Raw genomic sequence first — 57,504 nt, forward strand, 5'->3', positions numbered from 1 at the left:
GGCCCTGGTACTGCTGGCCCAGGTCCAGTTCGCGGCAGGTGTCGATGAATTCCGGCACGCTGAGCCCCACCATTGGGGTGCTGTCAGTCTTGCCCTGGTGCAGTTGGCTGTAGGGGCCGGCCTCCGCGGTGTGGGTGAAGTTGTGCAGGGCGGCCTCCAGCAGGGTGACCTTGCGCGGTGTACCGCTGGGGTCGTACTCGAAGTGGGTGGGGCCGGGGAGCGCACCGATGCCACTTTCAATGCCCACATCCACGCCGGGGCGCTGCTTGAACGGTTGGAAAAAAACACTGCTTCATCGACGGTGGCGGTGATCGCCAGCCGTTGCGCCAGCAGTGGCTGGCAGAATTCGCTAATGCCCTTGAGCGATTTCAGGGCGCGGTGCAGCGCCTGGCTGCTGCTGTCGCGTTGGCCGATGGCGGCGTGCAGTGCCTGGCGCTGGGCGTCGCTGGCGTCGCGGTACCAGGGGCAGGGTTGCCCGTCGCCCTGCACATGCTCGGGGCGCTGGGTGGCCAGGATCTGTTCGACCGAGGGGCGTGCCAGGTGCCGGGACCATGGCGGTAGTGTGCGGGCCAGTTGCTGGGTGTGAAAAGGCAGGGGTGGGTGCATGGCAGGGCTCCGTCAGCGCAAAGCGCCCATTGGACACGCGCCAACCCCGGGCCCCGGGGTAGATAGGTAGCACTGGGGCGTCGGTGTCGCCTACGCCTGTGTCGGTCACGGAGCATCGTGACACTGCCCATCGCGCGAAGGTAGGGCGTCGGAATTTCTTGCGGGCCCGGCCGGGGGCGTAACGGCACACCCCTCTGGCCACCAATCAGGAAGGTATCCATGCGTTCATCATCCACACCCAAGGACCATCTGCTCGACCTCAATGGCATCGAGATTGCCGTGCGCTGCTGGGGCGACGAAGGTGGCATACCGGTATTGGCGCTGCATGGTTGGCTGGACAACGCCGCCAGCTTCGAGCGCCTGGCACCCATGCTCGATGGCTGTTTCGTGGTTGCCCCGGACCTGGTCGGCCACGGCCGTTCCGACCACCGCCGCCACGACAGCGGTTACTACCTGTGGGAGCATGCCGAAGACATGCTCGCGGTGGCCGACAGCCTGGGTCTTGCGCAGTTTCACGTGCTGGCCCATGGCATGGGCAGCGGCGTGGCATCGCTGCTGGCGGCGATGACCAGCGGCATCGCCAGCATGACCTTCCTCGACGGCATGGGCGCACCGTTCACCGTGGCCGAGGATGATCGCGTGCAGCACCTGGCGCGTGCTTATCGGCTCAAGCGCATGGTCCAGCGCAGCCAGTTGCATGGCTTCGCCGAGCCAGGCGGCGGGCGCTTCGACAGCCTTGAAACGGCCTTGGAGCAGCGGCGCAAACGCCTGGACGGTGAATTGAGCGAAGACGCGGCCCGGGTGCTGGCCTTGCGCGACCTGCTGCAACTGGCCGACGGCTACTGCTGGCGGCACGACCCGCGCCTAGTGCTGCCCGAACCCATGCCGCTGACCGAACGCGAGGCCTGTGACCTGCTGCGGGAAATCCGCTGCCCGCTGTACCTGATGTTTGGCCGGCAGGGGGCATTTGCCGGCGACGGTTTCGTCTCGCGCCAGGAGGCGTTGCCGGCCCAGACCAAGGTGTCTTGGCACCCGGGCGGGCACCATTTTCACCTGGAGGCGCCGGACCGGGCGCTGGTCGACCAGATTCTGCGGATTCTGGCCCGCCATGAGGGTGGGCTGTTGCAGCGCGCGGTCAACGAGTAGCGGGTGATGGCCGGGGTGGCGGGTGCTGGGCTATGGTGACAGTCACCTCCACGCTTGGCCACAGGAGACTTGGCATGCGCCCGTTCGCCATCCAGCACATCGACCACCTGGTGTTGCGCGTCAGTGACTTGCAACGCAGCATCGCCTTCTACCGCGACCTACTGGGCTGCACGGTCAGCCGTGAACGGCCTGACTTGGGCATGGTGCACCTGGCGACCGGCACGGCGATGATCGACCTGGTGACCCTCGACGGGCCGTTGGGGCGGCCGGGTGGTGCGGGGGCGGGGGTGCAAGGGCGTAACCTGCATCACTTTTGCCTGCGCATCGAGCCTTTTGATGAACAGGCGTTGGCGGCTTATTTGCGGGCGGCAGGGGTGATGGTGGAACCGGCTGAAAAGCGCTATGGCGCTGAGGGGGAAGGGTTGTCGCTGTATTGTTATGACCCGGATGGTAACCAGGTGGAGCTGAAGGGGCCGGTTTGATTTGAGATCGCATCGCGAGCTGCGCTCGCTCCTACCATGCCCGCACAAACCCGTAGGAGCGAGCGCAGCTCGCGATGCGGTCTGGTAGGCGCACCCGGTATCTGCGCCGTTCGTTCAAGCGCAGGCGCAGCGGATGGTCCAACACTGGCGGCTCTCGTTCCCTAGGAGCCACCCCATGCGCCTGATTTATGCCCCCCTGTTCTTTTTCGGCTACATCGCCCTGGCCCTGTGGCTGGTCGGCCACCAGCACAACCCATTGTGGTTGCTGGCGCTGTTGCTCGCCGCCATATTGTCGTCCCGCCTGGGTGAAGCCCTGATGCCCTACAAACCCGCCTGGAACCAGCACCGCGATCAGGGCCCGCGCGACCTTTGCCATGCCCTGGTCAACGAAAGCCTGAACATGGCCAGCATCGCCTGCATCCCGCTGCTGGCCAGTTGGCTGCCAGCGACCGGGCTGTGGCCTGGGCATTGGCCGTTGGCGCTGCAACTGCTGCTGGCCATCGTCCTCGCCGACCTCGGTATCACCCTGGTGCATTACGCCAGCCATCGCAGCGCAGCCCTGTGGCGCTTGCATGCGGTGCACCATAGTGTCACTCGGCTTTATGGTTTCAACGGGTTGATGAAGCACCCCCTGCACCAGGTGCTGGAAACCCTCGGCGGCACCTTTGCGCTGCTATTGCTTGGCCTGCCCCAGGACGTGGCGATGTTGCTGGCCTTCAGCGTGTCAATCCAGTTGCTGTTGCAGCACAGCAATGTCGACATGCGTATCGGCTGGCTGCGCCATGTTTTCGCCTGGGCGCCGGTGCATCGCCTGCACCACTTCAAGTACGGGCGCACCGGCGATGTGAATTTCGCCTTGTTCCTGCCGCTGTGGGACCGCCTGTTGGGCACGGCCCTGTATTTGCCTGGCTATGCGCTGGCAGACGATGACGTGGGCATCGGTGACCGCCCGGACTATCCCGTGGCTTACCTGGCCCAGTTGCGCGAGCCCTGGCGCCCAGGCCAGCCGACGCCGCCAGCGCCGCTGCCGGCGCCGCTGCGCCAGGCGTTAGGCGAACGGATGGAGCCGTAAGCGGCCCAGCAGGTCGCTGGCGCGCAGGCCGAATTGCTTGCGCACGCTGCGCGACAGGTGCGCGGAATCGGCAAAGCCGGCTGCATGGGCGGCAACGGTGAGGCTGGCGCCATCCAGCGCCGCGTGCAGCGCCAGGCGCAAGCGTTGCCACAGCACCAGCCGGCGCACCGAGGTGTGCAGTTCGGCGCTGAACAGCCGTTCGAGCTGGCTGAGTGACAGGGCGGCGGCGTCTGCCAGTTGCCGGGCGGGCAAGCGTTGCTCGTCGAGGGCGCGGATGCGCGACAACGCCTCGTTCAGGCGCGGGTCCAGTGCGCGCCTGGGCCATTGCCGCAGGCGCTGCATCACCCGCTCGGGCGCCTCCCCAGGGGCTGGGCCTACCTTGGCAAGGTCGTCCAGGGTGAAGGCCAGCGGCTCGGCGAACAGGGTCAGGCAAGGCGACTGATGGCCCAGCAGCGCATGGGCCTGCTGCGAGGCCACCTGCAACACCGGCCCACACTGATACTGCCCGCCGATGCAGGCCTGCAGGTCGCCGCCAAGGCCGACCATGACCTGATGGGCGTAGTGGGCGTGCGGGTGGGTGCTGCCGGGTGTGCCGAGCAGCAGCGCGTGATCGATGCCCAACCACAGTTCACCCTGCCAGCCGTTTGCTGCTGCGTTCATGCATCCCTCGCGTGCCTGGGCCGGATTGCCGGCGTGCTGGCCAGTGGATATCCCGGCAAAGCCGATTATGCTTCAGGTTACCTTGCTGCGATTCGAAGTGGTGCGCTTCGTCGTGCTTCGCGCAACCAATGCTAGCCCTCGGGCCTGGGTGCGACGGTGAAATGGGTGTGAGGTACTCCGGCCTGCGATAACAACAAGACGGAGGCAACCCATGGCGGTTCTCGACAGCGCATCAACGGGCAGTAGCGCGCCCCAACGCGGCATCACCAAGGAGGAGCGCAAGGTCATCTTCGCCTCCTCGCTGGGCACTGTGTTCGAGTGGTACGACTTCTACCTCTACGGCTCGCTGGCGGCGATCATTGCCAAGCATTTCTTTGCCGGCGTCAATGAAACCACCTCGTTCATCTTCGCCTTGCTGGCCTTTGCCGCAGGCTTTGCGGTGCGGCCGTTTGGCGCCATCGTGTTCGGCCGCCTGGGCGATATGATCGGGCGCAAGTACACCTTCCTCATCACCATCGTCATCATGGGCGTGTCCACCGCCGTGGTGGGCTTGCTGCCCAGCTACGCAACGATAGGGGTGGCGGCGCCGGTCATTCTGATTACCCTGCGCCTGCTCCAGGGCCTGGCCCTGGGCGGTGAATATGGCGGCGCGGCCACTTATGTGGCCGAGCATGCACCCAAGGGGCGGCGCGGCTTCTTCACTGCGTGGATCCAGACCACGGCCACCCTTGGCCTGTTCCTGTCGCTGCTGGTGATCCTGGCCTGCCGCACCGCCATGGGCACCGAGGTATTCGAAGACTGGGGCTGGCGTGTGCCGTTCCTGCTGTCGATTCTGCTGCTGGCGGTGTCGGTGTATATCCGCATGCAGCTCAACGAGTCGCCGGTGTTCATGAAGATGAAGGCCGAAGGCAAGGCGTCCAAGGCGCCGTTGACCGAGTCGTTCGCCCGCTGGGACAACCTCAAGGTGGTGATCATGTCGTTGCTTGGCGGCACGGCCGGGCAGGCGGTGGTGTGGTACACCGGGCAGTTCTATGCGCTGTTCTTCCTGTTGCAGATGCTCAAGATCGACCCGCAGACCGCCAACCTGCTGATTGCAGGTTCGCTGCTGATCGGTACACCGTTCTTCATCTTCTTCGGCAGCCTGTCGGACCGCATTGGCCGCAAGAAAATCATCATGGCAGGTTGCATCATCGCCGCGCTGACGTACTTCCCGATCTTCAAGGCCCTGACCGAGTACGGTAACCCCGATGTGTTCGTCGCCCAGGAGCAGAACCCGGTGGTTGTGGTGGCTGACCCCGGCCAATGCGCGTTCCAGTTCGACCCGGTGGGCAAGGCCAAATTCACCAGCTCTTGCGACATTGCCAAGAGCCTGCTGGCCAAGCGCGCGATTCCCTACACCAACCAGGCTGCCGAGCCTGGCAGTGTGGCGCAGGTGCGCATCGGTGAGCGGGTGATCCCAAGCTTCGAGGGCAGCAGCCTGGCTGCCGCCGACTTGAAAACCCAGGGTGATGCCTTTACCGCGACCATGGGCACCGCGCTGAAGGAGGCCGGCTACCCGGAAAAAGCCGACCCTGCGAAGATCCACTACCCGATGGTGCTGTTGCTGCTGACCCTGTTGGTGATCTACGTGACCATGGTGTACGGGCCGATTGCCGCCTGGCTGGTGGAACTGTTCCCGGCGCGCATCCGCTATACCTCGATGTCGCTGCCGTACCACATTGGCAATGGCTGGTTTGGCGGCTTCCTGCCGACGGTGGCGTTTGCCATGGTGGCGGCGACCGGGGACATCTATTACGGGTTGTGGTACCCGATCGTGATTGCGGTGATGACGGCAGTGTTGGGGATATTCTTCATGCCTGAAACCAAGGACCGGGATATCAACCATGCCTGAGTCGAGGTAGGCAGGGTGGGCCTATCGCGACCTGCGGTCGCTCCTACGGGGGGGGGGGGTATGCAGGTTGCCAGGCCCATCTGTTAATCGAAATATCCGCGCAGGCTGAAGGCGTAGCCGGTATCCACCCCTTTGGCTTCGCCCCGGCTCCAGCGCTTTTTCATCACGAATTCGAACGCTGGCTCATACAGCCCGTCGCGGATCAGCGCACCGGCCAGCACCTCGACGTCATACCAACCGTTGTCCAGCTCGATGATCGGCCGCCCTGGCACCTGGTAGCGGGCCAGCAGGTCGCCCAGGGTCTTGTTGGTGAAGTGCTGCAGAATACGCCAGGTGTACAGCATCACCGCGCGGTGTTCGACCCGCAGCACGTAACCATTGCGCCGGTGCTTGAGCCGGCTGCCAGGTTCGAGCAGTGCCGGCGTCAGGCCGTCGAGGGTGAACAGGATGTGGTAGGGCAGGTTGTCGACCCCGGCCAGCGGCACCACCACGCCTTCGGCCACGGCCTTGTCGCCGCTGTCGTTGTGGGTGAACTCATAGGCCAGGTCATCGCAGAGGTGGTTTTCGTGCTTGAAAAGGTCCAGCAGCTGGATATCGCCCAGCAGGAAATAGTCGACCAGGTCGTTGAGCACTTCGCTGAATTCGTGGCGCATCTGTTTTCCTTGTTGTGGCGCACGGGTACAGCTGCAATGTAGCGAATGGCAGCCTTGGCTGCCACAGGCCGGTTCAGTGCTTCTGGGCGATCTGGATCAAGTTGCCGCAGGTGTCGTCGAACACCGCGACGGTGACCGGGCCAAGCAGGGTGGGTTCCTGGGTAAAGACCACGCCGGCCTTGCACAGGCGCGTGAACTCGGCCTGGATGTCACGCACGCCGAAGGAGGTGGCGGGAATGCCGTCCTGCTTGAGGGCGGCCTTGTAGACCTTGGCGGCCGGGTGCGCATCGGGTTCGAGCAGCAGCTCCACGCCGTTGGGGTCGCTGGGCGAGGTCAGCGTCAGCCAGCGGTGCTGGCCCATGGGGATGTCGTGCTTGGGCATGAACCCCAGCACATAGTGGTAGAAGGCCAGGGCCTTGGCCTGGTCGTCGACGAGGATGCTGGTGACAACGATCTTCATAGGCGCACACCGTTCCTGCGGGTCGTTACCTTGCAGTAAAGACGTTCTGGCCTATTTCACCAGTGGCGGGCCGTGGCACCGCCCGTGAAGATACGGGGCGGTGCCTGGCACCGGCGTTGCCGGTGTTCGCGGGGCGAGCCCGGCCCTACAAGGGATGACGTAACCCTCGAGTGAGGGGGTTACAACCAGCCCTTGATCTGCCGCGCCACCGCCTCGGTGGAAATGCCATAGCGGTCATGCAGGGTCGGTAGCGCGCCGGCATCGAGGAAGGCATCCGGCAGGGCGATTTGGCGGAAGGTTGGGGTCACGCCATTGCGCAGCAGCACACCGGCCACCGCTTCACCCAGCCCGCCGACGATGGAATGGTTTTCCGCTGTCACCACCAGCCGGCCGGGCTTGCGTGCCTCGGCCAGCAGCGTGGCTTCGTCCAGTGGCTTGATGGTCGGTACGTGCAGCACCGACACATCCACCCCGTCCTTGTGCAACTGCTCGGCCGCCTCCAGCGCGCGCATGGTCATCAGCCCGCTGGCGATCACCAGTACGTCGCGCCCCGGGCGCACCACCTGCGCCTTGCCCAGCTGGAAGCGGTAGTCGTAGCGGTCCAGCACCAGCGGCACGTTGCCGCGCAGCAGGCGCATGTACACCGGGCCCTGGTGGGCGGCGATGGCGGGCACCGCCTGTTCGATTTCCAGCGCATCGCAAGGGTCGACCACCATCAGGTTGGGCATGGCACGCATGATCGCCAGGTCGTCGGTGGCCTGGTGGCTGGGGCCGTAGCCGGTGGTGAGGCCGGGCAGGGCGCAGACGATCTTGACGTTGAGGTTTTCCTCGGCAATGGCCATGCAGATGAAGTCATAGGCGCGCCGCGAGGCGAACACCGCGTAGGTGGTGGCGAACGGGGTGAAGCCTTCGCGGGCCATGCCGGCCGCAGCGCTCATCAGCAACTGCTCGGCCATGCCCATCTGGTAGAACCGCTTGGGGTGCGCCTTGGCGAAGATGTGCAGGTCGGTGTACTTGGACAGGTCGGCGCTCAGGCCAACGATGTCCTGGCGCTGCTCGGCCAGCGCGCTCAGCGCATGGCCGAACGGTGCCGGGCGGGTGGCTTGGCCTTCGGCGGCGATGGAGGCGATCATTGCCGAGGTGGTCAGGCGTTTTGGCGTGGCGGTTTGGCTGTTCATGCGTGGCTCCCGGCGTCCAGTGCTTGCAGGGCGAGGTCCCATTCGTGTTCGTCGACACGGATGAAGTGGGTTTTGTCGCGGTTTTCCAGGAAGGGCACGCCCTTGCCCATGCGGGTGTCGCAAATGATGACCCGGGGTTGTGCAGCGCGGTGGGCGCGGGCCTGGTCGAAGGCCTGGACCAGCGCATCGAGGTCGTTGCCGTCGACCCGCTGCACGAACCAGCCAAATGCCTGCCAGCGCTCGACGATGGGCTCGAAGGCCAGGATTTCGCTGGAGTGGCCGTCGGCCTGCTGGTTGTTGACGTCGATGATCGCGATCAGGTTGTCCAGCTGCCAGTGGCTGGCTGACATCGCCGCCTCCCAGGTCGAGCCTTCGTTCAGCTCGCCATCGGACAGCAGGTTGTACACCCAGCTGGCCGAGCCCTTGCGCTTGAGCCCAAGGCAGGCGCCCACGGCGATGCCCAGGCCATGGCCGAGCGAGCCGCCGGTGATTTCCATGCCGGGGGTGTAGGCGGCCATGCCGGACATCGGCAGGCGGCTGTCGTCGCAGCCGTAGCTTTCCAGTTCCGCCTCGGCAATGACGCCGGCCTCGATCAGCGCCGCGTACAGGGCAATGGCGTAGTGGCCGATGGACAGGTAGAAGCGGTCGCGCTGCTCCCACTCGGGGTTGGTTGGGTCCAGCCGCAGGGCGTGGAAGTAGGCCACCGCCAGCAGGTCGGCGGCGCCCAGGGCCTGGCCGATGTAGCCCTGGCCCTGGACCTGGCCCATGCGCAGGGCATTGCGGCGGATGTTGTGGGCGTGCGCAGCCAGGGGCCGCGCACCCGTTGTAGCGGGTACGGTGTTCATCGTGTGACTCCTTGGGGAATTAGCGGTTGACCAGGCTGGCCGGTACGCGGAACACCAGCCCCGCGCCGAATACCAGCACGGCGGTAATCAGGTACATGCCGATGGCGTTGTTGCCCAGGGTGCTGGTGACCCAGCCGATCAGAAACGGCGAGCAGAACCCGGCCAGGTTGGCAAAGCTGTTGACCGCGGCGATGCCGGCAGCGGCCGAGACGCCGCCGAGCAGGGTGGTTGGCAGCATCCAGAACAACGAGGAGGCGGCAAGAATGCCGGAGGCTGCCAGGCACAGGCTGAGAATCGACAGGCTCAGGTGGCTGGCGAACAGCGCGGCCAGGGTCAGGCCCAGGGCGCCGGCCAGCATCGGCACTGCCAGGTGCCAGCGCCGTTCGCGGTGGCGGTCGCCGCTGCGCCCGGCCAGCAGCATGGCGGCGATTGCGCAAAGGTAGGGCAGGCTGGTCAGCAGGCCGATGTGCAGCGGGTCGGCGACCCCGGCGTTGCGCACCAGGGTGGGCAGCCAGAAGGTGATCGCGTATTGGCCCATGACCACGCAGAAGTAGATGCCAGCCAACAGCCACAGGCGCCGGTCGCGGATGAAATCGGCCACCGACCCGTGCTGCACCTTGTGCTGTTCGTCCTCGGCCAGTTCCTTGCGCACCAGGGCCTTTTCTTCGTCATTGAGCCAATGCGCCTGGTTCACGCCGTCCTTCAGGTAGCTCAGCACCAGGCAGCCCACCAGCACCGTGGGCACGGCTTCGAGCAGGAACATCCACTGCCAGCCCGCCCAGCCATGCACTCCGGCGAAGCGCTCCATGATCCAGCCCGACAGTGGCCCGCCGACCATGCCCGAGAGTGGGATGGCGATGAACCACAAGGCGGTCATCTTCGCCCGCCGGTACGACGGGAACCAGTAGGTCAGGTACAGCAGCAGGCCCGGCGCCAGGCCGGCCTCGGCAACCCCCAGGAAAAAGCGCAGCACGTAGAATTGCCAGGCCGTCTCGACGAAGGCGAACAGCGCCGAGATCAGCCCCCAGGTGATCATGATGCGGGCGATCCAGCGCCGCGCGCCCACCTTGTGCAGGATGATGTTGCTGGGCACCTCGCACAGGAAGTAGCCGATGAAGAACATCCCGGCGCCCAGGCCGTAAACCGCTTCGGACAGGGCCAGGTCGTCCATCATCTGCAGCTTGGCGAAGCCGACGTTGACCCGGTCGAGGTAGGCGCACAGGTAGCAGAGCATGAGAAAGGGCATCAGCCGCCAGGCCGTCTTGCGATAGGCATTGCTGCGCGCGGCGGTGGCCGCGTCGAGGGCTAGGGTGGTCATGTCGATCTGATCTCTTGTTGTTATCGATTGCCCCGCCGTGGCGGGGCTCAGATGCGAAACCTTGGGGTGCAGCGGTGTCAGTGAATCAGCATGCCCCCGTTGACGTCCAGGGTGATGCCGGTGAGGTAGCTGGACAGCTCGCTGGCCAGGAACAGCGCAGCATTGGCCACATCGCGCGCCTCGCCCAGGCGGCCCAGGGGGATGCCTTCGATGATGGCGTGGCGGCGTTCGTCCTGCATCAGGCCGCCGGTGATGTCGGTGTGGATCAGGCCGGGGGTGATGGCATTGACCCGCACGTTGTCCGGGCCCAGTTCACGTGCCATGGCCTTGCCCAGGCCAAGCACGCCGGCCTTGGCGGCGCTGTAGTGCGGGCCGCCGAAGATGCCGCCGCCGCGCTGCGCCGACACCGACGACATGCAGATGATGCTGCCCGAGCGCTGGGCGCGCATGCTCGGGATCACCGCTTGGGACATCAACAAGGTGCCGCGCAGGTTGACGTCGAGGATCCGGTCGTAGTCCTTGCCGGTGATGTCCAGGGTTTTTACCGGTTGGGTGATGCCGGCGTTGTTGACCAGCACGTCGATGCGGCCGAACTGGGCCAGCACCTGGGCCACGGCGTCGCGCACCTGGGCTTCGTCGGCGACGTTGGCAGCCAGGCCCAGGTGGCCGCTGCCCAGTTGCGCGGCGGCGTCGCGGGCGGCCTGCAGGTCGAGGTCGAGGATGGCCACCTTGGCGCCGTGGGCGGCAAAGGCCTGGGCGGTGGCGCGGCCGATGCCTCGGGCAGAGGCGGCGCCGGTGACGATTGCGAATTTACCTTCGAGTAGCATGGGTGTACTCCGGTTGCTTGTTGTTGTGGGCACAGCTTGGTATCCGGGCGAGGGCTGGGCAACGCAGTGCGCTTCAGCCTATGCTGAAAAAAATTCAGTACCGGGCCGGGTGTACCCCTGTTCGAGGCCCGCGACATCAAGGGAATGCGATGAATCTCGACCTGGGCAAGAAGCCTTTGCAACTGCCGCCGCTGAAAGCGATTCAGGCCTTCGAGCAGGCGGCGCGCTTCGGCAACGTCGCCCGCGCCGCCGAACAGTTGAACCTCACGCCCTCGGCGGTCAGCCATCAGATTGCCAACCTGGAGGCGTTGATTGGCCGGCCGCTGTTCCTGCGCACGGCCAAGGGGGTGACCTTGACGGCGGCGGGGGAGCAGTACTTGCGCGAGGTGTCTGGCATTTTGCAGAGCCTGGCCACGGCCACCGAGCGGGCCGGCAGTGCGGTTGGTTTCGACTGCTTGCGCCTGCATTCCTCTCCAAGCTTTGGCCTGCTGTGGTTATTGCCGCGGCTGGAGCGGTTTCGCACCAGCCACCCGGATATCCAGATCAACCTGTCGTGTTCCTACGAGGCATTGCACTTTGGCCGCCACCAGATTGACGTGGACATCCGCCATGGTTACCCCAACTGGCCAAGCCTTGAGGTGCGCACCATTCGCCATGAGCGCGCCACGGTACTGGCTTCGCCGGCCTTGCTTGCGCGTGAGCCGATCGTGCAGCCTGCCGACCTGCTGGGGCAGAACCTGATTCTGTCCGAGTCAGCGTTGGTGCAGTGGCCGCAGTGGTTTGCCCAGCAGGGGGTGTCGCTGCCCCAGGCGCCGTTCGCGCTGAGTTTCGACCGGTCGTACATGAGCCTTGAAGCCGCCAGCCATGGCTATGGGTTTACCTTGGAAAGCTCGTTGCTGTCCCAGGACTATGTGGCGCAGGGGCGCCTGGTGCCGGTGTTCGGGGCCGAGCAGATGAGCCCGGTCAGCGCCCACCACATGGTGTTTCCGCGGGGGCATGCAGAGTTGCCCCGGGTAAGGCGGTTTTTGGAGTGGATGCAGGGGCAGTTGGGGCATGATTTCAGTTATTGAGTGTGGGGGTGTCTGTGCTGGCCCTTTCGCGGGGCAAGCCCGCTCCTACAGGAATGGGCTTGCCCCGCGAAAGGGCCGGAACAGGCAACAGAAAACTATGCTCAAGCCATAGGCAAATCCTTCATCGCCCAACCGGCCAGCAAGGTAAAGTGGCAGGAAAATTCCAAGGCGCCCGCGAACGGCGCCCACGAGGTGCCCGTGGCTTCCTACACCCTGCGACAACTCAAATACTTCGTCACCACCGTCGAGGCCGGCAGCGTTGCCGAGGCGTCGCGCCAGCTGTACATCGCCCAACCTTCGATTTCCACGGCGATCAAGAGCCTGGAAGAAAGTTTCGGTGTGCAGCTGTTCATCCGCCACCATGCCCAGGGCGTGTCGCTGACCCCCAGTGGCAAGCGTTTCTACGCCAAGACCAAGTCGCTGCTGCAGATGGCCCACGAATTCGAGCAAAACGCCCTGGCCGACAACGACACCGTCGCCGGGCAAATCGACATTGGCTGCTTCGAAACCGTCGCGCCGCTGTACCTGCCGCGGCTGATCGCGGGCTTTCGCGAGCGCTACCCCGGTGTGGACATTCGCCTGCGCGACGGTGAACAGCAGGACCTGATTCAGGGCCTGACGGCGGGTACCTTTGACTTGGCGTTCCTGTATGACCACGACCTGGACGGCACCATCGAGGCCGAGCCCTTGATGCCGCCGCAAAAGCCTTATGTGCTGCTGCCCGAGAAGCATCGCTTTGCCGGCCAGGCCCAGGTGTCGCTGCGCGACCTGTGCCCGGAGCCGATGATTCTGCTGGACGTGGCGCCCAGCCGCACGTATTTCGTCAGCCTGTTCAACGAAATGGGCCTGACGCCGAACATCGTTTTCAGTTCGCCATCGATCGAGATGGTGCGTGGGATGGTGGGGCAGGGGTTCGGGTTTTCACTGCTGGTGACCAAGCCGCATTCGGAATGCACCTACGACGGGCAGAAGCTGGTGACGCTGGACATTGCCGAGCCGGTGGCGTTGTCGGGGCTGGCGGCGGCGCATTTGAAGCGGGTGCAGCTGACCAAACCTGCGCAATTGTTCGTTGAGTTTTGCCGTGAGGAATTGGCCAAGTTCTGAAAAGCTTCGCGGGGCAAGCCCGCTCCTACACGGAAGGGTGTAGGAGCGGGCTTGCCCCGCGAATGGGCTGCAAAGCAGCCCCGGGCCCAGAAATCACTGCTGATCCGGCACCACCGCAATCACATCGATCTCCATCAGCCATTCGGCCTGGGCCAAGCCGGCCACCACCAGCCCGGTGGAAATCGGGAACACGCCCTTGAGCCACTTGCCCACCTCCTTGTACACCGGCTCGCGGAAGCGTGGGTCGGTGATGTAGGTGGTGGTCTTGACGATGTGCGACAGGTCGGAGCCGGCTTCTTCAAGCAGCTGCTTGACGTTCTTCATCGCCTGCTCGGCCTGGGCCCGCGGGTCGCCCAGCCCCACCAGCTTGCCTTCGAAGTCGGTGCCGACCTGGCCGCGAACGTAGATGGTGTTACCGGCCCGCACGGCCTGGCACAGGTCGTTGTCCAGGGTCTGGTTGGGGTAGGTTTCCTTGGTGTTGAACATGCGGATGCGGGTATGGGTAGGCATCAGTGGGCTCCAAAGGTGCTGACGTTGCTGATCGGTTGGTCTTGCTCATCCGCGCTGCGCTGCTCGCGATCACGGTAGGCCAGGTAGGTGCGCTGGGTGGCAATGTGGCCGGCGACATGCTTGGCGTCGTGCCACACGCCCCAGATGAACGACGAGCCGCGGCGCGACAGCCACGGCAGGCCGAGGAAGTACACGCCAGGTTCCCGGGCGACGCCGCGCTGGTGCTGGGGCTTGCCGTTGGCGTCGAAGGTGTCGACCTGCAGCCAGCTGAAGTCCACGCCGTAGCCGGTGGCCCAGATGATGCTGGTGACGCCGGCCTTGGCCAGGTCCAGTTGCTGCAGCGGGTTGACCATGCACTCGGGGTCAGCCAGGCGCTTGCGTGCTTCGGGCTCTGGCGGCAGGTCCAGGCCGTTGCGTTCGATGTAGGCGTCGGCAGCGTCCAGCAGGGCCAGGTAGTTCTCGTCGCCGCGGTTGATGTTGTCCACCAGGTTGTCCTGGAAGCGGGCCACGCCGTTTTCGAACGACTGGGTCAGGCCAACCAGGGTCATGCCTTGGTGGGCGAGGGCGCGGAAGTCCACGGTGTGGCCGCCACGGGCGCCGCTGACGGCGATGGTCACGTGTTCACGGCCGGGCTTGGCGATTTCCGCGTCCCACTCGCCGAGCACGCCCAGCCACCAGCAGAAGTCGCGGTTGCGGTAGGCCCGTGGCGGGCGGTCGTGGGCGCCAACCGACAGGTACACCTGGCGCCCGGCACGCATCAGTTCTTCGGCGATCTGCACGCCAGAGGAACCGGCACCCACCACCAGCACCGCGCCTTCGGGCAACTGCTGCGGGTTGAAGTAAGCGGCGGAGTGGATCTGGTGCAGGCCTGGGTCTTTTGGCGCGATGGCCGGGATCACCGGTTTCTGGAACGGGCCGGTGGCCGCTACCACGCGGTTGGCGCGGATCACGCCTTCGTTGGTTTCGATGGTGAAGCCTGGGCGGTCGGCGTTGCGCACCACCTTCTTCACCTCGATGCCGGTGCGCACCGGCAGGTTGTACTTGCGCACATACTGCTCGAAGTAGTCGGCCACCTGGTCCTTGACGGCGAAGGCGTCGGCGTCGAGGTTGAATTCCAACCCTGGGAAGCGGTCGTGCCAGACCGGGCCGTTGGCCACCAGCGAATCCCAGCGGCCACTGCGCCAGGCCTCGGCGATGCGCTTGCGCTCCAGCACCAGGTGCGGCACGCCGAGCTTGCTCAGGTGTTCACTCATGGCCACGCCGGCCTGGCCGGCGCCGACCACGAGGGTGTCGATTTCGATGTTGTTCAGTGTCATGTCCGAGCCCTTGTTCAGGCGGTTTTTGTCAGGTCGGTTTGGAGGACCGCCGTTGCCTGGAGCCAGACTAGGGATGCACGGAAATTCGCGAAAATAGTATTTAGCTGGGGCTTGCCGATAAAACGGCGAAGGCCCCGCTTTACCTGGGGTGCGCGGCTGTTTCGGGGCGTATTCGGCGGCTTTTCGGGGCCTTAGTTTTTTCCTGCCCAAGGCACAGGAAAATGTTGGTTTCGTGGCTTTGGAGGTTCTGCCCAGAATGCGCCGTATCGCACAGAACGACAGGAGCTTCACCATGACCTTCTCCATCATCGGGCGCTGCCAGGAAACTGGCCAGGTCGGCATCGCCATCAGCTCGTCGAGCATTGCCGTGGGCGCCCGCTGCCCGTGGGTGCGGGCGGGTGTTGGCGCGGTGGCCACCCAGAACATCACCCTGCCGGCGCTCGGCCCACAGATTCTCGATGCCCTGGAGCAGGGGCAGTTGCCGCCTGCTGCGGCGCTGGACCGCGTGCTCAGCGCCAATGGTTGGAGCGAATACCGCCAGGTGACGGTGATCGACAGCCAGGGCCAGGTGGCCCTGTTCACCGGTAAGGAAGCCTTGGGCGTGCACAACGCGGTGGCGGGCGAGCAATGCGCGGCGGCCGGTAACCTGCTGTCGTCGCAGGCAGTGATCGAGGCGATGGTGCAGGCGTTCGAACAGGCCGGTGGCCACCTGGCGGATCGGCTGTTGGCGGCCATGCACGCGGCGATGGCGGCTGGTGGTGAAGCGGGGCCGGTGCATTCGGCAGCGCTGAAGATCGCCGGCGAATTGACCTGGCCGCTGGTGGACTTGCGGGTGGACTGGGCCGATGAGGACCCGATCGGCGTACTCGATGGCCTATGGCAGGCCTATCGCCCGCAGATGCAGGATTACGTGACCCGCGCCCTGGACCCAACCACCGCACCCAGCTACGGGGTGCCGGGCGATGAGTGAGTTCAGCAGCCGCGCGCTGCTGGAGCGGCTGATCGGTTTTGCCACGGTAAGCCGCGACTCCAACCTGGAACTGATCGGCTTCATTCGCGATTACCTGGCCGGCCTGGGCGTGCCTTGCGAGCTGTTCCACAACCCGGAGGGCACCAAGGCCAACCTGTTCGCCACCATCGGCCCGCAGGATGTGGGTGGGGTGGTGCTGTCTGGGCACACCGACGTGGTGCCGGTGGACGGCCAGGCCTGGACGCTGCCACCGTTCGCCCTGACCGAGCGCGACGGGCGCCTGTATGGCCGCGGCACGGCGGACATGAAGGGTTTCATCGCTTCGGTTCTGGCGGCGGTGCCTGCGTTTCTCGCGCAGCCTTTGCGCTTGCCGGTGCACTTGGCGTTTTCCTTTGATGAGGAAGTCGGCTGCCTGGGCGTGCGTTCGATGCTGGCCGCGCTGGCGCAGCGCCCGCACAAACCGCGCCTGTGCCTGATCGGCGAGCCCACTGAACTCAAGCCGGTGCTCGGCCACAAGGGCAAGCTGGCGATGCGCTGCGAAGTGCACGGCGCGGCGTGCCACTCGGCGTATGCGCCGTATGGGGTCAATGCCATCGAGTATGCCGCCAAACTGATAGGCAAACTGGGGGACATTGGTGAGGCACTGGCGCAGCCTGAACACCACGATGCACGCTTCGACCCGCCGTTCTCCACCGTGCAGACCGGCGTGATCAACGGGGGCAGGGCGCTGAACATCGTGCCCGAGGAGTGCGTGTTCGATTTCGAAGTGCGGGCGCTGCCTGGGTTCGAGGCGCAGGCGGTGGCGGACCAGTTGCAAACCTATGCCGAGGCCGAACTGCTGCCGCGCATGCGCAAGGTCAACGCCGGTAGTGCGATTCACTTGAAACCGTTGAGTGCATACCCGGGGTTGGCGACGCCGGCTGACAGTGAGGCGGCGCGGCTGGTGGCGTTGCTCAGTGGCTCGGATGCGTTCGGTACGGTGGCATTCGGCACCGAAGGCGGGTTGTTCGACCAGGCAGGGATTCCAACCGTGGTGTGCGGGCCGGGGAGTATGGACCAGGGGCACAAGCCCGATGAGTTCGTCAGTGTCGAACAGCTGCAGGGGTGTGATGCGATGTTGCTGAGGTTGGTGGAATACCTCAGGCGGGGGTGACCGTGTTGGCTGCTTCGCGGGGCAAGCCCGCTCCTACAGGAGCGGGCTTGCCCCGCGAATGGGCCGCAAAGCGGCCCCAACCACTTAGAAAGTAGCCTTAACCTGCAGACCCACCACCAGCGCGTTGTCGATATCCTTCCCAGAGAACGCCCCTGGCTCGATGATGTATTGCACATCCGGGCGCAGGTTCAGCCACGGCGTGGCCTGGTAGCCATAGCTCAGCTCGATCAACTGCTCGGCGTTGTCGATGTTGGGGAACTGCTGCCCGGCATTGAACGCGGCATCTTCGAGCACATCGCGGCTGCGCGGGTTTGGCACGGCGCGGCCATAGCCCAGCGCCAGGGTGTCGCGTGGGCGGCCTTCGAACGGCTTGTACAGCACCACGCCTGCGCCATACCACTTGGTGAACGGCGAGGCGGCCTCGCTCGACGCCGAGTATTGGCCGAAGGCGTGCAGGCTACGGCCTGGGGAACCTGCGTCATTCCACACGGCCTGGTCGACCAGCAGGTAGTGGCCGCCACGGCCGGACACTTCCTTGTCGCTACCGATGCGCTTCACGTCGGAGCTGTCGTAGTAGTAGCCGAGCTTATATTCACCCGGCAGCTCGCTCTGCAGCTTGTAGACCAGCTCGACCGGCACCACGGTGCCGGTGGTGTGCTTGGGTCCCAGGTGCCAGGCGCGGCTGGAGTTGCCGTTGCTTTCCGGGTCGACGTTGAACGCCGCCACGCGCAGCTGCCAGGACGGCGACAGGTCGTACTTCACGCGCATGCCCAGGTGGGCGTTGGGGTAGTTGGTCCAGCCGCTGCCACCGGACATGTTCAGCGGGTGGCCGCAGAAACCGGCGTTCATGAAGTTGCACAGGATGCCGCTGTCCAGGCCGCCGAGGTCGTTGCCCATGGCCATGTAGCCGAGCTTGATGTTGAGTGCGGGGGTGAACAGGGTGCGCTCGTAGCTCAGCTCGGTGAGGCGGGTGTACAGGCCACCGTAGTTTTCCTGGATTGGCAGGCGGTTGCCCACCAGGTCTGCCGAGGCGCTGTTGCCACGGCGGTCATTGATGGTGAGCTGAACCTTGCCGCCGTTGTCCAGGCCGTACAGTTTCGACAGGTCGAACTGCACGCCCAGTTTCACGTTTTGCGAATAGCGCGCCGAGCGGTGCAGGCCGCCGTGGGCGTTGTAGGCGGTTTCGCCGCTGTAGTCGCCGGTGAACTTGACACCGTCGGCTTCGAGCTGGCTGCGCAGGCCGCCCCAGTCACCGGTCATGGTGCTGCGGTTGAGCAGGTCGCCTTCGGCCAGGGCAGACGTGCTGGCCAAGGCCAGCAGCAGGGTTGGAGTGATGCGGATAGCAGTTGGCATTGCTGTGTCTCGAATTGTTTTTGGGGTGGGCCACTCGCGGGCAAGCCCGCTCCCACAAGGGCCATTGTTGATCCTGTGGGAGCGGGCTTGCCCGCGAAACAAGCGACGCGGTCTTACGGCAGCGCGTAAGAAATCACATAGTCGCCACGGTCAGTCGACTGGCGCGCACCGCCAGCGGTAACGACCACGTATTGCTTGCCGGTTTTCGGCGATACGTAGGTCATCGGGCCACCCTGGCTGCCCACGGGCAGGCGGGCTTTCCAGATTTCGCTACCGTTGCTGCTGTCGTAGGCGCGCAGGTAGAAGTCCTGGGTGCCGGCGATGAAGATCAGGCCGCCCTGGGTCGACAGGGTGCCGCCGAGGGTTGGCAGGCCAATCTTGATCGGCAGGTGCATGCGGATACCCAGGGGGCCGGTGTCTTCCACGGTGCCGACTGGCACCTGCCAGGCGATCTGGCGGGTTTTCATGTCGATGGCGGTCAGGGTGCCGAATGGCGGAGCCTGGCACGGAATGCCGGCCACCGACAGGAAGCGGTTCTTGTTCACGGCATAAGGGGTGCCTTTGAGCGGTACGGCGCCCATGCCAGTGTTCAGCGCTTCGCCACCGGAGGCGGCGTCACCCTTGTTCTGCGACGGGATCATCTGGATCCACAGGCCCAGGCGCATGTCGTTGGCGAAGATGAAACCGTGTACTGGGTCGGTGGACAGGCTGCCCCAGTTCATGCCGCCCAGCGAGCCTGGGAAGCTCAGCGACAGGTCGGTGCCCGGTGCGGTGTACAGGCCGTCGTAGCGCATTTTCTTGAAGTCGATGCGGCACAGCAGCTGGTCATACGGGGTAGCGCCCCACATGTCCGACTCGGTCAGGGTTTGCGCGCCGATCTGCGGCATGCCCACCGATTTCGGCTGGGTTGGGGAGTACGGCTCGTTCGGGATGTTGCTTGGCTTGACCGGTACTTCTTCAACTTTGGTCAGCGGCTTGCCGGTGGCGCGGTCGAGCACGTAGATCTGCCCGGCCTTGGTGCCGATCACGACTGCAGGCACGGTCTTGCCGTCGTCCTTGGTGAAGTCGATCAGGCTCGGCTGCATGGGCAGGTCGAAGTCCCACAGGTCGTTGTGCACGGTCTGGTAGACCCACTTCTCGTTACCGGTGCTGGCGTCCAGGGCCAGTACCGACGCGCCGTAGGTGTGGTCCAGTTTGCTGCGCTCAACACCATAGATGTCGGTGGAGGACGAGCCCATTGGCAGGAACACGGTGTTCATGGCCGGGTCGTAGGACATCGGTGCCCAGCTGTTCGGGGTGCTGCGCACATAGGTGCTGCCGTCGGCTGGCGCCTTGCGGTCTTCTGGGTTGCCCGGGTCGAAGGCCCAGCGCATTTCACCGGTGATCACGTCGAAGCCACGGATAACACCGCCAGGCATGTCGGTTTGGACGTTGTCGGCGACACGGCCGCCAACTACCACGGTGGTGCCGGCCATCAGCGGGGCCGAGGACAGCTGGTAGTAGGAGTCTGGCACGTCACCCAGGCCGGCCATCAGGTTGACCTGGCCGTTGTTGCCAAAGCCCTGGCAGAACTCGCCGTTGTCGGCGTCGACGGCAATCAGGCGGCCATCGATGGTGTTGGTCAGCAGGCGACGCTGGCAGTTGGCGCCAGCCGCCACGCTACCGCCGGTGATCGGCGAGCTGTTGGGCTGGGTTGGCTGGGCGATGGCGGCGGTGGCGTCGAAGTAGGCCAGGCCGCGGCAACGCTGCCAGACCTTGGACTGGGCGTTGATCGCGTTCTTCCACAGCTCTTTGCCGGTGTCGGCGTCCAGCGCGATGATGTTGTTGTGCGGGGTGCAGATGAACACCTTGTTGCCGATCTGCAGCGGGGTCATCTGGTCTTCGGCACCGTTGCCGTCGCTGATGGCGACGTCACCGGTGTGGTAGGTCCAGGCCACCTTGAGCTTGTTGACGTTGTCGCGGTTGATCTGGTCCAGCGCAGCGAAGCGGCTGCCACCTTCGGTGTTGCCGTAGTGGGCCCAGTCTTTTTGCTCCTTGCCGGCTTCGACCGGGGTCATGCCCGGGCCCTTGCCAGTGGGGGCAACGCTTGGGTGGGCGACGAACATGTTGCCGGCGGCAATCGCCAGCACCACGGCCATCACTGCCGCCAGGCCGTAGGCGCCACGGCCGGCGCTGGCGCCGTTAGCGCGGGCCAGCATCGGGTAGACCAGCGCCACGACCATGCCGATCGCGCCGAACATGAACAGGCGCGAGAACAGCGGCCAGAACACCAGGCCAGCGTCAACCAGTGCCCAGATCACGGTGCCGATCAGGAACGCGGCATACACCCACGCGCCCACGGTCTTGCGCCGGGCAATGAGGATACCGGCGATGGCCATGGCCAGGCCGCCGATCAGGAAGTACCAGGAACCGCCCAGGCCGGCCAGCTTGACGCCGCCAGCAGCCAGGAGGAGGCCAAGCAGGGCGATGATCACGCCCAAGCCGACCAGAATGAATTTTGTGGCACCCGAGGTGCGCGGTGTTTCGTTCATGCCAGGGATCTCAGCAGGTGGAATGGGCGCAGTTTAAGCCCTTAGCAAGCTAATTAACAAGTTAGTACAAAAATTTATGGGGCTGATTGTCGCAGGGCTGAACTTGCCAGGGAGTGGCTAAAAGTCTAGATCACGCGGGGAAAATTGCAGTAAACGGTGTGTTTAACTTTCTTTGAGATTTTCTTGCGGTGGTAGACCTTGGTCGTAGCCGCAAGTGGCGAGGCGGACGTTTTGCGACCGCCTCGCAGGTGGGTTCACTCTATGGTGAGGTTGTCCAGGATGATGCGGTCACCCCAGCCCCCTTGAAGCCTGATGACCTCAGGTGGTTGGATTTGCAGTTCGACCCGCCCGAAGCGCAGCGGCCCGGTGTCTTCGTCTTCCAGCAGTTGGGTCGTGCGGCCGCTGTGCAATTCAGTTACCGAGCAGGAGGCATCGCACCCCCAGGAAAATGCCACCTTGCGTTTGCCCCCGGCGCCTTCGATTGCATCCACGGGGAAGTCGACGGCAAGGTTCACCTGCAAATAATTGCCAGACAGGTACGGGGTGTCCTGCTTGGCGTCGCTGATCTCTACCTGTGTAGACAGCGCGGTGCTGAACCCGAGCCCGCCGGAAATCACGTCCGCTGCCGGCCCTTTGGGCATGTCCTCGAAGTTTGCGCTGTAGTGCACCACGCCAGCCCCTAGCGCCTGGTCACCTTCCAGGAAGCTGATTACCGTGGTGGCGTCCGCCGTGCGTGGCAGTGCCAGGCGGATGATTGGCAGCACCTGGCCGAACGCCTGATAATAGCGCGCCTGGTCGATTCTGGCCTTGGCCCGGGATTCGACGCTGCGGCTAGGGTAGAAGAACGAATGCAGGGGCAAGGTGGCGCCCTTGCCCGTTTCCCAGGTAGACAACATCAACTCGTTGAAGACCATGCGTGCAGAGGCACTACGGCCCTGATGCGCCTTCAGCGAAGCATCGAACCAGCTTGCCGTAGGCCCCGAGCCTTGGCGAATGTCCCAGCCGCAGATGTTTTCGATGGGCCCTTGCCGGTATTTTTCCAGCCAGGTGGCGGCATCGAAGATACCGAGGTTCTGGCAGGTGTCGGTGTTCGCGACATTTTCCATTGGCCCGCAGCCTTGCAGGGTTGGTCGATTCCACGTCAGCGCGTTGGTTGGAAAGCTGCACAGCACGGCTATGTCTTTGATCTTGCCTTCTGGGATGGCTTGGCCCGGGTACAGGATGAAGCCATTCCAGTCTTCCCAGGTCGAGCTGAAGGTCTGGTCACGCCGCAACCAGGAAAAAGACACGCCGCCCAGTTTGATGGCCCCTGGGCTGGGGTCCCAGGGTTGGAAGGCCGGGTTGGTGTCGGTGGCCCGCAGCAGGATGCCGCTGCACAGGTGCGCCGGCTTGTCGGGGCCCCCGCATTGCGCAGGCGTGGCGTCGTACCACTCCTTCAGTTCCCGGGCCGCCGCGGGCCCTTTGATTGCTAATTGGCCTGGCAGTGTGGGAGAGGCACCTGGCACCGGTTTGATGAGCAGCTGCGCGGGCTGTGCCGGCGTGGCACTGCCCATGCCGGCCGTTTCAGGGAAGCGGGCATCGCAGCCCGCCAGTGCAAGAACCAGTGTGAGCAGGGCTGTGTAGCGCATGATCAGGGCCTCGGTCGATCCGTGGTATGGATTGATTGGCAACGTCATGCAGTCGAACCGCAGGCCTGGTGACGCGCAGGCCCAGTATCGTGAGGCCGGGCGATCGCCCACAACTGGCAGAAATATCAGGTGGGCCAACGCGCAGTGGCGCAAGGCCCCGCCCTAGAGCGCGGGCCAGGGCGTGCTACCGCCGTAGAACACGGCCAGCCAGATGGTGGCGGTGCCGGGCGCGGTCCATTCCACGCGATGCCGACAGTGTGCCGGGATGTCCAGGCAGTCTCCCGGGGCCAGCAGGCGGGTGAAGTCCTCATGCTCCAGGCGCAATGCCGCGCTGCCGCTAAGCAAGGTGATCCATTCACTTTCGGCCTGGTCGTACCAGAAGCCCGGCGGGCTGGCCTGGCCGCTGGAAACGATGCGCTCGATGCGCAGGCCAGGCCGTTGCAGCAGGTCATCGACCCATTCGCCGGTGTTGGGGTCGCAGGGGGGCAGGGCGGTGAGCAGGTTAGTGGCAGTCATTGCAGGGCTCGCTGTAGGAGAGGTCTTTCCACTATGGCCCGGATCGCTCTAAGGCGCGCTTCTTGACCGGCTCCGTGGATTGTAGGACTGTTCCGATTTTGCGGATCGGGGTTCCCATGGACAAGTTCCTGGCGATGAAGATGTTCAGCACCACCGTCGATGCCCGGGGCTTTTCCGCCGCAGCGCGCAAGCTGGGGGTAGCCACCTCTTCGGTCACCCGCCTGGTCGACGCGCTGGAGACCGAGCTGGGTACCACCTTGCTCAACCGCTCCACGCGCCAGGTCAGCCTGACCGAAGCGGGGGCGCGCTACTATGCCCGCACGCGGGAAATCTTCGAAGCGCTCGACGAGGCCGATGCCAGCGTGGCCGACCGTGGCGAGGAGCCGGTGGGCGTGCTGCGCCTGTGCATGCCGGTGGAATTCGGCCGGCGGGTCATCGCTCCGCACCTGGGGGCCTTCCTGGCGCGCCACCCGGCTTTGGAGTTGGACATCGACATGAGCGACCGCCTCGACGACCTGCTCGATGGCCGTTACGACCTGTCGATTCGCCTTGGCGACCCCTCGCCAAACGAGGAACTGGTGTGCCGGCCACTGGGGCGCTTCCAGCGTTGGCTGGTGGCAAGCCCGGCCTACCTGGCCGGGCGCGAAAGCGTGCAGCACCCCGAGCAACTGAGCGACCACGCCTGCCTGCGCTTTCGTTACGGGCAAAAAGCCAAGGCCTGGCGCTTGCGCCGCGGCGAAACCCAGTTGGAACTGGAGGTGACGGGCCCCCTGCGCAGCGCCAACGCCGACCTGCTGCGCGAGGCCACTCTCGCCGGTAGCGGCATCGCCCTGCTGGCCGACTGGCTGGTGCACGAGGATGTGGCTGCCGGGCGCCTGCAGCGGCTGCTGCCCGACTGGCAGGCCAGCCCCGGGGCGGCCAATGACAGCATCAACGCCCTGTATTTGCCCAACCATCGCGGCTCGCGCCGGGTCAGCGCCTTCATCGCCTTTTGCGAAGGCTTGCTGGCACCCTGAGCGCGGCCGTTGCGCCTGGCGCAAAGCCCCGTTGCAGCCGGGCCGGATTCACTCGCCAGGCGCCGCCCGGTAAGGTGCCCGGCATATTCCACCCAATGCCGAGGACCCTCGCATGAATCCCTCCCTTGCCGCCGCCCAGCCTGCCCATGGCGGGCTGAGCCGCACCCTGGTCACGCTGCTGGCATTCTGCTGCGGCGCGATCGTCGCCAATATCTACTACGCCCAACCCATCGTCGGCCTGATCGCCCCGGACCTGGGCTTGTCCCATGAGCACGCCAGCCTGATCGTGTCGTTGACCCAGCTGGGCTACGCCCTGGGCCTGCTGTTGCTGGTGCCGCTGGCCGACCTTGTGGAAAACCGCCGCCTGATGATCGTCACGGCGATGCTGGCCTGTGCCGCGTTGCTGCTGGCAGGCACCAGCCGCAGCGGCCAGGGCCCATTGTTCCTGGGCTATGCCTTGCTGATCGGCTTCAGTTCGGTGGCGGTGCAAATGCTGATTCCGCTGGCGGCGCACCTGGCGCCGGAGCAACAGCGTGGCCGCGTGGTCGGCAACATCATGGGTGGCCTGCTGCTCGGTATCCTGCTGGCGCGGCCACTGTCCAGCCTGGTGGCCGACCACTTCGGCTGGCGCACGGTGTTCATCGGCGCAGCCGTGCTGATGCTGGCGATCATCCTGCTGCTGGCGCAGACCTTGCCGCGCCGGGTGCCAGAGCACAAGGCCAGCTATGCCGGCCTGATGGCGTCGATGGTTGCCCTGTTGCGTCGCTACCCGGTGCTGCGCCAGCGCTCGCTGTACCAGGCGTTGATGTTCGCTGCCTTCAGCCTGTATTGGACGGCCGTGCCGCTGGCCCTGGCCGCTGAACATGGCCTGTCGCAAAGCCAGATCGCCCTGTTCGCCCTGGTGGGCGCGGTGGGCGCCATCGCCGCGCCCATGGCCGGGCGCCTGGCCGATGTCGGCCATGCCCGCGCCGGCTCGCTGCTGGCCCTGGTGCTGGCCCCCGCAGCGCTGCTGATCGGCCTCACCACGCCGGGCTACAGCGTGGTCGGCCTGGGCCTGACCGGTGTGCTGCTGGACTTCGCGGTGCAGATGAACATGGTGATTGGCCAACGCGAGGTGTACGCGCTGGACCCTGCCAGCCGCGGGCGGCTGAACGCGCTGTACATGACCAGCATTTTCCTGGGCGGCGCGCTGGGCTCGGCAGTGGCCAGCGTGGTGTTTGCCCAGTATGACTGGCAAGGTGTGGCGTTGGTCGGCGCTGCCTTGCCGGGCCTGGCGCTGGTGATCTTCCTGGCGGTTTCCCGGCGGGCCTGACAAGGCCCCCGTCGGCGGCAGGGTCAGCGGCCCAGGGGCAGGGCCACGCCAATCACGGCGAACAGGCCGCCGCAGCAGCGATTGAAGCCCTTGCCGCCCTTTGCCAGCCATGGCCGGATGCGAAACGCCAGGCGCGCCAGCAGGTACTCCACCAGGCACTCTACGCTGGCAAAGGTCGCGGCCATGATTGCGAACTGCAGCAACAGCCCCCGCTGCGGGTCGATGAACTGCGGCAGGAACGCCCCATAGAACAGCAGCACCTTGGGGTTGGCCAGGGCCGACAGCAGCCCCTGGCGGAACAGGCCCGCGTTGCCCAGGCGCGCCGTCCGCTCGCTGGCTTCCAGGTGCAGGGCAGGGCTGCGCCACAGCTGAATACCCAGCCACACCAGGTAGGCGCCGCCCACCCATTTGAGCACCGTCAGCACCGAAGCAGACGCCTGCAGCAAGGCGGTCAGGCCAAACATCGCCAGGGCAATGAGTGCACTGAAGCCAAACACCCCGCCAACAATGGTGAACAGCGTGCGGCGTGCGCCATACAGCGCGCCGTGGGTCAGCGCCAGCAGGCTGTTGGGCCCAGGGGTCAGCGACAGGCCGATGCTCGCCAACAGGTAGATGAGCCAGGTATTGAGTGCCATGAAAAGTACCTCGCGAACGTTCAGGGGCTCAGTCTAAGGGACAGTGGTAAAAGTGCAGGGTATGATCTGGACGTTCAATGGTGCTTTCTGGACATCGCCATGCCCGCCGACATCCGCCTGCTGATTCTGCCGTTGCCCGACTTCGCCTTGCTCCCCTTCGGTGCGTTTCTCGACAAGCTGCGTTTTAGCGCCGATGACGAAGACTACAGCCAGCAGCGCTACTGCAGCTGGACCCTCGCCGGGCTGACTGGGGAAGCGGTGCCCTCCAGCAGCGGTGCGGTGCTGCACGTCGAGGCCAATGCACATGAACTCAACCTGGCCGAGTACGACTACCTGGTGCTGTTCGGCAGCCGCAATGCCAGCGCCACTGCCGCCTTGGCACCCGCTTGCCAGCAACTGCTCAAGCGCGCAGCCAAGGCCGGCCTGCAGTTGGTCGCCATCGACAATGCCGCCTTTCTGTTGGCTGCCTGCGGTTTGCTCGACGGGCGCAAGGTGGTGGTGCACTGGCGCCATGAAGCAGAGTTTCGCGCCGCCTTTCCCCAGCTGCAGGTACTGCGCGAGCAGTTGTATTGCATCGACGCGGGGCGCATCACCTGCGCCGGTGGCACGGCCGCCATCGACCTCGCCGTGGCGCTTTTGGCGCAAGCCTGCGGCCGCGCCCGGGCGCTCAAGGGCCTGGCCGATATGTTGGTGGACGAGTCGCGTGACAGCCGCCATGCCCTGCGCTCGCTGGACGCTGATGCCGGGCAGGGGCGCCAGGTGCAGCGGGCGCTGGCGCTGATGCGCCATCACCTGGGGGCGCGCGCGTCCATTGAACAGCTGGCGGCCGAACTGGGCATCAGCCGCCGCCAGCTCGACCGCCAGTTCCAGGCCAGCCACGGCATGACCGCCAAGGCCTGGTGGCAGGAGATGCGCCTGCAGCAGGCCCGTTGGCGGCTGGTCAACTCAAGCCATAGCCTTGCGCAGATCGCCGATGAAGTGGGCCTGGGGGATGCCAGCTACCTGGGCAAGTGCGTGCGCCAGCGCTTTGGCTGCACCGCGTTGGCGCTGCGCAGCCAGGGCGCTTATTGCGGCGTGCCGAACAACCCGGTCCAGTAGATGCCCGCGTCGCTTTTAGGGTCTACGGCGTAGGCGGCGCCCATTTCGCGGTAGTCTGGGTTCATCAGCGTCGCGCAGTGCCCGGGGCTGGCCAGCCAGCCGTCGACCACCTTCTGCGCCGAGTCACGCCCGGCGGCAATGTTCTCGCCAATCTGCTGATACAAGTAGCCGGCAAGTTCGGCGCGGTCGCCCGGCGTGCGCCCGTCCTTGTCGATATGGTCGAAGAAATTCTGGTTGGCCATGGCCCGCGTGTGGTTGGCCGCCACCCCCGCCAGCACCGCGTTCCAGGCCAGCGGCGCGGCCGCGGCGAACGGCTGGCCGCCGCATTGGCGCGGCGCCCTGCGCGCGACATTGATCGCCTGCAGCAGCTTCTGCCCTTCGGCCTGCCAGTCGCCCAGGCGCCCGCTGAGCAGTGGCCGGGCGAGCACGATGCGCCAGTCGCGGCCCTCCTGGCTGACACCGATATCGACGAACTGCGGGTCGAGCACCACCTGGCAGAAGCTTTCCTCGATGGCGTGCATGGCCGCCCGCGCATCACGCGGGCCTGACAAGCTGATGGCCTGAACGTTGACCATCGGGTAGGCCGCACGGCTCATGGCCTGCTGCAGGTCACGGGTGCCTTCCGGCGACAGCGCAAGGCGCGTGTCGCTGTTCAACGGCGGCAGCTCCAGCGAAGCCTCGCCGCCACAGCGCTGGGCCTGGCTACGGTAGACGTTGATCGTATCGATCAGCTGCGCCTCTTCGCCGGTGACGGCCAAGGCTCCGGTCGACAACACCAGGCCCAGCGACAAGGCGGCAACGGATGACAGGACGCGCATGTGGATCTCCCTGTGACTGGCAGCGTCTTGGTATGCGCTGCTCATCCTACACAAGCCAGAGGCGTTTGGCCCGGTCTTGTGCAAAGCAATGAAAACGCCCGCAAAAAGCCTGCGGGCGGTAAAAGAGGGAGTAGACCGGCGAACGTCGGAAAAGTGCGATGGCGCCTCAGCGGGCCAGTGACTGGTTCGGTTTGTAGAACAGGAAATGCTGGGTCTGGGCCGTCTTGCGGTAGGCCTTGGCCCAGTCGGGGTGCACATTGCGGTCGTGGAAGTACAGCGCACCGCCGGTGGTGTCCTTCAGTTGCTGGTTCAGGGCCTTGCGGGCGATTTCCTTGGCCACGTCATAGCGCTGTGGCTCCTCGACCTGGTCGGAGCGCCCATCGCACCACCAGGAAAACTGGCAGGCCTTGTGCTCCACGCCCTGCTTGACCACACCGCAGATGGTGTCGGGGAAGCCGTCATGGCCCAGGCGGTTGAGCACCACGCTGGCCACTGCGCTCATGTCCTCGGAGTCGGCGCCCTTGGCTTCCCAATAGATGGTGCGCGCAAGGCAGGTGATGCTGTCGTCCAGCGGCGCCTGGCCTGCCGGGTCCACCGCCTGTACTTCGCTGGGTGTGATGGTTTCGGCCTTTTTCGGTGGAGGGGCGTCTTCCACCACCTTTTTCTCAAGTTCGTGTGCCTTGTCTTCGGCTACTGCAGCCTTGGCTGTGTCCGCCGCATGAGCAGGCCCAATGACGAGGGCCGCGAAAACAGCAATCAGCATCAGGCACGGGCGCATGGTCGAGCTTCCAAGGGTGGGCTGCTGCTCAGTCTAGCCAAGCGAAAGCATTAACACCAAAGGTAATGTCAAGGCTGCAGCGACGGTTTGCAGGGCGATGATGGTCGCCATCAGCGGCGCATTGCCGCCCATCTGCCGCGCCATCACGTAGGACGAAGAGGCCGTCGGCAACGCCTGGAACAACACCGCCACCACCGCCGCCTGGCCGCCCAGCCCGAGCAGGCGGCACAGGCCCCAGGTGGTCAGCGGCATCACCAGGAACTTGAACGCCGACGCGGCCACCAGCGGCCTTACCTGCTGGCCCAGGCTGGCGCCACCCAGGGCGGCGCCCACGCACAGCAGGCCCAGGGGCAGGGCGGCCTGGCCCAGCGCTTTTACCGTCGGTTCAAGCCCAGCAGGCAGGCCCAGCCCCGTCACCCGCAGCAGCAGGCCGCCGGCGCAGCCAACGATCAGCGGGTTGGCGAAGATCGCTCGCAGCACCGTGGCCGGCGAGCTGTGGCGGGCACTGAAGCGGGCGAACACCAGTACGCAAAGCAGGTTCACCAGCGGCACGATGGAGGCGTTGGCCACTGCCGCCAGGGCAATCCCCGCGCTGCCATACAGCCCGGCAGCCAGGGTGGCGCCGATATAGTTGTTGAAGCGCACACCGCCCTGGAACACCGACGTGAAGTCGGCGCCATCATGGCTGGCAGCGCCTTGGTACAGCACCAGCAACAAGGCGCCGAGCACGGTCGAGAGCATCAGCACACCAACCATGCCCAGCACCGGCACGCCTTCCAGGTTGGCGGTGGCCAGGCCGTGCAGGAACAGGCAGGGCAGCAGCACGTAGTAGCTCAGGCGCTCGGCGCCCGGCCAGAAACTCTCGGCGAGAAAGCCGCGCACGCGCAGGAACGTGCCCAGGGCGATCAGCAGGATGATGGGAAGCAGCGTGGTCAGTAGCAGCGGGAGCATGAAGGTGCGTTCCGAGGTCGGGTACGGCTGAGGTTAACGTGAACGACCGGTTGGTAAAAACGCTGATTTCTGCACTGACCCTTGAGAAAAACTGCAGGGTTTCAGGCATCCAGTGCCGTCTTGAGCACTGCCGTCAGGTGCCGCCGCTGGCTTTTCTCATGCTCCAGCAGCACCACCCGGCGCCTGAGTTGCGGCTGGCCAAAGGGCAGGCAGGTGGCCGGGGGCAGGCGCAGCAGGTCTTCGTCGGACATGGGAATGATCGCCACCCCTAGGCCCATCACCGCCATGCGCGCGAGCGCTTCCTGGCTGTCCAGCTCCATCTGCTCGCTGACCTGCAGGTGCTGGCGGCGCAGTTCCTGTTCGATCTGCCGCCCGGCCCAGGCGCGTTTGTCGAAGCGCAGGAACGGCTGGCTGGCCAGTAACTGCGGCACGCTCTGGCCGCCCAGTTCAGGGCTGGCGATGGCCCAGAAGCGGTCTTCGAACAGTGGGATGTAGCCCAGGCTCTGCGGATAGGGGCTGACCGGCTCGGTGGTGATTGCAGCGTCCAGCTCACCGTCCTCGACCCGCCGCGCCAGCTCCGCCGACATGCCCGAGGCCACGCTGATGTGCAGGTCCGGGTGGTGCGCCTTGATCCACACCAGCGCCTTGGGCAGGCGCCGCGCCAGCACCGTGTGAATCGCCCCCAGGCGCAGCCGGCCACGCAGGCTTGGGCCACTGGCCAGGGCGTCGGCCAGTTCCTCGTAGGCGGCCAGCAGGCTTTCGGCCCGGGCCACGGCCAGTTGCCCCGCCTCGGTCAGCACCACTTGGCGGCGGCTGCGGTCGAACAGGCTGACCTGCAGTTCATCCTCCAGGGTCTTGATGTGCAGGCTCACTGCCGAGGGGGTGAGGCTGAGCAGGTCGGCAGCACGGGCAAAGGTGCCGTGGCGGGCGATGGTCACCAGGGTGCGCAGGGCTTTGAGGGACACGCAGGGCGGCTCCGGGCAGAAGGAAGTGTTTCAGTCTGTGGCCGGATGGAATGGCTGGCAAGCTGCGCAGTCCCACCTGTTACGTGGGGACGACACCCTTCCAGCCAATGCCATGGAGACACCCGATGAAAGCAGTCATTTTTACCACGCTTCTGGCCACCGCCGGCCTTGCCCAGGCCGCGCAGACTGTGGAGCTGAAGCTGGCCGGCGCCGATGGCCCAGGCAAGTCGATCGGCACCGTCAGCATCGAGCAGAATAAATACGGCACATTGCTCACCCCCAACCTCAAGGACCTGCCGCCTGGCATTCACGGCTTCCACCTGCACCAGAACCCCTCCTGCGCGCCTGCCCAGGAAAATGGCAAGGCGGTGCCCGCCGGGGCAGCGGGTGGCCACTGGGACCCGGCTGGCAGCAACGCCCACAAGGGCCCTTATGACGACAGCGGCCACCCTGGGGACTTGCCCGCGCTCTACGTCGCAGCCGATGGCAGGGCCACCTATCCGGTGCTGGCGCCGCGCTTGAAAGCCACCGACTTCAAGGGCCACGCCCTGATGGTGCATGCCGGCGGCGACAACCACAGCGACCACCCCGAAAAGCTCGGCGGCGGCGGGGCCCGCGTGGCCTGCGGGGTGGTCGATTAACCCCTGAGCCTTGCAAAAATCCGGTAGGAGCGAGCGCAGCTCGCGATGCGGTTCCACAGGCAAGTTGATACCTTGAGGCCTGTTGCACCTGGCCGATCGCATCGCGAGCTTTGCTCGCTCCTACAGGGGCTTGCGGTGCGGCTGCTCGGGTTCAACTGCGCAACCAATCCACCAGGCCCAGCACCGTGCTCGTAGTTTCGCGCCCATGGGGCACCACCAGGTAATAGGCCTCCCGCGGCCTCACCACCAGGTCGGTCAACTTCACCAGTTCCCCCGACGCTAGCAGGTGATCGATCATCCGCCCCCAGCCCAGCGCCACCCCGTGCCCGTGCAATGCGGCCTGGATGGTATCGGTGTACAGGTGGCAGCGCAGCCGGTAATTGAGCTTGGGCGGGTGTTCGCCCAGCTCGCGGAACCAGGTGGGCCAGGTCATCCAGCCTTCTGTGGTGGCGTCGGCGTCGAGCAGGTCGGTGCCGTACAGCGCTTGCAGCGAGTCGGGTTCGCCATGGCGTGCCAGCCAGGCGGGCGAGCACACCGGGAAGATCTCTTCCTCGAACAAGTGCAAGGCCTGGCCATCCTTCCAGCGCCCATCGCCATAACGCACCAGCAGGTCGATGTCCGGGTTGCGCAAGTCGCCGGTAAACATCTGCGTGGCCAGGCGCAGGTGCACCTGGGGCATGGCCTCGCGCAGCCCGCTCAGGCGCGGCATCACCCGCAAATGGCTGAAGGTGGCGGTAGTGCTCAGCACCAGTTCCTGCTCGTTGTTGCCCTCGCTGAGCCGGTCGAACACCGTGGCCACCTTCTGCAGCGATTCGGACAACACCGTGAACAGCGCCTGGCCCTCGCTGGTCAGGCGGATGCCCCGGTGCAGCCGCTGGAACAGCTGCACGTTGAGGTTTTCCTCAAGTTGCCTGATCTGTTTGCTGACCGCCGCCTGGGTAACCCCCAGCTCGCGGGCGGCCAGGGTGAAGCTGGCGTGGCGCGCCACCGCTTCGAATTCGAGTAGGGCGGTCATCGAGGGGATGATGCGCCGGTAGCCCTTGTGCGTATTGCCATGTTCTTGTGTTTTCATGCGACGTCCTGGCAAGGCGCGACGCGCTGGTCCGCATCGCGCGGGCACAGTGGCAGAAAAACGGCCGGGGCGATAGGGCCAGGTCGCGCTCAGCCGGGGCTTGGCAACACCGATTGCAAGCGTGCCAGCGCCGAGCCTTCGCGGCCAGCCTCGAACACCTGCACCGTCACCTGGGCCAACCCACCCGGCCCAGCCACGATGCGCTGCTCACAACGCAGCTGCAAGCGCCCCTGGTCGCATGGGTACAGGCGCACGCCCGGGCGCGCGGTGCCCTCCAGGCGCAGCTCGGCCAGGCGGCTTTGCGCCGCCAGCAGGGCCAGCGACTTGTCGCGCAGCAGGCCATTGCCCTGGGTCATCAACCCGGTGGCGCGAACCGCGGCGGCCATGGCCACGGCAATGATGGTCAGGGCCACCAGCACTTCGATCAGGGTAAAGCCACCCTGGCGGCCAGGCAGGTTGCGCACGGTGTTCGCTCGGCACGGAAAAATCCGCAGTCTAGAGCGCTGGGTTGACCCTTTTGCGACGAGAACACCCGAGCTTTTTCAATATCGGTGACATACCGCCTTGCCACAATCGGCCCCCGACTCGAACTCACGCAAGGAATGCCGAGATGCAGATCGCCCGCCGCCGCCCCACAGCCCGCCGCTTGCGCGAGCAAGGCTTCACCCTGATCGAGATCATGGTGGTGGTGGTCATCCTCGGCATCCTCGCGGCCATGGTCGTGCCCAAAGTGCTCGACCGCCCCGACCAGGCCCGCGCCACCGCCGCCCGCCAGGACATCGCCGGGCTGATGCAGGCGCTCAAGCTCTACCGCCTGGACAACGGCAGCTACCCGAACCAGAACCAGGGCCTCAAGGTGCTGGCCGAGAAGCCCGCGCAGGCCAAGGACGGCCAATGGCGTTCCTACCTCGACCGCCTGCCCAACGACCCCTGGGGCCGCCCTTACCAGTACCTGAACCCCGGTGCGAACGGCGAGATCGACGTGTTCTCCCTCGGCGCCGACGGCCAGGCTGGCGGCGAAGGGGTGAACAGTGACATCGGTTCCTGGCAGCTTTGACCGGCCATGGCCAAGGCACGGCAAGGCGGCATGGCCGTCATCAGCGCCTTGCTGATCGCCGCCGTGGTGGCGGTGATCGCCGGCGGCATGATCGAGCGCCAGGGCCTGTTCACCCAGCAGGTGGAAAACCGCCAGTTGGCGTTGCAGGGCCAGTGGGCCCTGGAAGGCGGCCTGCAGGGTGGGCGAGCGCTGTTGCGCGAGCAACGCCAGCGCGACCGGCTGGTGCGCAACGGCCAGCCCTGGAGCCAGCCGCAGCCACTGGCGGCCGGCCTTGAAGGGCGCCTTGAAGACGAGCAGGGCAAGTTCAACCTGCGCAACCTGGTGATCGAGGGGCAGGTCAATGAGCCCGCCGTCGCCACCTTGCGCCGCCTGTGCGGCTTGATTGGCCTCGAAGAGCACCTTGCCACTGCCATCATCGAGCGGGTGGTCGGCAGTTATCCGCAGCGCCCAGCGCAGCCCGAAAATGCCGCCGCGCAGGGCCTTGAAAGCGGCCGCCTGACCAGCCCGGCCAGCGCCGCCGCGCCGCGCCCGGCCAAGTACCCGATGCTGCGCGACCTGGCCCCGCTGGCTTCGCTCAAGGGCATGCGCAGCGACGATTTCCAGCGCCTGCGCCGCGTCGTCACCGTGCTGCCGGCGCTGACCTGGGTCAACGGCAATACCGCCAGCGCCGAAGTGCTCGCCGCCCAGGTGCCGGGCCTGTCGCTGCAGCAGGCCGCCACACTGGTGGCCGAGCGCGACAGCGGCCACTGGTTCATCAACCGCGGCGATTTCGTCAACCGCCTGCGCATGCCGCAGCTGGTCGACAGCACCGTGCAAGTCGGCATCGACAGCGACTGGTTCCGCTGGCATGGCCAGGCGCGCCAGGGCAGCCGGGTGCTGCGCATGGAGGCGCTGTTGCGCCAGCACGAGGGCCAGTTGCCAGACGTGATCTGGACGAGGGTGGGCGCATGAGCAACGTACTGGACATCCAACTGCCGCCACTGGCTGCGCTCACGCCACAGTCAGCGCTGAGCTACCGCCTTGCCGACCGCCAGGGCAAGCCGTTGGCCGAGGGCAGCGCCAGCCGCGCCCAGCTCCCTGCAGCCTGCAAGGGCGCCACGTGGCGCCTGCACCTGCATGGCGATGACAGCCTGGCGCTGGCCATCGCGCTGCCGCCGTTAACGGGCAAGCGCCTGGACGCGGCCGTGCAGTGCGCGGTGCAGGGCCTGGTGCTGGGCGATGCCAGCAAACTGCACGTGGCCCACGGGGCGCGCCAGGCCGATGGCCGGGTGGCGGTGGCGTGGCTGGGGCGGCGCGAACTGGAAGCCCTGCAGGGCTGGTTGCAGGGCGAGCGGGCCAAGCTCGGCGGGCTGTTCCCACAACCCGCCGATGGCTTGCCCGGCGTCGACCTCAGCGCTGGCTTGCGCGGGCCATCCCAGCGCTTGGCCTGGGCGCCGGTGGCGGCAGTCTGGGCCGGCGCGCTGCTGGTCTGGTGCCTGGGGCTGAATGTGTACGCAGCCCGTGTCGCCAGCGAAGGTGAACAGTTGCGCCAGGCCATGGTCACCCGGGTGCAGCAGGCGTTCCCGCAGTTGCCGGTGGTGCTCAACCCGCTGCAGCAGGCGCGCCAGCAAGTGCAGGCCGGGCAGGGCGGGGAGGGCTATGCCCGCCTGCTGGGCGCCGCCGTGCAGAGCATGCCGTTCCTGGCCGGCAACGTGGCGGCCCTGGACTATCAGGACGGTGCCCTGCGCATCACCACCGCCTCGCCGGTCAAGGCCGCCGAAGGCTGGCAGGCGCAGTTGGCCGAACAGGGCATTCACGCCGACATCGCAGAAAACGGCTGGACCCTGCGTTCGGGGCCGGCACCCGAGGCCACCGCACAACAGGAGTTGGCCCATGTCGACTAAAGCGCGCCTGGCCCAGTTGCAGCAACGCTGGCAAGCCCTGGCCCCCCGCGAACGGCGGGCCTTGCTGCTCGCCGCTGGCCTGTTGAGCCTGTTGTTCTGCTGGCAGGTGCTGATCGCCCCGGCCATGGCCCGGCTCGACCATTGGGCCGTCGAAACCCCCAAGCTGCGCGGCCAGGCCCAAGCGCTCGATGCGCTGCTTGGCCAGCGCCCGGCGCAGTTGGACCTTCAGGTGCTGCAGCAAAGCCTCGACCAGGCCGGCCTGCCATCGACGCTGCACGAGGAGGCCCCCGGCCAATGGATCCTCGCCTGGCAACAGGCCCCGGCCGAGGCCGCCATGGCCTGGCTGCAGCAGGCACCGGCCAGCCTCGGCGTCACCATCAGCCAGCTGCATGTGCGCCGCGACCCTGCAGCCAGCCGCAGCGCCGCCACTTTTTCAGGAACGCTTCGCATGGAACAGGCGCCCGCCGCTAAGGACCCTTCATGATGTACACCGGATCGCCACGCCCGAACGCCCGCCTGCTGCCCTTTGCGCCCTTGGCGCTGGCACTGGCCTTGAGCGCGTGCGCCACACCGCCACCGGCCAGCACGCCGATGGCCAGCAGCGAGCTGGGCAAACCGCTGGCCTACACCAGCCCGTCGCCCACCGCGCTGGACCGCCAGGCCCAGGCCTCGGCCAGCGCCCGCCCCGCCACCCGCAGCACACCGCCGCGGGTTGGCCAGCGCCATAGCCAGGGCAGTGCTGCGCCGGCCGCAGCCAACCCGCTGGGCGACCAGCCGGTACAACTGAATTTCGTCGATGCCGATATCCAGGCCGTGGTGCGCGGCCTGTCCCGCGCCACCGGCCGGCAGTTCCTGGTCGACCCACGGGTCAAGGGCCAGCTGACCCTGGTGTCCGAAGGCCAGGTGCCGGCCCGCCAGGCCTACGCCATGCTGCTCGGTGCCTTGCGCATGCAAGGCTTCAGCGTGGTCGATGTCGGCGGTGTCAGCCAAGTGGTGCCCCAGGCCGACGCCAAGTTGCTTGGCGGCGCGCTGGTGACGAGCGACCGCGATGCAGGCAACGGCATGGTCACCCGTACCTTCCGCCTGCAGTATGAGAACGCGGTCAACCTGATTCCGGTGCTGCGCCCGATCGTCTCCCCCGACAACCCGATCAACGCCTACCCCGGCAACAACACTATCGTGGTCACCGACTACGCCGAAAACCTCGAACGGGTGGCGCAGATCCTCGACCGCGTCGACACCCCCAGCGCCATCGACACCGACGTGGTGCCGATCCAGAACGGCATCGCCAGCGACGTGGCCAGCATGGTCAGCGAACTGCTCGACAGCCAGGGCGCCGACCCTACCCAGAAGATCAGCGTGCTCGGCGACCCGCGTTCCAACAGCGTGGTGATTCGCGCCTCCAGCCCCGAGCGCACCCAGCTGGCCCGTGACCTGATCTTCAAGCTCGACAACGCCCAGAGCAACCCCGGCAACCTGCACGTGGTGTACCTGCGCAACGCCCAGGCCGACAAGCTTGCCCAGAGCCTGCGCGGGCTGCTGACCGGCGAAAGCGACAGCGGCCAGAACGACCAGGCACGGGCGATGCTCAGCGGTGGCGGCATGCTCTCGGGCAACAATGCCAACACCGGTAGCAGTACCAGCAGCAGCCAGAGCAGCAGCACCAGCAACTCCAGCGGCGGTATCACCCGCGCCAGCAACAACCTGGGCGCTGGCGCCACCCCCAATGGCTATGGCAACAACCTGGCCCAGGGCGAACAGGGCAGTGCCTTCTCCGCCGGTGGCGCCACCATCCAGGCCGACAAAACCACCAACACCCTGCTGATTTCCGCCCCCGAGCCGCTGTACCGCAGCCTGCGCGAGGTGATCGACCAGCTCGACCAGCGCCGCGCCCAGGTGGTGGTGGAAAGCTTGATCGTCGAAGTCGGCGAGGACCAGGCCAACGAGTTCGGCATCCAGTGGCAGGCCGGCAACCTCGGTGGCAACGGTGCGTTCGGCGGTGCCAACCTCGGCGGCAGCGGGTTGACCAGTGGTGCCAGCAGCATCGACGTGCTGCCCAAGGGGCTGTCGGTGGGCGTGGTCGATGGCACGGTGAACATTCCCGGCATCGGCGAAGTGCTCGACCTGAAAGTGCTCGCCCACGCCCTCAAGAGCAAAGGCGGCAGCAACGTGCTGTCGACGCCCAACCTGCTGACCCTGGACAACGAGATGGCCAGCATCTTCGTCGGCCAGACCATCCCCTTCGTCAGCGGCCAGTACGTCACCGATGGCGGTGGCAACAGCAACAACCCGTTCCAGACCATCCAGCGCGAGGAAGTGGGCCTGCGCCTGAACGTGCGCCCGCAGATTTCCGAGGGCGGCACGGTCAAGCTCGATGTCTACCAGGAAGTCAGCAGTGTCGACGAGCGCGCCTCCAGCACCGCCGGCACGGTCACCAACAAGCGCGCCATCGACACCAGCATCCTGCTCGACGACGGCCAGATCATGGTGCTTGGCGGGCTGCTGCAGGACGGCTACAGCCAGACCAACGAAGGCATCCCATGGCTTTCCAGCCTGCCGGGTGTGGGCGCGCTGTTTCGCAGTGAGCGCCGCGCCATCAACAAGACCAACCTGATGGTGTTCCTGCGCCCGTACATCATCCGCGACGCCAGCGTCGGTCGCACCATTACCCGCAACCGCTACGACTTCATCCGCCGCGTCCAGGGCAACCTCAAGCCCGACCACAACTGGGCCCTGCCGGACATGGACATGCCGTTGTTGCCGCCGGTGGAGCAGGGCGTGCCGCCCCAGGGCCGGGCTGACACCAGCGCCCCGCGCGCGGCAATTCGCGCCGTGCCGGTCAGCGAGGTCAACCGGTGAGCCGCCTGCCCTACGCCTGGGCCAAGGCCCAGCGCCTGGTGCTGCGCAGCGAAGCCGAGCAGGCCGTGCTCGCCCACTGCCCGTCGAGCCCGGCCTGGGCCCTGGCCGAAGTGCGCCGGCAGTTCGGCACGGTCACCTGCCAGCCGCTGAGCGATGCGCAGATGGACCAGTTGCTGGTCAGCGCCTACGCCGACACCGGCAGTGCTGCCGCCGTGGTCGGCGCTGCCGAGAGCGAGGTGGACCTCGACCGCCTGTTGCAGGACATCCCCGAGGTCACCGACCTGCTCGAAGCCCAGGACGACGCGCCCGTCATCCGCATGATCAACGCCTTGCTCACCCAGGCCGCACGCGACCAGGCCAGTGATATCCATATCGAACCGTTCGAAAGCCACTGCCTGGTGCGCTACCGGGTCGACGGCACCCTGCGCGACGTGGTTTCACCGCGCAAGGCGCTGCATGGCGCGCTGGTGTCGCGGATCAAGATCATGGCCCAGCTCGATATCGCCGAAAAGCGCCTGCCCCAGGACGGCCGCATTGCCCTGCGCGTGGCCGGACGGCCAATCGACATTCGCGTCTCCACCGTGCCCACCGGGCACGGCGAGCGGGTGGTGATGCGCCTGCTCGACAAGCAGGCCGGGCGCCTGCGCCTGGAAGCCCTGGGCATGGACGCCACCTTGCTGGCGCGGCTGGACGGCCTGATCCGCCAGCCCCATGGCATCGTGCTGGTCACCGGCCCCACCGGCTCGGGCAAAACCACCAGCCTGTACGCCGCCCTGGCCCGCTTGGACGCCAGCGTCAGCAACATCCTCACCGTCGAGGACCCGGTCGAGTACGACCTGCCGGGCATCAGCCAGATCCAGGTCAACTCACGCATCGACATGAGTTTCGCCGTGGCCCTGCGGGCAATCCTGCGCCAGGACCCGGACGTGATCATGATTGGTGAAATCCGCGACCTGGAAACCGCCCAGATCGCCGTTCAAGCGTCGCTCACCGGCCACTTGGTGCTGGCCACGTTGCACACCAACGACGCAGTGTCGGCGGTCAACCGCCTGGTCGACATGGGCGTGGAGCCGTTCCTGCTGGCCTCGGCGCTGCTTGGCGTGCTAGCCCAGCGCCTAGTGCGGCGCCTGTGTACCCATTGCCGCGAACCCGACCCGGCCGCGCCGGGCCAGTACCGGGCAGTGGGCTGCGAGCACTGCAACCAGTGCGGCTACAGTGGCCGTACCGGCATTCACGAACTGTTCTGCGTCGATGACCAGGTGCGCAGCCTGGTGCACCAGGGCGCCGACGAGCAGGCCCTGCGCGCCGCCGCCCGCCAGGCCGGCATGCTCAGCATGCGCGAGGATGGCCAGCGTTGGGTCGACAGCGGCAGCACCTGCCTGGAAGAAATCCTGCGCGTAACACGGGACGCCTGATGAACCGCTACCGCTATGAAGCCGCCGACGCCCAAGGGCGCATCGTCAATGGCCTGCTCGAAGCCGACAGCAGCGCGGCGGCCATGGGCCAACTGCGCAGCCTGGGCCTCACCGCGCTGGCGGTCGAAGCCCAGGCGGCCGCCGGGCAGGGCGCCGGGCTGTTCAGCCCAAAACTCTCCGACGGCGACCTGGCCTGGGCCACCCGCCAACTGGCCAGCCTGCTCGCGGCCGGCCTGCCCCTGGAAGCGGCACTCGGCGCCACCCTGGAACAGGCCGAGCGCAAGCACATTGCCCAGGTGCTGGGCGCCGTGCGTGGCGATGTGCGCAGCGGCATGCGCCTGGCCGATGCCCTGGCCGAGCGCCCGCGCGACTTCCCCGACATCTACCGGGCGCTGGTGGCGGCGGGGGAGGAGTCCGGCGACCTGGCCCAGGTGATGGAGCGTCTGGCCGACTACATCGAAGAGCGCAACACCCTGCGCGGCAAGATCCTCACGGCGTTCATCTACCCCGGCGTGGTCGGCCTGGTGTCGATCGGCATCGTCATCTTCCTGCTCAGCTACGTGGTGCCGCAGGTGGTCAGCGCCTTCACCCAGGCCCGCCAGGACCTGCCCGGGCTAACCCTGGCGATGCTCTCGGCCAGCGACTTCGTGCGCGAATGGGGGGTAGTGTGCTTCGCGCTCATGGCCGCAGCCCTGTGGGGGTGGCGGGTGTGGCTACGGGCACCGGCCGCACGCTTGGCGTGGCATTCACGGGTGTTGCGCCTGCCGCTGTTCGGGCGCTTCGTGCTGGGCCTGAACACCGCCCGTTTCGCCTCCACCCTGGCGATTCTCGGCAGCGCCGGCGTGCCGCTGTTGCGAGCCCTGGAAGCCGCCCGGCAAACCCTGGGCAACGACCGCCTCGACCAATGCGTGAACGAAGCCACCGCCCGCGTGCGCGAAGGTGTGGGCCTGGCATCGGCGCTGGCGGTGGAAAAGGTCTTCCCGCCGTTGCTCATTCACCTGATCGCCAGCGGCGAGAAAACCGGCAACCTGCCGCCGATGCTCGACCGCGCCGCCGACAGCCTGGCCAAGGACATCGAACGCCGCGCCATGGGCATGACCGCGCTGCTCGAACCGTTGATGATCGTGGTCATGGGCGCCGTGGTGCTGCTGATCGTGATGGCCGTGCTGATGCCGATCATCGAGATCAACCAGCTGGTGCAATAAAGCCCGGAAAAAAACTGGCCCGAAACAAATGTAGGAGCAGGCTTGCCTGCGATGCGCCGCGCGGGCGGCGCTCGATTTCGTAGGCGCTGAAAATATGGTGGCGAGCACTCAGAGGCACTCAAAAAATCGCTTGTCATACCCCTGGTTCATCACCTCATTTGCCCCGCCCGAACGCCTGAAGCAGCGGGTCAGGGCTGCCATGCGCCTGCCTTAAGAGGTGTTGCGCCTATGAAATCGAGCGCCGCCCGCGCGGCGCTTCGCGGGGCAAGTCGGATCGCCGCACCGCCGCTCCTACATTTGTTTCGGGCCAATATTCATGTGTCCACCGCGCGCGGCCCCTTGGTGCCTGTCTCGATATCGAGGTGCATGAAAGAGGCAGATGCACGCGAAGAGGCAGGCTTAGCCGCTCCAAACAGAAGATTGCGAAGCGGCTGAAACCTGTGATTCATCCTCCCGAGTGGCGGCCCACCCAACCTCCCGAGCGCCCGCGCCTGCCACGCCTGGACATGGCCCGTTTTACCCCCGTACCGCCACCGTTCCCACCCCCTGAAATCCCGAGAAATTCTCCTTGAAACTCCCGAGATTTTTTCCTTTCCCTGTCACCACAAACTGCGATTGTTGGCTCCGTGGACAGGCCAGCAACCCCTCTGGATCAAGGCCCGCAGCCTGTCGGCATAGCAATGCGCGACCCACTCAACGTACAAACACGACGATAGGAGATTGCTTCATGTTTAAACGTACTGTGATCGCCGCCTCCCTGGTGGCTGCTACCCTGGCTTCGGCTCAATCGATGGCTGCTGTTGTCGGTGGCGGTGCTACCCTGCCGGAAAAACTCTACAACGGTGCCTCGCCGCTGCCACGTCTGCTGCCGACCGACTTCAGCTACACCGGCGTAGGCAGCGGCGGCGGCAAAACCGCCTTCCTGACCGATGCCCCGGCGTCGATCAACCAGGCTGCCGGCACTCCAGTCGACTTCGCTGGTAGCGATTCGGTTCTGAGCGCCACCGAACTGTCCACCTACAACACCAACAAACTCGCCACCAAAGGCCGTCTGATCCAGATTCCTTCGGTAGGTACTTCGGTGACTATCCCTTACAAGAAGTCGGGTAACACCACCCTGCAGCTGACCGCAGCCCAACTGTGTGCCGCCTTCTCGGGTAGCGCAACGACTTGGGGCGCCATGCTCGGCACTAGCGATAACACACCCATCAAGATCATCTACCGTGACGGCAGCAGCGGCACCACTGAGCTTTTGACTCGCTTCCTGAACGACACCTGCCCGACCAGCATCAAAGTCAACAGCACCTTCACCAGTGCCAAGCAGACCGCCGTGCCTTCGACCTGGCAAGCTGTTGCCGGTAGCGGCGATGTCATCACCGCTGTCAACGCCACCGATGGCACCATCGGCTACGTCAGCCCTGACTACGTCAACCCAGGCAACAACGCTGTGGTTGCCCGTGTGAGCAAGACTGCAATGGCCGCTGGCACCGCTCCGCTGCCAACCTCCGCCAACGCTCAGACCGCTCTGGGCACCGCTGTTGCGCCAAGCAACGCAACCGATCGCGCCAACCCATCCAAATGGGTACCAACCTTCGGTTCGGGCACTACTGATAACCCTGTTCCAACCGCCGGCTATCCAATCGTTGGCTACACCAACCTGATCGTCGGTCAGTGCTACCAGACCGCAGCTGACGCCACCGCGATCCGCAGCTTCCTCAACGACCTGTACAGCGGCACCAAATCCAGCACTATCTCGCTGCACGCCTTCGTCAGCCTGCCGACCGCTTATGCTGACGAAATCAAGAACGTGTTCCTGAACAACACCTACGGCGACGGCCTGGACATCAACAACGCCTCGGTCTGCAACGGCATCGGCCGTTCGTAAGTTACCGACCACGCGCTGCCCGCAATGGGCATAGAACCGGTGGCGTCTTCGTGACGCCGCCGGTTTTTTCGTTTGTGCGCCATAGCCCACCGAGATGAACTTTGCATGACAAAGGTTCGGTCGGTGTCGGTGGCAACCGCCTTATGGCAAAGCGGCATCAACGCCGCGATCCAGTTGAATTCCAAGACTCCGCACAAGGAACCGAAGCGATGTCGCGCGGCATGACCCAGCCAGACCTCCCAGCTCCAGCCGTTCAACGTCGCAGCAAGCCTGCCGCTGCCGAGCCTTTGCTGCTTAAGCCGCTGGCCCAGGCCATCGCGCTGTTGATGCTGGCGGGCACGGCCCAGGCTGCGCAGCCTTTCAGTTCGGCCTGGTTCGCGGCCAAGGGGGCATCGACCGCGCCAGCATCGGGCAGTGCCGGGGCCGCCGCGCAAGTGCCGGGCACGCCACCGCCACTGGCCCAGCAGCAACGCCTGAACCAGCAGTTCCAGCGTTCCTTGAGCAACCTCAACAACACAGTGTCGGCGATCGCCGCCCAGCAGGCCGCGCAGGCTGCCGGGCGTACCTTGGCCCAGGTACAGCCGCAAGTGGTGCCCAATGGCCTGGGCCAAGGCGGGTTGAAGGTCGACGAGAATCCGTTGACCCAGGGCTGGCTGAACGCCAAGGCGCCGCAACAGGCCGAAGCCAACGGCAAAACCCAGGTCACCATCGAACAGACTGCCGACAAAGCGATCCTCAATTGGGAGACCTTCAACGTAGGGCGCGACACCACGGTGAAGTTCGCCCAGCAGGCCGAATGGGCAGTGCTCAATCGGGTCAACGACCCCAACGCACGCCCCAGCCAGATTCACGGCCAGATCGAGGCCCCCGGCACGGTCATGTTGGCCAACCGCAACGGTGTGGTGTTCAGCGGCACCAGCCAGGTCAACGTGCGCAACCTGGTGGCAGCGGCAGCGCAGATCAGCGACGAGCAATTCACCCAGCGCGGCCTGTACGTGGACACCACCGGCAGCCAGGCCACCTTCAGCCAGGCTGCAGGCAGCGTGTTGGTAGAGCGTGGCGCGCAAATCCAGACCCAGGAGCCGGCCAGTTCCACCACCGGGGGCGGCTACGTGCTGCTGCTGGGTAGCGAGGTGAGCAACGAAGGCCAGATCATCAGCCCCAAGGGCCAGGCCACCCTGGCGGCAGGCGATGAGTTCTATATCCGCCGTGGCCAAGGCACCACTGCCAACCAGTATTCCACTACCCGCGGCAACGAGGTTGCCACTGGCCGAGCCAGCAACAGCCAGGCAGGCACTGTGCGCAACGCAGGCCTGATCCAGGCCGCAGACGGCGACATCACTCTGACCGGGCACCAGGTTCAACAGAACGGTGTAGCCCTGGCCAGCACCTCGGTGGACCGCCGGGGCAGCATCCACCTGCTCAACGCCGCCAGCGACAGCACCGGTAGCGTGAGCTTCGGCCAGGGCAGCGTGACCGCGATCATGCTGGACGAAAGCCAGGCCCTGGACAGCCAGCGCCAAGCCTCCCTTGAAGCGGTCAAACAGGGCCAGGGCAACCTCGCCACGGGCCACTTCGACAACCTCAGCACCGTGGCTGACCGCACCGACCAGTCCCGTGTCGAGGTGGTCAGCGGCGGTACCGTGCATTTCCAGAGCGGTTCGCTGACCCTGGCCACTGGTGGCCAGGTCGCCGTCAGTGCCGGCCAGCGCAGCCTGGTGGACGATGGCGCGCACATCGACGTCGCCGGTGCGTTGGGCGTGAAGGTGGCGATGGAAAGCAACAACATCAAGATCAACGTGCAAGGCAACGAGCAGCGCGATGCGGCGGGCAACCGCGACGCAGGCGGGTTGATCAACAGCGACGTGTGGGTCGATGTGCGCGAGCTGGTGCATGTCGCGGCTGGGGTCAATGGTTATGCCAACGAGCGCTGGTACACCGCCGGCGGCTTGCTGGAAGTGGCAGGCTACCTGGGTACGCAGAACCACAGTGTGGGCGAGTGGATGGCCCAGGGCGGCACGCTGACCTTCACCGGCCAGGACCTGGTAACCCGTGCCGGCGCCGAAATCAACCTGTCCGGGGGCACCCTGGCCGTGCAGGACGGGGTGATTCAGCAAAGCTGGCTGCGTGGCGTCGACGGGCGCCTGTACGAGGTGTCCAAGGCGCCCGGCGACCTGCTGTACACCGGCGTTTATCGAGGTTACGAGGACATCAGCGAACGCTGGGGCCAGACATCCGTGTATTACAACCCGCTGATCGCCCCGCAGCAGCGCTTCGAGCAGGGCTACACCGTAGGCCGCGATGCCGGCAGCCTTGTGGTGACAACCCAGAGCGCGGTGCTCGACGGGCAACTGATCGGGGAAACCTGGCAGGACGAACGCCAGGTGCAGGCGCCGGTACAGGGACTGGACGGCTACCAGCAGACGCACTCGGCCCAGGCGCGAGGCGCACAATTGGTGATCGGCCAGCAAACGCCGAGTTACATCGTGGCCAGCAAAGAGCTCGCCTATGGCCTGGCCCCGGTCATGCAACAGGTACGGCTGCAAAGCGGCGCAGCCGGGGCCAGCGCCTCGGTCGACCTGGACAGCGCACTGGATGAAACGCGCCGAGGGCGCCTGGTACTGGACAGCGAGCAGCTCAGCGCCTTCGGCCTCGGCGGGCTGACCGTGGTTGCCAGCGAGCTTGTGCAGGTTGACGGTGCCGTGGCCCTGGCCGATGGCGGTCAGCTGGCGTTGCATGGCCCGCAGGTGGAGGTTAACGCCGACCTGGTGGCCAAGGCAGGCAGTATCAGCCTGGGTGACGTGGTTGCTGACATGAATGGCGGGGCGCTTGTCGAGCGCGCCCTGGCCACCCCGCAAGGCACCCGTGCGCACGTAAGCGTTGCCGACGGCGTGCTACTGGACGCCAGCGGGGTGCGCAGTGAGCTCAACACCGCCACGGCCAGCGCCATGCGCAATGGCGGCGACCTGTCGCTGCGTAGTTCCGGCGATGTGGTGCTGGGCCAGGGTAGTTTGCTCGATGTGTCCGGCGGTATCGTGCGCGGTGAGAACAACCGCCTGCTGGGTGGCAGTGGTGGCAACCTGACCTTGCAGGTGGCGGCCAACGCCCGTGAAGGTGGCGCGGACGCCACAAGCCAGCTGCAACTAGACGGTCAGGTGCGTGGCTACGGCAGCACGGGGGCCGGCACGCTCGATATTCGCGGTGGCCAGGTGCAGATCGGCGGCGAGCCCCAGGCTGACGCCGGCGTTTATCTGGCAGCCGACTTCTTCAACCTTGGCTTCGCCCAGTACACCGTGCGCGGTGGCAGCGGCCTGACGGTTGCCGAAGGCAGCCAGGTGCAGGTAACCCGGCCCGTGCAAGCGCTCAATGCTGGCCGGGCGGTCAGCGACCAGGCAGCGCCCTGGCTGCCGCCGTTGTTGCTCGAAAACGCACCGGCCGGTGAACTTGGCCAACGCGAGGGCGCCAGTTTGATCCTGGCCGCAGGGGATATTCTGCAAGGCCAGGCCGAGCGTGAGGCTGCCGTACTGGCAATTGGCAAGGGCGCTGCTATCACTGTCGACCCCTTGCAAAACATCGCCTTGCGCAGCACGGCGCAAATCACCTTGGAGGGCAGCCTGCAAGCGTTGGGTGGCACGGTCAGCTTGTTGCAGGAAAAACCTTCGCTGGCGGCCACCGGCATTGCTGAGTTGCCCCATGAACGCTCGATTCGCCTGGGCAGCGATGCATCGATCGATGTGTCCGGCCAGGCCTACGTGGCCCTCGACAGCCTTGGTCGCCGTTACGGGCGGGTGGACGCAGGCGGCAGCATCGTCATCGGTGGCGAGATCGACCATGCCAAGGGCACCAGCGAAGCCATGGACCTGTTCCTGATACTGGAGCAGGGCTCACAACTGCGCGCCAACGGTGCCCAGGCGGCTCTCTACGTACCTGGCCAGGGCGAGGTCGCGGTCGCCAGTGCCGGTGGCAGCATCAGCCTGGCGTCGAACAACGGGCTGCAGCTCGACGGCGGGTTCAGCGCGGTTTCCGGTGGGGCCGGCGCGGCGGGCGGGACCCTTGCCGTTGCCCTGGATACCGGCCTGTACTTGAACGCTTATGTGGCCGACGCATTCAACGTGCCCCGCGAGCTCCTGTTGACGCAACACAGCGAGGCGCAAAACCAGGGTATGCCAGCCTACGGTCAGGGCCGCCTGAGCGTGGACCAGATCCAGGCAGCGGGCTTCACCAGCCTCGACCTGCTCAGCGATGGCGTGCTGGCCTTCGACGGCGACATCGAACTGGGCATGGCCCAGCAGATGCGCTTGTATGCTGGCTCGCTGGTGTTGAGCGAGGGCGCGGGCGACGAGGCCCACGTACACCTGCAGGCGCCATTCGTACGCCTGGCCGGGAGCAACCACCTGGGGTCCGATGTGGCCAAGCGCCCGACAGTGAAAGGCGGGCTGTCGCAGCAAGCCAGCGAGGGCACATTGCTTGTCGAGGCAAACCTGCTGGAAGTGCGCGACGTGTTGACCTTGGGGGCGCACGGCACCCTGGCCCACAGCGACGGGCAAAGCCTGACCTTTGACCGTCGAGGTTTTGGCTTGGCCAGCCTGGTCAGTGCAGGTGATATCCGCTTGCTCGGGCTGGTGGGCAGCGGCGACCGCACTCGCCTGATCAGCAATGCCGACCTCACCTTGCAAGCCGCGCAGATTTACCCGGTGACCGGCGCCTTCGCCTCGGTCGAAACCACCCAGGATGCCACCTTGCGTATCGCCAGCAACGGCGCCACGCCGGCAGCGCCGCTGTCGGTGTTCGGGCGCCTGGAACTGCTTGCCGGAACGGTGGAACAGGGCGGCGTGCTGCGTGCGCCGCTTGGCCAGATCGCCATCGGCAACGCCAGCAGCCCGGTGCAGGAACTGCGCCTGCTGCCAGGCAGCATCACCTCGGTGAGCGCAGCGGGCGTGCAGATGCCGTATGGCGGTACCGTCGACGGCCTGAATTACCTGTACGACGGCAAAAGCGTCAGCTTGCTGGGCGCCGCAGGCGATGCGAGCCGTGGTGTGAGCTTGACCGCAGCGCAGGTCGATGTACAAGCAGGCGCGCTGATCGACCTGTCCGGTGGGGGCGAACTCACCGGTGCAGGCTTCATCTCTGGGCGTGGCGGCTCCACCGATGCGCGTTACAACCCCTTGGTGCAGCTCGACAGCGACGGCCAGCTGGTGTTGCCGTCGCTGTCGAGCAACCCGGTGTATGCCATCGTCCCGGGCCTTGCAGTGGACTATGCACCGCTGGCCGCTGAAGCCGGCGTCAGCGACCCCGGCATTGGCCAGCAGATCACCCTGGACCACGGCATACCGGGCCTGGTCGCCGGTACCTACACCTTGTTGCCTGCCAGCTACGCGCTGTTGCCGGGTGCGTATCGGGTGGAACTCAATGGCCTGGCGGGCACTGGCAAGCAGAGCGCCAGCCTGGCGTTGCGTAACGGCTCCTGGGCGACCTCGGGCCGCGTGTCGGTGGTCAACACGGGCATCGCCCAGCCGGTTTCCAGCCAGGTGATCGTCACCGCCGCCGACACGTTGCGCAAATATTCCCAATACAACGAAATGAGTTACGCGGCCTTCGTCGCGGCCGATGCTGCCACCAAGGGGGTGCCCCGTGCGGCCATCGAGGCCGATGGCAAGGGCCTGACCTTCACCTTCACCGCTGGGGTGAATGCCGAGGACAAACTTCGTTTTGCCGGGACGGTCGACTTCAGTGCAGCCAAGGACGGTGCAGCTGGTTATGCCACCGTGCTTGGCCCTAACGAAGGCATCGAACTGCTGGCCGATGGCACGCAGAGTACATTGCCTGGCGAGGATACCGCGTCGCTGTATGCCAGCCAGCTGTCAGCCTTGCATGCGCCACGGCTGAGTATCGGTGCCCGACCGATCGTGAATTATGGCCAGGGCGGCAATGTGGTGGAGTTTGAAGGCTACAACCGCAACCTGTGGTTGCGCTCCGGCGCGCAGCTAAGCGCCGGCGAAGTGTGGATGTTCAACAGTACCGTCAGCGGTGGCATCTTCATCGAACAGGGCGCGACAGTCAGCACCTTGGGCCAGGGCGCGGTGCCGTTCGATGCGTCGAACGGCTACCTGTTGTCGCCAGGCCTGCGGGCCATGCTGGCTGTGTCCAACGGGCGTATGGATATCCAGCCACCCACTACTGGTACCAGCTTTGATGGCGCAGGCTCGATCATCATCGGCGATTGCCCGACAGGTGATTGCCAGGGCCAGACGCGCCTGTATTCCGAAGGCTCGCTGTTCGCCGTCACCAACAATACCTTCAGCCTCGGCGACCAGGTCCGCTTCGGCAGCCGACACCTGGGCCTGGCCGTTGGCCGGATCAACGTCGGCTCACTTCAGGCGTTGAACAGCGCAGCGCAGGCCGGTGTGCTCGGTGCCGGCCTGACCCTGAACCAACAGGTACTGGACCGCCTGTTCCAGGGCAATGCCGACGAGCAGGTACCGGCGCTCGAATCCTTGACCTTATCGGCCAGCGACTCGATGAATTTCTTCGGGACCACCGTGCTCGATACCTTCGACCCGTTGACGGGGCAAAACCGCCTGCAGGACCTGGTGCTCGGTACGCCAGCCATCTATGGCGCCGGTGGCGTCGATGACCGCGCCAGCATTCGCACCGGCAGCCTGGTCTGGAAGGGCGCGCAAACCCTTGCAGGCACCCCGATCACCGGAGGGGCCGGTAGCGGCGACGGTGTGCTGGATATCCAGGTGCAGGACATGACCTTTGGCTATGGCCCTAACAGCCAGCCCAATGGTAGCGCCGACATGGCGCGGCAGACGCTGGGCTTCGGCCTGGTCAACATCAGCGCCAGCCACCAGGTCACTGCCAACCACACTGGTAGCCTGCAGGTGTATCACCAGCGCGGCACCTATCAGGCCGATGGCACCTTCCAGTACAGCGGCGGCGACCTGCAGGTCAGCACGCCGCTCTGGACCGGTGCTGCCGGTTCGATCAACCGCATCCAGGCCGGTGGCGAGGTGCGTGTCGCGGCAGGTGAGGGCGCCTTGGCCTCCGGACGGGACAGCCTGGGTGCCGAACTGGCGCTGAGCGGCCAGCGTGTGGTGGTCGACGGTACGTTCAGCCTGCCCAGCGGCAAGCTGGCCCTCGATGCCATCGACGATGTGCTGCTCGGCGACACCGCACGTATCGACCTGGCCGGCCGCGCGCTGGCCTTCAACGATGTCACCCGCTACAGCTGGGGCGGCGATCTGGTACTGGCCAGCCAGGCCGGCAGCATTCGCCAGGCAGCGGCCTCACAGATCGACCTGAGCGCCAGCAACAACCGCGCCGGGCGCCTGACTGCCACCGCACTGGGTGAGGCGGGGCACATCGAGCTGCTTGGGCAGATACTCGGCGCTGCCAGCGGTTACTACGACGCAGGCGGCACCCAGGTGCCCTACGCCGCTGCCGAGGTGAACCTTCGCGGCCAGTGGCTGGACGACTTCACGGGGTTGAACCAGCGCCTGAACCGCGACCAGGTGTTCGGTGCACGCAGCTTCCAGATCAAGCAGGGTGACCTGGTGTTGGGCGATGAGCTCAAGGCCAGCCAGATCAGCCTGTCGCTCGACAATGGCCACCTCACCGTCAACGGCCTGGTCGATGCCAGCGGCGAGCGCGTAGGCAGCATCCGCCTGGCGGCCAAACAAGGCCTGACCGTCAACGGTGGTGCGCGGCTGGACGCCCATGGCAGCGTGCTGCGGGTCGATAGCTACGGCGCGATCATCGATGCACCGAACCGTGCGGTGATCGAGCTTAACAGCGGAGAGGGCCTGCTGACCCTCGCCAGTGGTGCTGCGTTCGACCTGCGCCATGGCACCTCGGCCGCTGCCGGCAGTGGCCCCAACCTGCATGACGGGCGCAGCCTCGGTACCCTGCAGTTGATCGCCCCGCGGGTGGGTGGCGACACCGTGGGTGACATCGCCATCGAAGCACGTGGCGCGCTGGACATTACCGGTGCACGCACCATCGCCGTGGTGGGTAACCAGCGTTACACCGATGCCCCCGATGGCGGGCTGTCGGCCAGCGGCCGACCGTTCCAGTACATCGACCAGGCTTATCTGGACGGCAAAGATGCGCTTAATGCCACCTTCATCGAGAACCTGCTGAAAAACCGTGATCTTCGTGACACCCGCCTGGCCGGGCTGACCACGGCGGCCTATGCCCAGGCGTTGCATCTGCGCCCTGGTCTGGAAATCGCCACCCGCGACACCCAGACCGACCTGATCGTGCAGGGTGACCTTGATCTGTCGGCTCATCGCTACGACAGCATCAACCCGCTCACCCAGAAAACCTCGGTCTATGGCTCGGGCGAGGTGGGCAACCTGGTGTTGCGTGCAGGCGGCAACCTGGAAATCTATGGCAGTATCAACGACGGTTTCGCGCCGCCGGACTCTGCCAGCGACGAGGCGCGTACCGATGGGCGCGGCTGGCTGCTGTTACCCGGCAAGCAACCGTTCGACAGCGACCTGGTGATCCCGCGCAGTGGCGTGGAACTGGCCGAGGGAACCCTGTATCCCGAGGGCAGCCAGCTCAACTTCGACCTGCCATTCGCCGATACTACCTTGCCGGCGAACACCCGCCTGCCAACCGACTTGCAGCTGTCTGCCAGCCTCACCTTGCCGGCGGGCACGGTGCTGGACGCGGCCGTGCGCGACACCCAGGGCAACCTGCTGTACGCCGCCGGTACGCTGCTGGCCGAATCGGTCACCTTGCCGGGCGGCACCTACTTCGACGCGGGTTCGCGTTTACCGGTGGCCATGGCCGTGCTGGGCGGCGTCTGGAGCAAAGGTGCAACGCTGCCGGCAGGCGGGCTGAGCCAGCGCGGCCCGCTGGAACTGGCCGTGGGCGCGCGCTTGCCGGCGGGTGTCGATGTCAAGCTTGCCGAAGACCTCGATGTGATCGAACTGCGGCCATCGGTCGATGGCCAGCAGGGGCGCAACTGGGCGCTGGCGCAGATGCTGCCGCAAGGGTCGCAATCCTGGTCGATGCGCCTGGTTGCCGGTGCCGACCTGGAGGCGGCGGATAGCCGCCTGACACGCCCCGAGCCGGATGCCGGCCTACTGCGTCTTGCCGACCAACACTACATTGCTGACCTTTTGCTGGAGCCCGGGAGCGGCGGAACCGCCCCTGCCAGTGGCTGGGTCTGGTCCGATATCAATGGGGCAGGCAATCCGCCGGGTGATCCCGTGCCTGAAGATCAGATCTTCTTCTGCGAGATCATCCCTGATTGGTGCACCTTTATCGAACCGAAGAAAGTGCTGGTTTGGTCCGATATCAATGGAGCAGGTAATCCGCCGGGTGATCGTGTTCCTGACGAGCAGATTTTCTTTTGTGAGATCATTCCTGAATGGTGCTCGGAAATTGACGACCCAGGCCAAGGCGGTGAGCCCACCCGCGACCGGCTCATCGTCACGCCGAAAACCCAGCTGTTCAGTGTCTTGCGTACCGGCACTGGCGACCTGGACCTGATCAGCGCCGGTGACTGGCGCATGGACTCGTTGTTCGGTGTGTACACGGCAGGTACGCCTTCTGCGGCACTGTTGGTCGACGGGGCTGACCCTCATCAAGGCCTTCGCGGTGTGCAAGCCGACGGTACGTTGCTGGGGCAGGCCGGGGCAGCCTATGAAGCGGCGACGGCGCAAGCCTATCAAGCCTGGTACCCCGAGCAAGGCGGCAACCTGTATGTCGAGGCCGGCAGCGATCTGCTCGGCAACCTGATGGCGAGCAAGCTCAGTGCTTCCGGTGTGCGGCCGCAGCAAGCCACGGCCTCGGTGGGTAACTGGCTGTGGCGGCAAGGCCAAAGCGATGCCGATACGCCGGCAGCCTGGTGGATCAATTTCGGTACCTACGCACAGCAACCTAGCACCAGCGCGACAGACCCCTGGCTGGTGGGTTTCACCGGTATCGGCACGCTGGGCGGGGGCAATCTGGACGTCCGGGTGACCGGCGCTGCTGGCTTGCAGCAAGCCAGCAATGCCCTGAACAGCGACGTAGAGCGCAGCCAGGGCCTGGACTTGGTGGTGGCCAGCTCCGGCCGGATCGACGCTGACGGGCGTCTGGTGCAAACCGGCGGCGGTGACTTGAACCTGCGTGTCGGTGGTGGCATCAACCCCGGTTACGCGGCGGCCGGCTCAGCGCGGGCCGATATCGACTTGCAAGGCACGCTGGTCAACGTGCGCGGGGCGTTGCAGGTGGACGCGCAAAGTGTCGGCGTGCTGGAACAGCTCTATGGCAGCTACTCGGTCGCCCATGACAACAACGAGTCGCGGGCGTACGACCCGTATACCTCAAGCCGCGCCAATGCCATGGGCGGGTTGGCATTGATGGTGGGCGATAGCGGTGTTCGCTTGCAGGCGCGTGGCGACATGGTGGTGCAAGGCGTCGGCGACCCTGGCCGTGTGTCTACCTTCAATACCTCGCCGTACCTGGGTGATGACGGTATCACCTATCCGAGCGAGGGTTACAGCTGGTTCTCGCTCTGGCGTCCGACTACGTCGGTAAGCTTGATGAGCTCAGGCGGCAACCTGGTGCCTGTGGTCACTGTAGACGGCGCGAGCCCGAGTACCAACTTGCCTGTGTATGATGGCCGTATCTTCTACCCGACCGCGCTGAGTGCAGTGGCCGCCAATGGAAGCCTGTACTACGGCAGCTCGGCAGTAGGCACGCGGATTGGGGCGTCGTCGCCCAATTCGCTGATGGTTGCGCCTTCGTTCAATACCGCGCTTGAGCTGCTCGCCGGTGACTCCATTTACGCCAGTGGCTACGTGGTCAGCCAGGCAGGTACCGACAGTTCGGCCATCGCCACCCCGCAACGCCCCGCGTTTGCCGGCATTGGCGAAAGAGGCGCGATTCTTTCGGGCAACCTGCATGCCGATCTACAAGGCGAGCCGAACGACTTCCCGCTTTACACCTACGACGTCAATACCTATAGCCAAGGTGTGGCCCCCCTCGCGCCGGTGCGTTTCTATGCGTTGGACGGCGATATCGTCGGCCTGGCTACAGGCGAGATCCTGACCTACGAACTAAGCGGCCGCACGTTGTACCAAGGCAGTGGCCCGGTGCGCATCATGGCCGGGCGCGACATTGTCAACGCAGGCGTTCCGCTGCAAACGTCGCGCACCACCAATAGCGTGTTGAGCACCAGTTGGGGACCGGTTACCAGCACCGGTAACTTGATCATTCACGGTGATGGCAATGATGTCTCATTGGTCAGTGCAGGGCGCGATATCCGCCTCAGTACGTTCAACGTCGCCGGCCCTGGGCAACTGGAAGTGGTGGCCGGGCGTGATCTGTACCAGTCCGGGCAAGGCATCGGCTCTGCTTATCAAGAGGCGTCGATCAACAGCATTGGCCGCATCGACGGCAGTGGTTCTGGCAATGACGGGGCTTCCATCGCTGTTCTGGTCGGTGCCGGTGCGCAGGGGGCCGATTACCGCAATCTGCTGGAGCGCTACCTGAACCCGAGCAACCTGCTCGATACTGGCGCCTCGCTGGCCAGCCAGCCCGACAAGGTCGCCAAGGTCTACGACCAGGAGCTGGTCACCTGGCTGGGCGAGCGCTTCGCCTTCCAGGGCGACAGCGAAGCGGCCCGGGCCTACTTCGCCACCCTGCCAACCGAGCAGCAGCGCATCTTCGCCCGCCAGGTGTACTTCGCCGAGCTGCGTGAAGGTGGCCGCGAGTACACCGACGTCGACGGCCCGCGCACTGGCAGCTACCTGCGTGGCCGCCAGGCGATTGCCGCGCTGTTCCCGGAAAAGGACGTGGCCGGCAACCCGATCAGCTACACCGGTAACGCCACCTTCTACGGCGGCGCGGGCATCCACACCGATTTCGGTGGCGATATCCAGGTGCTCACCCCAGGTGGCCAGCAGGTGTTCGGCATCGAGGGCGAGGCGCCGCCGTCCACGGCGGGGGTGATCACCCAGGGCAGTGGCGATATCCAGCTGTATGCCCAAGGCAGCATCCTGCTGGGCCAGAGCCGCATCATGACCACCTTCGGCGGCTCGATCCTCGGTTGGTCGGCCGAAGGCGACATCAACGCCGGCCGTGGCTCGAAAACCACCGTGGTGTATACGCCGCCCAAGCGCACCTACGACCTGTGGGGCAACGTTGCCCTGGCGCCGTCGGTGCCGAGTACCGGCGCCGGTATCGCCACGCTCAACCCCATCGCCGAAGTGGCGCCCGGGGACATCGACCTGATCGCGCCGCTGGGCACCATCGATGCCGGCGAAGCGGGCATCCGCGTGTCGGGCAACGTCAACATCGCCGCGCTGCAGGTGGTGAACGCTGCCAACATCCAGGTGCAGGGCGATGCCAAGGGCATGCCGGTGGTGGCGTCGGTGAACACCGGGGCGATCGCCTCGGCCAGTGCGGCGGCATCGTCGGCAACCCAGGCGGCAGAGGAGGTGGGGCGCCAGCAGCAGGCAGCGGCACGCCAGCGCCAGCCGTCGGTGATTACCGTGCGGGTGCTGGGCTTTGGTGGCGAGCGGTTGGTGCCGGGGCAGGATGGCGCGAGCCTGAACCCGCAGTACAACCGCCAGAGCCCGGTGCAGGTGCTGGGGGCCGGGCAGTTGGATGAGCGGGCACGGGGGGAGTTGACCGAGGAGGAGCGGGGTAACCTGTTGCTTTGAGGCCATGGCGAAAGGGCCGTCAAGGCTGGCGCTCAGCCACGGCCCTCAACGTTCTCAAGGTCACCACCGGTGCATCCACCACGAACCGGTTGGCCAACCACCCCGGCACATCCCCGGCCGGGTCGGCCTGCAACTGGTAGGTCACCTCGGTTTGCCGTTCGCCCAGGGGTTTCATCACCCACTCGCCACTGAGCCGCTGCACGCGGATCAGCCCGTTTTCCTCCGGCACCTTGCGCGGGTCGGCACTCAGGTGCCGTACCAGCGTGCCGTCATCGAGCCGCTCGCTGGTGACCTTCAGCACGATGTCGCGGGGCAATGTCGGCCATGGCAGGTCGGTGGTCAGGTACACCCAAGTGGTGTCGCCGTCGACTTCCAGCAAACGCATCTGTTCACAGGCATACAGCCACTTGCACGCCACCCGCAGGTTTTCCTGCAGGTCGGTGAGCGTGCGCACGCTGGCTTTCATGGTGCTGACACCCCGAAATTGCTGGTAGGGCGAGTCGCTGGCGGACGCCAGGTAGACACGTATGCCTTCGCGGTCGTAGGCCAGTTTCCAGTCGTCGCTGGCAAGGGCACAGGTTGAAAACAGCACGATGGCCAGCAGCAAGCAGCGGTTCATGCTGTGCACCATGTGTGGAGGTAGGGTATTGAAGTATGAGCGGCAAACAGAGAAGTTGCCAGGCGGGGCAGAAACGCAATGCGAGCTACGCCCCTGGTAGGAGCGAGCATAGCTCGCGATGGGCCGCAGCGCGGCCCCAATGGCTCAACGCTGCGGGTTGAGGGTCAGGTGCACGTGGCGGTTCACGTCCTTGTACAGCAGGTAGCTGAACTTGCCTGGGCCGCCGGCGTAGCACGCTTGCGGGCAGAAGGCGCGCAGCCACATGAAGTCGCCGGCTTCCACTTCCACCCAGTCCTGGTTCAGGCGGTACACAGCCTTGCCTTCGAGCACGTACAGGCCGTGCTCCATCACGTGGGTTTCGGCGAACGGAATCACGCCGCCTGGCTGGAAGGTGACGATGTTGACGTGCATGTCGTGGCGCATGTCGGCCATGTCGACGAAGCGGGTGGTGACCCAGCGGCCTTCGGTGCCCGGCATCTCGATGACGGTGGCGTTGTCGCGGTGGGTGACGAACGACTCAGGCACGGCCAGGCCTTCGACTTTCTGGTAGTGCTTGCGCAGCCAGTGGAAGGTGACGTTGGCCTTGCTGTTGTTGCGCAGGCTCCACTCGGCGCCCGGGGCCAGGAAGGCGTAGCCGCCTGGGGTCAGGGTGTGGTGCTTGCCTTCGACGGTGATGTCCAGCTCGCCTTCGACGATGAACACCACGGCTTCGGCGTTCGGGTCCAGCTCAGGGCGCTCGCTGCCGCCTTCCGGGGCCACTTCGACGATGTACTGGGAGAAGGTTTCGGCAAAGCCGGTCAGCGGGCGGGCGATGACCCACATGCGCATCTTGTCCCAGAACGGCAGGTGGCTGGTGACGATGTCACGCATCACGCCTTTGGGGATCACGGCATAGGCTTCGGTGAACATGGCACGGTCAGTCAGCAGCTCGGTTTGAGCTGGGTGCCCACCGTGGGGGGCGAAGTAGGAGTGATTCGACATGAACGATCTCGACTTGTTGTTCTCTCCCCATGCCTTGAACCACACCGGCCGGTGCGTGCAGGGGATGCCCGAACAGCATAGGGCGACGGCCGTTCCATCCACAAATTAAATGTTGAAATACTCGACATTCAGTTACTGAATGCCAATGTCAGGCCATGACAAAATTTTCACATCCTCTTGCTAGGATCCTGCCCAACCTAAAGGAGCCCAGAATCCATGCCCATCCTGCGTCAGCGCAGCACCCGCATCGCCTTGACCGCCGCCGCCGGCCTGGTGGCCGCCACCCTGGGCTTTTTCGCCTGGCAATCCTTCTACCCGGTGCAGGCCGCCAAGGGTTGGGAGGTCGAGGTGCTGCACCGC

Annotated in this window: 46 protein-coding genes (2 of these 46 only partly in view); 23 read left to right on the plus strand and 23 right to left on the minus strand. The window is 65.7% G+C overall.

Annotated features, from left to right (window positions below):
- Window positions 1–253 carry the start of a dermonecrotic toxin domain-containing protein gene (locus F3J44_RS30375; protein WP_167273426.1) on the minus strand. 4,304 nt of this gene lie to the left of the window's left edge, so 253 of the gene's 4,557 nt are visible here — the first part of the coding sequence; the start codon lies at window positions 251–253; its stop codon lies off the left edge, out of view.
- A gap of 68 nt (window positions 254–321) precedes the next feature.
- On the opposite strand from F3J44_RS30375, the gene F3J44_RS14285 reads away from it, so the two are divergent.
- The 4 genes from F3J44_RS14285 to F3J44_RS14300 all read left to right on the plus strand — a co-directional run bounded on the left by F3J44_RS14285 (window position 322) and on the right by F3J44_RS14300 (window position 3,306).
- Window positions 322–561, plus strand: coding sequence for a hypothetical protein (locus F3J44_RS14285; RefSeq protein ID WP_167273434.1), 240 nt, complete (start codon window positions 322–324; stop codon window positions 559–561).
- A 264-nt stretch (window positions 562–825) separates the two neighbouring features.
- Window positions 826–1,752, plus strand: coding sequence for an alpha/beta fold hydrolase (locus F3J44_RS14290; protein WP_167273437.1), 927 nt, complete (start codon window positions 826–828; stop codon window positions 1,750–1,752).
- A gap of 74 nt (window positions 1,753–1,826) precedes the next feature.
- Complete coding sequence (locus tag F3J44_RS14295) at window positions 1,827–2,234, plus strand: VOC family protein (protein WP_167273439.1); 408 nt, start codon at window positions 1,827–1,829, stop codon at window positions 2,232–2,234.
- A 175-nt stretch (window positions 2,235–2,409) separates the two neighbouring features.
- Entirely contained in the window at window positions 2,410–3,306 is an 897-nt protein-coding gene (locus F3J44_RS14300) for a sterol desaturase family protein (RefSeq protein ID WP_167273440.1), read from the plus strand.
- Here the strand turns inward: F3J44_RS14300 and F3J44_RS14305 are convergent.
- On the minus strand, window positions 3,283–3,966 hold the full coding sequence (locus F3J44_RS14305; RefSeq protein WP_167273441.1) for a helix-turn-helix domain-containing protein: 684 nt from the start codon (window positions 3,964–3,966) through the stop codon (window positions 3,283–3,285). The genes F3J44_RS14300 and F3J44_RS14305 overlap by 24 nt on opposite strands.
- A 211-nt stretch (window positions 3,967–4,177) precedes the next feature.
- Between F3J44_RS14305 and F3J44_RS14310 the strand changes: the two genes are divergently transcribed.
- Window positions 4,178–5,857: an MFS transporter gene (locus F3J44_RS14310; RefSeq protein WP_167057192.1), complete on the plus strand. Its 1,680-nt coding sequence runs from the start codon at window positions 4,178–4,180 to the stop codon at window positions 5,855–5,857.
- Between the two features lie 83 nt (window positions 5,858–5,940).
- On the opposite strand, the gene F3J44_RS14315 is transcribed toward F3J44_RS14310, so the two are convergent.
- The 6 genes from F3J44_RS14315 to F3J44_RS14340 form a co-directional block, all read right to left on the minus strand.
- A complete protein-coding gene (locus tag F3J44_RS14315; protein WP_167273444.1) occupies window positions 5,941–6,510 on the minus strand; it encodes a hypothetical protein in 570 nt (189 codons plus the stop codon).
- 73 nt (window positions 6,511–6,583) lie between these two features.
- A complete protein-coding gene (locus F3J44_RS14320) occupies window positions 6,584–6,970 on the minus strand; it encodes a VOC family protein (protein WP_167057185.1) in 387 nt (128 codons plus the stop codon).
- Between the two features lie 179 nt (window positions 6,971–7,149).
- Window positions 7,150–8,148 (minus strand): transketolase family protein, encoded by a 999-nt coding sequence (locus tag F3J44_RS14325; protein ID WP_167057182.1) that lies wholly within the window; start codon window positions 8,146–8,148, stop codon window positions 7,150–7,152.
- Window positions 8,145–8,993: a transketolase gene (locus tag F3J44_RS14330; RefSeq protein WP_167273446.1), complete on the minus strand. Its 849-nt coding sequence runs from the start codon at window positions 8,991–8,993 to the stop codon at window positions 8,145–8,147. The genes F3J44_RS14325 and F3J44_RS14330 overlap by 4 nt, the downstream gene beginning before the upstream one ends.
- A gap of 19 nt (window positions 8,994–9,012) precedes the next feature.
- Window positions 9,013–10,311, minus strand: a complete 1,299-nt coding sequence (locus F3J44_RS14335; RefSeq protein ID WP_167057176.1) for an MFS transporter — start codon at window positions 10,309–10,311, stop codon at window positions 9,013–9,015.
- A gap of 77 nt (window positions 10,312–10,388) precedes the next feature.
- Window positions 10,389–11,138 carry an SDR family NAD(P)-dependent oxidoreductase gene (locus F3J44_RS14340; protein WP_167273449.1) on the minus strand — a complete coding sequence of 250 codons (750 nt, stop codon included), beginning with the start codon at window positions 11,136–11,138 and terminating at the stop codon, window positions 10,389–10,391.
- A 149-nt stretch (window positions 11,139–11,287) separates the two neighbouring features.
- On the opposite strand from F3J44_RS14340, the gene F3J44_RS14345 reads away from it, so the two are divergent.
- A complete protein-coding gene (locus F3J44_RS14345) occupies window positions 11,288–12,208 on the plus strand; it encodes a LysR substrate-binding domain-containing protein (protein WP_167057170.1) in 921 nt (306 codons plus the stop codon).
- 198 nt (window positions 12,209–12,406) lie between these two features.
- Window positions 12,407–13,312, plus strand: coding sequence for a LysR family transcriptional regulator (locus F3J44_RS14350; protein WP_167057167.1), 906 nt, complete (start codon window positions 12,407–12,409; stop codon window positions 13,310–13,312).
- 93 nt (window positions 13,313–13,405) lie between these two features.
- Here the strand turns inward: F3J44_RS14350 and F3J44_RS14355 are convergent, their stop codons facing one another.
- Together F3J44_RS14355 and F3J44_RS14360 are read right to left on the minus strand one after the other, a co-directional pair.
- Window positions 13,406–13,822: a RidA family protein gene (locus F3J44_RS14355; protein ID WP_167057164.1), complete on the minus strand. Its 417-nt coding sequence runs from the start codon at window positions 13,820–13,822 to the stop codon at window positions 13,406–13,408.
- On the minus strand, window positions 13,822–15,138 hold the full coding sequence (locus tag F3J44_RS14360; RefSeq protein ID WP_167273452.1) for an NAD(P)/FAD-dependent oxidoreductase: 1,317 nt from the start codon (window positions 15,136–15,138) through the stop codon (window positions 13,822–13,824). Before F3J44_RS14360 ends, F3J44_RS14355 begins: the two co-directional genes overlap by 1 nt.
- Before the next feature lie 292 nt (window positions 15,139–15,430).
- Between F3J44_RS14360 and F3J44_RS14365 the strand changes: the two genes are divergently transcribed.
- Window positions 15,431–16,108: a DUF1028 domain-containing protein gene (locus F3J44_RS14365; RefSeq protein WP_167057158.1), complete on the plus strand. Its 678-nt coding sequence runs from the start codon at window positions 15,431–15,433 to the stop codon at window positions 16,106–16,108.
- Window positions 16,101–17,261, plus strand: a complete 1,161-nt coding sequence (gene argE / locus F3J44_RS14370) for an acetylornithine deacetylase (RefSeq protein WP_167273454.1) — start codon at window positions 16,101–16,103, stop codon at window positions 17,259–17,261. Before F3J44_RS14365 ends, argE begins: the two co-directional genes overlap by 8 nt.
- Before the next feature lie 84 nt (window positions 17,262–17,345).
- On the opposite strand, the gene F3J44_RS14375 is transcribed toward argE, so the two are convergent.
- From F3J44_RS14375 to F3J44_RS14390, 4 genes are all read right to left on the minus strand, one after another.
- A complete protein-coding gene (locus F3J44_RS14375; protein ID WP_167273457.1) occupies window positions 17,346–18,614 on the minus strand; it encodes a carbohydrate porin in 1,269 nt (422 codons plus the stop codon).
- Window positions 18,615–18,727: 113 nt separating this feature from the next.
- Window positions 18,728–21,145 (minus strand): glucose/quinate/shikimate family membrane-bound PQQ-dependent dehydrogenase, encoded by a 2,418-nt coding sequence (locus tag F3J44_RS14380; protein WP_167273460.1) that lies wholly within the window; start codon window positions 21,143–21,145, stop codon window positions 18,728–18,730.
- Between the two features lie 254 nt (window positions 21,146–21,399).
- A complete protein-coding gene (locus F3J44_RS14385; RefSeq protein ID WP_167273462.1) occupies window positions 21,400–22,821 on the minus strand; it encodes a hypothetical protein in 1,422 nt (473 codons plus the stop codon).
- 114 nt (window positions 22,822–22,935) lie between these two features.
- Entirely contained in the window at window positions 22,936–23,289 is a 354-nt protein-coding gene (locus F3J44_RS14390; RefSeq protein ID WP_167057142.1) for a cupin domain-containing protein, read from the minus strand.
- Between the two features lie 116 nt (window positions 23,290–23,405).
- On the opposite strand from F3J44_RS14390, the gene F3J44_RS14395 reads away from it, so the two are divergent.
- Window positions 23,406–24,305 carry a LysR family transcriptional regulator gene (locus F3J44_RS14395; protein ID WP_167273466.1) on the plus strand — a complete coding sequence of 300 codons (900 nt, stop codon included), beginning with the start codon at window positions 23,406–23,408 and terminating at the stop codon, window positions 24,303–24,305.
- 112 nt (window positions 24,306–24,417) lie between these two features.
- Entirely contained in the window at window positions 24,418–25,617 is a 1,200-nt protein-coding gene (locus F3J44_RS14400) for an MFS transporter (protein ID WP_167273469.1), read from the plus strand.
- A 23-nt stretch (window positions 25,618–25,640) separates the two neighbouring features.
- Here F3J44_RS14400 and F3J44_RS14405 read toward each other — a convergent pair whose 3' ends face one another.
- Window positions 25,641–26,252 (minus strand): LysE family translocator, encoded by a 612-nt coding sequence (locus F3J44_RS14405; RefSeq protein WP_167273472.1) that lies wholly within the window; start codon window positions 26,250–26,252, stop codon window positions 25,641–25,643.
- Between the two features lie 99 nt (window positions 26,253–26,351).
- On the opposite strand from F3J44_RS14405, the gene F3J44_RS14410 reads away from it, so the two are divergent.
- A complete protein-coding gene (locus F3J44_RS14410; protein ID WP_167273474.1) occupies window positions 26,352–27,350 on the plus strand; it encodes a GlxA family transcriptional regulator in 999 nt (332 codons plus the stop codon).
- On the opposite strand, the gene F3J44_RS14415 is transcribed toward F3J44_RS14410, so the two are convergent.
- The 4 genes from F3J44_RS14415 to F3J44_RS14430 all read right to left on the minus strand — a co-directional run bounded on the left by F3J44_RS14415 (window position 27,317) and on the right by F3J44_RS14430 (window position 30,862).
- Entirely contained in the window at window positions 27,317–28,168 is an 852-nt protein-coding gene (locus tag F3J44_RS14415; protein ID WP_167057128.1) for a CAP domain-containing protein, read from the minus strand. The genes F3J44_RS14410 and F3J44_RS14415 overlap by 34 nt on opposite strands.
- 166 nt (window positions 28,169–28,334) lie before the next feature.
- On the minus strand, window positions 28,335–28,823 hold the full coding sequence (locus F3J44_RS14420) for a cell wall hydrolase (RefSeq protein WP_205299885.1): 489 nt from the start codon (window positions 28,821–28,823) through the stop codon (window positions 28,335–28,337).
- A 156-nt stretch (window positions 28,824–28,979) separates the two neighbouring features.
- Complete coding sequence (locus F3J44_RS14425) at window positions 28,980–29,897, minus strand: AEC family transporter (protein ID WP_167273479.1); 918 nt, start codon at window positions 29,895–29,897, stop codon at window positions 28,980–28,982.
- Between the two features lie 101 nt (window positions 29,898–29,998).
- Window positions 29,999–30,862: a LysR family transcriptional regulator gene (locus F3J44_RS14430; protein WP_167273482.1), complete on the minus strand. Its 864-nt coding sequence runs from the start codon at window positions 30,860–30,862 to the stop codon at window positions 29,999–30,001.
- A 125-nt stretch (window positions 30,863–30,987) separates the two neighbouring features.
- Here F3J44_RS14430 and sodC point away from each other — a divergent pair, with 125 nt between their 5' ends.
- Entirely contained in the window at window positions 30,988–31,503 is a 516-nt protein-coding gene (gene sodC, locus F3J44_RS14435) for a superoxide dismutase family protein (RefSeq protein WP_167273486.1), read from the plus strand.
- Between the two features lie 151 nt (window positions 31,504–31,654).
- Here sodC and F3J44_RS14440 read toward each other — a convergent pair whose 3' ends face one another.
- Window positions 31,655–32,575 carry a LysR substrate-binding domain-containing protein gene (locus tag F3J44_RS14440; RefSeq protein ID WP_167057112.1) on the minus strand — a complete coding sequence of 307 codons (921 nt, stop codon included), beginning with the start codon at window positions 32,573–32,575 and terminating at the stop codon, window positions 31,655–31,657.
- An 89-nt stretch (window positions 32,576–32,664) separates the two neighbouring features.
- Window positions 32,665–33,039: a type II secretion system minor pseudopilin GspI gene (gspI, locus tag F3J44_RS14445; RefSeq protein WP_205299886.1), complete on the minus strand. Its 375-nt coding sequence runs from the start codon at window positions 33,037–33,039 to the stop codon at window positions 32,665–32,667.
- Between the two features lie 146 nt (window positions 33,040–33,185).
- Here gspI and gspG point away from each other — a divergent pair, with 146 nt between their 5' ends.
- From gspG to F3J44_RS14490, 9 genes are all read left to right on the plus strand, one after another.
- Window positions 33,186–33,632: a type II secretion system major pseudopilin GspG gene (gene gspG, locus F3J44_RS14450; protein WP_167057107.1), complete on the plus strand. Its 447-nt coding sequence runs from the start codon at window positions 33,186–33,188 to the stop codon at window positions 33,630–33,632.
- 6 nt (window positions 33,633–33,638) lie between these two features.
- Complete coding sequence (gene gspK, locus F3J44_RS14455; protein ID WP_205299887.1) at window positions 33,639–34,583, plus strand: type II secretion system minor pseudopilin GspK; 945 nt, start codon at window positions 33,639–33,641, stop codon at window positions 34,581–34,583.
- Window positions 34,580–35,515: a type II secretion system protein GspL gene (gspL, locus tag F3J44_RS14460; protein WP_167273489.1), complete on the plus strand. Its 936-nt coding sequence runs from the start codon at window positions 34,580–34,582 to the stop codon at window positions 35,513–35,515. The genes gspK and gspL overlap by 4 nt, the downstream gene beginning before the upstream one ends.
- Entirely contained in the window at window positions 35,505–35,999 is a 495-nt protein-coding gene (gene gspM, locus F3J44_RS14465; RefSeq protein WP_167273491.1) for a type II secretion system protein GspM, read from the plus strand. The genes gspL and gspM overlap by 11 nt, the downstream gene beginning before the upstream one ends.
- Entirely contained in the window at window positions 35,996–38,374 is a 2,379-nt protein-coding gene (gspD, locus tag F3J44_RS14470) for a type II secretion system secretin GspD (RefSeq protein ID WP_167273494.1), read from the plus strand. Before gspM ends, gspD begins: the two co-directional genes overlap by 4 nt.
- Window positions 38,371–39,789, plus strand: a complete 1,419-nt coding sequence (gene gspE / locus F3J44_RS14475; protein ID WP_167273498.1) for a type II secretion system ATPase GspE — start codon at window positions 38,371–38,373, stop codon at window positions 39,787–39,789. The genes gspD and gspE overlap by 4 nt, the downstream gene beginning before the upstream one ends.
- The gene (gene gspF / locus F3J44_RS14480) at window positions 39,789–40,994 is read left to right on the plus strand and encodes a type II secretion system inner membrane protein GspF (protein ID WP_167273500.1); all 1,206 of its coding nucleotides are present in this window, start codon (window positions 39,789–39,791) and stop codon (window positions 40,992–40,994) included. Before gspE ends, gspF begins: the two co-directional genes overlap by 1 nt.
- A gap of 727 nt (window positions 40,995–41,721) precedes the next feature.
- A complete protein-coding gene (locus F3J44_RS14485) occupies window positions 41,722–42,879 on the plus strand; it encodes a substrate-binding domain-containing protein (protein ID WP_167057090.1) in 1,158 nt (385 codons plus the stop codon).
- Window positions 42,880–43,088: 209 nt separating this feature from the next.
- Window positions 43,089–55,544, plus strand: coding sequence for a filamentous hemagglutinin family protein (locus F3J44_RS14490; RefSeq protein WP_167273503.1), 12,456 nt, complete (start codon window positions 43,089–43,091; stop codon window positions 55,542–55,544).
- Between the two features lie 19 nt (window positions 55,545–55,563).
- On the opposite strand, the gene F3J44_RS14495 is transcribed toward F3J44_RS14490, so the two are convergent.
- Window positions 55,564–56,163 carry an START domain-containing protein gene (locus F3J44_RS14495; RefSeq protein WP_167273506.1) on the minus strand — a complete coding sequence of 200 codons (600 nt, stop codon included), beginning with the start codon at window positions 56,161–56,163 and terminating at the stop codon, window positions 55,564–55,566.
- A gap of 144 nt (window positions 56,164–56,307) precedes the next feature.
- A complete protein-coding gene (locus tag F3J44_RS14500; protein WP_027918838.1) occupies window positions 56,308–57,144 on the minus strand; it encodes a bifunctional allantoicase/(S)-ureidoglycine aminohydrolase in 837 nt (278 codons plus the stop codon).
- Window positions 57,145–57,360: 216 nt separating this feature from the next.
- Here F3J44_RS14500 and F3J44_RS14505 point away from each other — a divergent pair, with 216 nt between their 5' ends.
- Window positions 57,361–57,504, plus strand: the 5' end (the start) of a protein-coding gene (locus F3J44_RS14505; protein WP_167273508.1) for a hypothetical protein. It continues 735 nt past the right edge of the window; only the first 144 of its 879 coding nucleotides appear in the window; it begins with the start codon at window positions 57,361–57,363; the stop codon falls past the right edge of the window.

Origin of the sequence: Pantoea sp. Tr-811 (assembly GCF_011752535.1) — a bacterium.
Lineage (GTDB): Bacteria > Pseudomonadota > Gammaproteobacteria > Pseudomonadales > Pseudomonadaceae > Aquipseudomonas.

Excerpts from the sequence above, each read along its gene's own strand:
- F3J44_RS14310 (WP_167057192.1), top strand. The coding sequence starts at position 4,178 with ATGGCGGTTCTCGACAGCGCATCAACGGGCAGTAGCGCGCCCCAACGC.
- F3J44_RS14300 (WP_167273440.1), top strand. The coding sequence starts at position 2,410 with ATGCGCCTGATTTATGCCCCCCTGTTCTTTTTCGGCTACATCGCCCTG.
- F3J44_RS14425 (WP_167273479.1), bottom strand. The coding sequence starts at position 29,897 with ATGCTCCCGCTGCTACTGACCACGCTGCTTCCCATCATCCTGCTGATC.
- F3J44_RS14305 (WP_167273441.1), bottom strand. The coding sequence starts at position 3,966 with ATGAACGCAGCAGCAAACGGCTGGCAGGGTGAACTGTGGTTGGGCATC.
- F3J44_RS14355 (WP_167057164.1), bottom strand. The coding sequence starts at position 13,822 with ATGCCTACCCATACCCGCATCCGCATGTTCAACACCAAGGAAACCTAC.
- F3J44_RS14335 (WP_167057176.1), bottom strand. The coding sequence starts at position 10,311 with ATGACCACCCTAGCCCTCGACGCGGCCACCGCCGCGCGCAGCAATGCC.
- argE (WP_167273454.1), top strand. The coding sequence starts at position 16,101 with ATGAGTGAGTTCAGCAGCCGCGCGCTGCTGGAGCGGCTGATCGGTTTT.
- F3J44_RS14490 (WP_167273503.1), top strand. The coding sequence starts at position 43,089 with ATGTCGCGCGGCATGACCCAGCCAGACCTCCCAGCTCCAGCCGTTCAA.
- F3J44_RS14485 (WP_167057090.1), top strand. The coding sequence starts at position 41,722 with ATGTTTAAACGTACTGTGATCGCCGCCTCCCTGGTGGCTGCTACCCTG.
- F3J44_RS14415 (WP_167057128.1), bottom strand. The coding sequence starts at position 28,168 with ATGCGCGTCCTGTCATCCGTTGCCGCCTTGTCGCTGGGCCTGGTGTTG.
- gspF (WP_167273500.1), top strand. The coding sequence starts at position 39,789 with ATGAACCGCTACCGCTATGAAGCCGCCGACGCCCAAGGGCGCATCGTC.
- F3J44_RS14330 (WP_167273446.1), bottom strand. The coding sequence starts at position 8,993 with ATGAACACCGTACCCGCTACAACGGGTGCGCGGCCCCTGGCTGCGCAC.
- F3J44_RS14290 (WP_167273437.1), top strand. The coding sequence starts at position 826 with ATGCGTTCATCATCCACACCCAAGGACCATCTGCTCGACCTCAATGGC.
- F3J44_RS14320 (WP_167057185.1), bottom strand. The coding sequence starts at position 6,970 with ATGAAGATCGTTGTCACCAGCATCCTCGTCGACGACCAGGCCAAGGCC.
- F3J44_RS14500 (WP_027918838.1), bottom strand. The coding sequence starts at position 57,144 with ATGTCGAATCACTCCTACTTCGCCCCCCACGGTGGGCACCCAGCTCAA.
- F3J44_RS14325 (WP_167057182.1), bottom strand. The coding sequence starts at position 8,148 with ATGAACAGCCAAACCGCCACGCCAAAACGCCTGACCACCTCGGCAATG.
- F3J44_RS14365 (WP_167057158.1), top strand. The coding sequence starts at position 15,431 with ATGACCTTCTCCATCATCGGGCGCTGCCAGGAAACTGGCCAGGTCGGC.
- F3J44_RS14315 (WP_167273444.1), bottom strand. The coding sequence starts at position 6,510 with ATGCGCCACGAATTCAGCGAAGTGCTCAACGACCTGGTCGACTATTTC.
- F3J44_RS14345 (WP_167057170.1), top strand. The coding sequence starts at position 11,288 with ATGAATCTCGACCTGGGCAAGAAGCCTTTGCAACTGCCGCCGCTGAAA.
- F3J44_RS14440 (WP_167057112.1), bottom strand. The coding sequence starts at position 32,575 with ATGAAAACACAAGAACATGGCAATACGCACAAGGGCTACCGGCGCATC.
- gspD (WP_167273494.1), top strand. The coding sequence starts at position 35,996 with ATGATGTACACCGGATCGCCACGCCCGAACGCCCGCCTGCTGCCCTTT.
- F3J44_RS14495 (WP_167273506.1), bottom strand. The coding sequence starts at position 56,163 with ATGAACCGCTGCTTGCTGCTGGCCATCGTGCTGTTTTCAACCTGTGCC.
- F3J44_RS14385 (WP_167273462.1), bottom strand. The coding sequence starts at position 22,821 with ATGACGTTGCCAATCAATCCATACCACGGATCGACCGAGGCCCTGATC.
- F3J44_RS14340 (WP_167273449.1), bottom strand. The coding sequence starts at position 11,138 with ATGCTACTCGAAGGTAAATTCGCAATCGTCACCGGCGCCGCCTCTGCC.
- F3J44_RS14395 (WP_167273466.1), top strand. The coding sequence starts at position 23,406 with ATGGACAAGTTCCTGGCGATGAAGATGTTCAGCACCACCGTCGATGCC.
- gspK (WP_205299887.1), top strand. The coding sequence starts at position 33,639 with ATGGCCAAGGCACGGCAAGGCGGCATGGCCGTCATCAGCGCCTTGCTG.
- gspL (WP_167273489.1), top strand. The coding sequence starts at position 34,580 with ATGAGCAACGTACTGGACATCCAACTGCCGCCACTGGCTGCGCTCACG.
- F3J44_RS14360 (WP_167273452.1), bottom strand. The coding sequence starts at position 15,138 with ATGACACTGAACAACATCGAAATCGACACCCTCGTGGTCGGCGCCGGC.
- F3J44_RS14380 (WP_167273460.1), bottom strand. The coding sequence starts at position 21,145 with ATGAACGAAACACCGCGCACCTCGGGTGCCACAAAATTCATTCTGGTC.
- gspG (WP_167057107.1), top strand. The coding sequence starts at position 33,186 with ATGCAGATCGCCCGCCGCCGCCCCACAGCCCGCCGCTTGCGCGAGCAA.
- F3J44_RS14400 (WP_167273469.1), top strand. The coding sequence starts at position 24,418 with ATGAATCCCTCCCTTGCCGCCGCCCAGCCTGCCCATGGCGGGCTGAGC.
- F3J44_RS14410 (WP_167273474.1), top strand. The coding sequence starts at position 26,352 with ATGCCCGCCGACATCCGCCTGCTGATTCTGCCGTTGCCCGACTTCGCC.
- F3J44_RS14375 (WP_167273457.1), bottom strand. The coding sequence starts at position 18,614 with ATGCCAACTGCTATCCGCATCACTCCAACCCTGCTGCTGGCCTTGGCC.
- F3J44_RS14405 (WP_167273472.1), bottom strand. The coding sequence starts at position 26,252 with ATGGCACTCAATACCTGGCTCATCTACCTGTTGGCGAGCATCGGCCTG.
- gspM (WP_167273491.1), top strand. The coding sequence starts at position 35,505 with ATGTCGACTAAAGCGCGCCTGGCCCAGTTGCAGCAACGCTGGCAAGCC.
- F3J44_RS14295 (WP_167273439.1), top strand. The coding sequence starts at position 1,827 with ATGCGCCCGTTCGCCATCCAGCACATCGACCACCTGGTGTTGCGCGTC.
- sodC (WP_167273486.1), top strand. The coding sequence starts at position 30,988 with ATGAAAGCAGTCATTTTTACCACGCTTCTGGCCACCGCCGGCCTTGCC.
- F3J44_RS14390 (WP_167057142.1), bottom strand. The coding sequence starts at position 23,289 with ATGACTGCCACTAACCTGCTCACCGCCCTGCCCCCCTGCGACCCCAAC.